Here is a 57671-nt window from a genome sequence, read left to right on the forward strand (position 1 = left end):
CGTCGCCCCGGAAGCATTAAAAAACCTGTGGGAATCCATCGCCCTCTACTCACCACAAATAGGACGTCGGCCACTAACCGAGGTCGTAGGTACAATATGGGAAAGCGTAAACGGCCCGGCTGCAGTATGTGCCAGGTTTGGGCCGGCAGGGGTGGAAAACTGTCGCCAGTTTCTAAAAATCCTGGCGGATGCTGAGTCCGGTATCCCGGAAGAGACCCTCTCCCGCCTTAACTTATTACTGGAAACCGCCTATGCCCCGCCGGATCCCCTCTCCGTTCGTTCACCGGTACAGATAATGACTGTCCACCGTGCCAAGGGTCTGGAATTTGATGCCGTCTTCCTTCCCTATTTGGACTGGAACCCATTAGGGGGCAGCGGTAAAGACTCGCCGCCTTATCTCCTGGAACGCCTGCCCGGCTCCGCAGGTGAGCACCTTATTGCCCTGAGCCCTGACCGGCGCTTTAAAAAAGAGGATAAGACCTATAACCTCCTGAAAGACATCTGGAAGAGACGCCAACTGGCTGAATCTAAACGCCTCTTCTATGTAGCTGCAACCCGGGCTAAAAAGGAACTTTACCTGAGCGGCCTGGTCACAGAACGAGACGGCGAATCTTCGGCCACGAAAAACTCCTTCTTATCCTACCTCCTGGCACACACTGGGCTGAAAACCAAGGTTGAATCCATATCAGACCCTGTCCTCTCCGCAACAGAGGTGGCAGCCCCGGCTATTGCAATTAAGTCAGAAGTCCCTGCGCCTATTCCTTTTACTCCGGAAAGGCTGCCTTATCAGGTAATTTCCCCTTCCAGTCTCAAGGGAGAAATGCCCCTGCGGGAGAGCGGATTTAATACACATCCGCTACAGATTTCGGACTACCACCTGGCCCGTGGAACGGTAATCCATCGCCTTTTTGAACATCTGGCAACAAAAGGAACCGGGCTACCCTCAGAAAGGGCCGTAGCTGCCGCCATGCTGTCTGAGGGGGTAGATAAACATACGTCTCAGGGATCAGCTAAAGGCATACTGGCCGAGTTTGAGGCCTGCCTGAAGGAAGAATTCTGCGCATACATTCTACGTACCGATCATCCCTTTGCCGCCAGCGAGTGGATGATCGAAGACCAGCCGGCCGTAGATGCGCTGGGGCGTAAGACAGGGACCGTACGAAGCGGCATCATCGATCGTGTAGTCTTCGATGGAGACTACTGGTGGCTCGTTGACTACAAAACCACTCCCTTGCCGTCAAGCTTCGGCCTTGAAGAATTCTTAAAGGAACAGGAGATGCTTTACCATGGACAACTCCTGTCTTACCGGGAGATGCTCGCCCGGCAAAGGCAGATTGACCCGGTAAAGATAAGGCTGATATTGTATTTTACAGCCATACAAAAGTCACATGAGATAAAATAACAAATGACAAGGCCCAAATGACAAATTAAGCCCAAAGTTCAAATATCAAATCTATTCACCAAATTTATACTTTGACATTTGGGCATTTGAAATTTAGTAACAGTTTAGCTGTTTGAAAAAGCATCCTTAAATCCCTCCCGACCTCCCTTTTCCAAAGGGAGGAGAAACACTTCCCCCTTTGAAAAAGGGGGATTTTTGAGGCGCTGTTTTCTGGACGACTAGCTCTTTTCAAATAGCTAACGTGTTACGGATTTTAGCATTTGACATTAAATAATGGTGCACACAAAGACCGATAAAATAACCGATATCTTCGGCCCGGATGGTTTGCTTGCCAAATCTCTGCCTGGGTTTGAGCACCGTGCCGGCCAGGAAAAGATGGCCGGGGCTGTGCTCGACGTCTTTATCCATGAGGGGAGACTCCTGGTGGAGGCCGGAACCGGCATCGGCAAGACCCTGGCCTACCTCATTCCGGCGGCCTTAAGCGGGCGCAAAGTAGTCATCGCCACCGGCACAAAAAATTTACAGGACCAGATATTATCCAAGGAAGTCCCCTTCCTTCAGAAACATCTCTTTCCGGAGCTGGCCGTCGTATGCCTCAAGGGTAAAAAGAACTATCTCTGCCTGCACAAATGGAAACACCTCCAGATGCAAAGCGACATTCCCTTTTCGGAGCAGCTCGACCTCTGGCCGCGATTAAATGCCTGGATAGCAGAGACAAAAACAGGCGACCGGGCTGAACTGCCCTGGCTCCCGGACAAGCATCCTCTATGGAACGACATCAGTTCCTCGGCTGAGCAGTGCCTGGGCTCGGCCTGTCCCGAAGCGGAATCCTGTTATATAAACATCCTGCGCAAAGAGGCGGCCAGGGCAGATATCATTGTGGTCAATCACCACCTGTTTTTTTCCGACATGGTAGTGCGTGACTCCGGTTATGGCGAGGTCATCCCGCGGCATGAGGCGGTCGTCTTTGATGAGGCCCATCATATCGAAGACGTGGCCACCACCTATCTGGGCTACTCCGTGAGCGCCCATCGCCTTTCCGACCTCATACGGGATGCCGAAAAGGAGATAAACACCGGCCTGCTGGCCTCAAAGGCAAAACTGGCCTGTCTCAAAAAGCTCGCTCAACTGCGCGAGCGCGTTGAAACCTTCTTTAATCTATTGCCGATCACCGAGGGAAGGGTCAACATCCGTCGCCCCCTTGACCGGGAACCGGTTCTGGGCACTCTGCAGGAGGCCATAACCCGGCAATTGGCCGAGCAGGGCCGGGCCATGGAAGACCTGTCCGCAAAGAATGAGGGGGTTGCCCCTCTAAGCCGGCGTTTCTTTGATATAGCCCGGGATATGACCGCTATCGCCACCATGGAAGATCCCAATATGATCTACTGGCTGGAAAAGAAAGATCGTTCCGTCGTGCTGGCGGCGTCACCCCTTGACGTTACGTCTGCCTTTCAGGCTAAACTCTATAGCCATCTGCCGGCCTTTGTCTTTACGTCGGCTACACTTACCGTAAAGGGTAATTTTGACTTTTACAAATCGCGCGTGGGGCTCGATGAAGAAACCATAGAGTTTAACATCCCCTCACCTTTTGATTATGCCAGGCAAACCCTTCTTTACGTCCCAAAAGATATTCCAGAACCGCAGTCACCTGTCTTCTGCGCCGCCATCTCACGGGAAATAGAAACCATCCTGGATGCCTCCTCCGGCCGGGCCTTAGTCCTTTTTACCAGCTATCGCAACATGCAGGAAGTTTACCATCTCATTAAAGACAGGCTTCCCTTTCCGCTATTAATGCAGGGGGAAAAACCACGCCCTGTTCTCCTGGAACTATTTCAGAGAGACGTTCATTCCGTGCTCCTGGCCACAAACAGTTTCTGGGAAGGGATAGACGTCCCCGGAGAATCCTTAAGTTGCGTTATTATAGACAAGCTCCCTTTCGGCGTCCCCTCTGATCCGGTCATGAAGGGGCGAATCGATTGGTTGAAAAGGCAGGGGAAAAATCCCTTTTCAGACTATCAACTGCCCCTCGCCGTTCTCAGTTTAAGACAAGGCATTGGAAGACTGATCCGTTCGAGTAATGACCGCGGGCTTCTGGCCATACTGGACGTGCGCACCCTGAAACGGGGTTATGGCGCCACCTTCCTACAGAGTCTTCCCCAAACCCGTCTCACCCATAACTTAGAAGAGATCAGGCGCTTTTTTCTATCCGCACCTTCCCCATGAGATAAGGCCTTAAAACCGGCGGGATAACCACGCTGCCATCCGCCTGCTGGTAGTTTTCTAAGATAGCTACTACGGTGCGGCCGATAGCCACGCCTGATCCATTCAGGGTATGCACCAGCTCCGTCTTTGTCTTGCCCGACCGCCGGAAACGAATGTTGGCGCGGCGGGCCTGAAAGTCTTCAAAGTTGCTGCACGAAGATATTTCCCGGAAGGTCCCCTGACCGGGCAGCCAGACCTCAATATCATACGTCTTAGCTGCGGAAAAACCGAGATCGCCGGTACAAAGCTCTACCACTTGATAAGGGAGCCCCAACTGCTGTAAGACTTCTTCCGCATCCAGGAGCAGGTTTTCCAGCTCTAAATATGATGTCTCCGGGGTGGTAAACTTAACCAGTTCAACCTTGTTAAACTGGTGCTGACGGATAAGGCCGCGTGTATCTTTACCGTAAGAACCCGCCTCGGCCCGGAAACAGGCAGAATAGGCCACGTACCGCTTGGGTAACTCCTTCTCCTCCAGTACTTCGTCCCGGTGGATATTGGTAACCGGCACTTCCGCCGTAGGGATGAGATAATAATCCCGGTCTTCCAGCTTGAAGAGGTCTTCCTTAAATTTGGGCAACTGGCCGGTAGCCGTCATGGACGTATCGTTCACAATAAAAGGCGGCCAGACCTCTGTGTAGTGATGCCGGCTGGTATGAAGATCAAGCATGAAGTTGATCAGGGCCCGCTCCAACTGGGCCCCAAGACCTTTGTATAGGGTAAACCGGGCCCCGGAAATCTTGGCCCCTCGTTCAAAATCAAGGATGCCTAACTCCTCGCCTATGTCCCAGTGCGATCTTGGTTCAAAATCGAACTGCCTGATATCACCCCAACGTTTGGCAACCGGATTATCACTGCTGTCCTTTCCGATAGGCACTCCCTGATGAGGGATGTTCGGAACAGACAATATAATCGCGGAAAGGGCCTTTTCTTTTTCTTCAAGAACTGTCTCCATCTCTTTAATCCTGTCGTTAACGACCCGCATCTCCTCCATAAGGTGTTCCGCTTTTTGCCCTTCTTTCTTAAGACGCCCCACCTCTTTGGAAACGAAATTGCGCCGGTTGCGCAGGTCCTCCACATCCTGGATGATCTTGCGCCGGTCACCATCCACGGTTATAAATTCATCCAAAGAAAGGTCAGAGCCTCTTTGCAGGAGCTTCTCCTTAACCAGATCAATATTATTGCGTACAAACTTTAAGTCCAGCATACCATGCATCCTTCCTGTATTGGAAAATACAACTGCCCACCAGAGAGGTAACAAAACCCTGCCGGGATGTCAAAATATTTTTACTGGAGTTTTCCGACTTTTTAGGGAACACCTATGTTTCTGAGCGAAACTTGCTGGAGCAGCGGGGTACCCATCGAGGGCGAGCAGGAAGGGGAAAGCCAGCCCTTTAGTGGCTGGAAGGGGCAACCATTCCCCAACTGCGAGCCCCGAAAGGGTCGCTGCGCAAGCCGTGAAGCGAAGAGACTAGGAAGTTCCCTAAAAAATGCAAAATTATCAATAAGGTCCTATTATGGGAATCCTTCTTTAAAAAGTCGGAAAACTCCAGATTTTTCTTCTTTACATCCAAGTATCTGACATTGTAAAGACTGTATCAATTTAGAGGGCCTCAAGAAATGGATACACAGGTTATTCCCCTTGCCTCATATATCGATCACACGCTGCTTAAACCAACCGCCACCCGGGCAGAGATAACCCGGCTCTGTGAAGAGGCCGTAGAATGCCGGTTTGCCTCGGTCTGTATCCCGCCCTGCTATGTATCCCTGGCCGCAGACATACTGAATGGCACGTCCGTTGCCACAGGCACGATCGTTGGCTTTCCTCTTGGCTATAACACAACCGCCATCAAGGTAAAAGAGGCGGAAACGGCCCGGAAAGACGGCGCAAAGGAGATTGATATGGTCATAAATCGCGGCTGGATAAAGGATGGCCTCTATCCGTTGATGGTGCAGGAAGTCCGGGAAGTAACGCAGGGCGCGCCTGATATGATCGTTAAGGTCATCATGGAATTATGCGATTTGACCGGATCAGAAAAAAGAGAAGCCGCCGCCGCCCTGCTGGAAACCGGCGCCCACTTCCTTAAGACCTCCACTGGACTGGGCAAGGCCGGAGCGACCCTTGAGGATGTGCGTTTATTGGCAGAGATTAGCCGCGGCCGCATGAAAATCAAGGCAGCGGGAGGTATTCGCCACGCCTCTGAAGCCCTGGCCTTCATAAAGGCCGGGGCTTCTCGTATCGGCACAAGTGCGGGTGTACAAATTATGCGGGAGCATTTATCCAGCCACTAAGACACCAAGACACCAAAAAATTAGGAAATTATTTAAAACATAAGTGCAGACCTTTGTGTCTTTGTGGCTATCTTTTCGGTAATATACGCACTTCTACCTTACCCTTTAGAAGTTTCTGGAACTTTTGGGCGTCACTCTCCGTGCCGACAATAGATCCATAGTGCATGGGAATAGCTACGGCAGGCTTGATAGCCAGGGCCGCCTCTGCCGCCTCTTCGGCAGTCATGACATAGGTGCCGGAAACCGGCAGAAGGGCGATATCAGCCTTTATGGTCTTCATATCCGGGGTAAAATCCGTATCGCCCGCGTGGTAAATACGAACACCCTCCACAGTGACAATAAATCCCAGGCCGCCCGCCGCCTTGGGATGGAATTTCTTATTCAAGTTGTAAGCGCTAACCACCTCCACCTGGAGACCGTCTGCTGTAATTTTGTCACCTGGGTTTACCACATTGATATTGCCCTTTAATTTGGCCGCCGAGGTCTTATCGGTGATAATAACCGTCCCTGCCTTTTGAATCCTGGCCACATCTTCCGGCGAACAATGGTCAAAATGCTCATGGGAAATAAATATGATGTCCGCAGGCCTGCTATTTGCCGGCAACTGAAAAGGATCAAAATAAATCGCCTTGCCGCCGCTAACGAGTAAAAAGGCGGCGTGCCCCAGCCAAATCAAATTTTTTAAAACTTCTGCCACCATTTGTGTCAACCTCCCATGAAATTTCCCCGGGATCAAAAAGATACTATAATCCTAAAGATATCATCCTCGTAATGTCAAGGGGAAAGGATGAAAATACCTATCCGGGACAGGCGGAGCGCCTCCGGAAAATTCATGTTTTTGTCATTTTCACCGATAAGAATATTGAAGGCTTGTTCATACTACACAAAACTGTCCGGGTGAAACCAAGACCATGTCTAACCTCTTCCCGAACCTCAGTCGAAAGATATCCGGTCTCAGAGAAATGATACACCGGCGCCGGGCCTTACGATACCAGTTGAAAGAATTAAAACGTATCCGGGAAAGGTTGATGTACAAACGAAAGGCCATCACCAGCCTTTAGCTTTAAGCATTCTCTTACGTTTGAGTCGTTCGAACGTTTCGAACATCGAACGTTCTGACGTCTTCTAACTTCCGTATTCTGTCTCCTGACTACTGATTTTACACCCCGCCTCTTTGTCTGGCCAAAAAACCACTCAAGATAAAAAGAAAGCTCTTATCCAACAGTTCTTCCTGATAAGCGCCAATAACTTCAGGCAAGAGTTTAAGGTCAACAACGGCCGCACCTTTGACAGTAATGGGAGCTTCTATAGACATGCGCGGGAGGCACAGCACAGGAAACATATCAATATCCTTCCGGAACTCCTTCTGTATAAGCTCCTGAAATAAATGTACCTTGTGCCAGATTTCCTCAATTAAAACATCGGCCTCTTTACCGTCTATTTGCAAACGCTTACCATTACTATACAGCCGTCCTGAGATACCACGGGTATAAATCAGGATACATCCCTGCGGCGTTAAGACCAGATGATCGATATCTAAATCCTTAAAAACTAAATTATGGAAGGCGAAACATTTCGGCGGAAGATTAGCCAGGGCCGCTGCTACCTCGGCCCTGGCCTTTTCATCTGCGGGAATCGGTCTAAACCATACAGACTGGACATGCGCCCATCTCCTGAGGATCAGGCTAACCAGTAAAAAGAAGGTGGTAATACTCCCTATGATTATACCCATTGCCGGGCGGACAAACAGTCCCAACCCAAAGAGAGACAATAATTCCCTTACGGCGAACAAAACCACGATCGCAAAAAAAATTATCCATAGCCCCCCAAGATGAGGATGGTAACTGGAAACCCTGTCCTTCATATAAGGAGATAACACACCCTTCTAGAAGAATAACCAACCAGCGGGAAAAAAGAATTGCAGGCCACGGCCTACCGTAGGCAGGACACGGGAGTAAAAAAGGGAATTCGTAGATTCACATCCGCCAGAGGCGGACATCTTCGACCGTAGGAGAAAGAGTTTGTTACAACACAACTTCATAGTCTTGCTTTATGCCTTTAAGGAATTTTTCGTAAAGAATGTCCTCTTTCATTAAGAAAAACCACTTGACCTTGAGTATGGTTTCCAGTCTCTCATGCCCTATAAAATACCTGGAAAAGGTCTCCCCTAACTTCGTGAGACTATCCAGGGTCTTTTGGGTATCAATATTGATACAACTGATACCGGAAGCGACCTGCTGATACTCACTGAACCTTTCATCCAATATACGTTTAAACTCCCTTTCGCAAGTTACAGGCCCCGACTTACCATAGGCAGGTCTTGCCTTGCCTGGTTCGGACATTATTTTTTTTACATACAAATCACGGAGCTTAGTCGCTGCTTCTCCATTAAAAGTCCACCTGAGACACAGGTAATCAATAAATACCGATAAAACTAAAAATTCGCAAAAATGTTTATCCGATAATTCTGCTTCGGGAATCGCCGCTGCAAGCTCCTCATACATTTTAGCAAATTGACCGCGCTCCAACGCCTTCTTAGTAAATAACTTTATAAATTCCTCAGGGGTTATTTTTTCCCTACGCACCGGCAAGGCATCCTCCCCTAGGTGAATCAGTCATCAGACGAAACCATAGAGTTTGAAACTAAACTTGAGCAATTCGTAAAAAAGCCTTTTCACCGCTGAGCACGCAGAGTCCGCAGAGAAAAACTTTAAACTGTTTAATATGTTATCTCGGCGTTCTCGGCGACCTCTGCGGTAATTTTGACTTTTTATAAGACCATCAAACTTAAGTCTCTTATTAGGGTTATATTAGATTGAATGATGCTGGTCAAGATATTTTTGGATTCCCACTCGCCTTCCGATAAGAAATTAAAGTGCACTCACAGGAGAATAACAGCCACCATGTTCGATATGGCCAAAGTCTTAAAATCCATAGACCAGCTTCCGCCCCTTCCTGAGGTCAGCCGAAAGATTCTCCAATTGGTCAATGACCCGGATTCCTCAGCCTCTGATATCGTAACAGTAGTCCGTCACGACCAGTCCATAACCGCCAATGTCCTCAGGCTTTGCAACTCGGCTTATTTTGGGTTCAAACGCAGCATTGACTCATTAGTCGAAGCTATTGTCCTCATAGGACAAAACCAACTCGCAGAATTAGTTATGATCAGTAGTTGCATCCACCTTTTCCGTAACGAACATAAAGGATACAACATGAAAAAAGGCGAACTGTGGCGACATGCTATCGCCTGCGCCCTTCTATCACAAATCATTCTCAAAAAAATGGGGTCTTCTCCTGACCACGGCCTTTACACCGCTGCCCTTCTCCATGATATAGGCAAAGTGATCCTGGACAACCATATGAAAGATAATTATCAACAGGTAATCGGCCGGATTCAAGAGGCCAATGTGCCGTTTCACATTGCAGAGCAGGAAATATTAGGGATAGATCATGCCGAACTAGGCGCACAGATTATGGAAACCTGGAATCTACCTGATAACATAGTGAGAGGAATTCGTATGCATCACCGGCCTGAAGGCAGGTTCGGGTCTAAGGATTTCGGCGCTATCATACACCTGTGCGACCTGCTCAGCCTGCATAACGGCATAGGCAGAGACTTCCATGAAACAGATGCGGTTACCCTGAAAACCTTCCTGGAAATGGCGCAACTCTCAGAAAAATTTATGGACTCCTGCGCCCAGGAATTAGGGGAAGAGATGGAAAAAACGGCGGCGGTTATCGGTCTTGTCTAATGCCCAAATGGGGCTTTCAGTTTTGAGCTTTGACATTTGACATTCATTTGAACTTCACCAACCAGAATCTTCGGGTTATGGGATCGAGATTTTCTGCGAGCTTACGTAGCAGTGCTTGCCCGAACCTTAAGTCTTGTTCCTGGTAAAAGGGTATCCCTCTGCATATTGTTCCATATGCGAATGTTGGCCGGGGTAACGTTATATTTCTGGGCGATATTCCACAGGGTATCCCCTCTGCGCACTCTATGGTATCTTGCCTTTGGCTTACCGGCATAAATCTTCTTACCCTTGCCGGACCGGGCCGCCAGGATCTTCTTTGAAGTTTTAGGTTTTATTATATCGCGCCCCGGCGCATCTGCGACCCGATCTTGTTTATATTCCGAGGCGTCAACAAGAAGTGTACGGCCGGCCCTAAGTTTTGCATCTTCTGCCAGGTCATTTTGACCACAAAGAGCCTTTACGCTTACACCAAACCGCCTGGCAACACTGTAAAGGGTGTCTCCTTTCGCTACGGTGTAAGTATGCTCTTTCTGCCCGGTTGATTTCTCACCCTCGTGTATATCAAAAGAGGCAACTTTGACCTTGGGTTGCTGTTTCTGGGGAGCAAGTGCATATTCCCTGACCTGATAAGGGATTCGCAGCACCTTGCCTTTTTTTATAGAACGTTTCCCTTTTATCTTTATTTTATTCGCACTGGCCAGAGTTTTTTTCGAAGTGCCAAACTGTTGAGCTATCCTGGCCAAGGTATCTCCCTTTTTAACTACGTACCGGTGATAACAGGTCTTAACAATCGTCTTAACCCGGTCAAAATTATCCTCGAAGAATTGCGCGGCGCTTTTTGGGATATTGAGCAAATAGGACTCACCAGGCGGGGTACAGTCGCGTCTGAGCGCAGGATTGAATTCCTTAAGAATATGATAATCCACTCCACTGGCCAGGGCTGCGGCCCTTAAATCCGTTTGAGGTGGGACAGTCACCTTCGCACAGGGAACAGGCTGCTGGTATTCCACATCCGTAAATCCATACTTCTCCGGGTTCCTGGCTATAATAGTCGCGGCTATCATCTGGGGGACATAATCCCTGGTTTCCCTTGCGAACAGGTCGTAATCGCACATTTCCCAAAAGTCAGTAGTCTCATAGGTGCTGATCCCCCGACGAACCTTGTTCTCGCCTGCATTATATCCCGCCGCAGCCAGGTACCAGCAGCCAAATTCCTGATAAAGATCCCTAAGATAATTTGCCGCGGCCCTGGTTGCCTTCTCAGGATCACGTCGCTCGTCCAGCCAGGAGTTGACCTCAAGACCATAACGCCGGGCTGTCCCCTCTATGAATTGCCAGGGACCACAGGCCTGTGCAGGTGAATAAGCGCTTACATTGAAACCGCTCTCAATCATGGCCAGATATACTAAATCTTCCGGCAGCCCATTTTCGCGTAGTATTTCGCGCATGCGTGGCACATAGCGTGTGGAACGCGCCAGCCAATTGCGAAACACCCTTCTTTTTTCAGTTTGAAAATAATTAAGGAAGTATTCTACCCGGCCATTAATTGTGATAGGAATGTCAATTGAAACTTCGTTAGAAAGATATCCGGGAAACCCGCCTTTGCTACAATTCCCTTCTGCTTCGGCAGAAGAACCCGCGGGTAATGGAGAAAGGTTAGCCGCTATTATTTCTTCTGCTTCTGCGATACTTAAAGAACATAACGTCATCCATATAAAAAACAGTATTACCCATTGGCCTGTTCGCTCCATGAACTTCCCCTTTTATGATAAGCGTCATCAGTCAATAGTCATTTGTCACCAGTAAAAGATACCAAAGAGACTTTGCGAAACTCAAGAGAACTGCCGACTAATGACTAATGCCCATTGACCAATGACATTATAGCATCTTCTACAATAAAAGGATTTTTACTGTCAACCAATTTTATCGGCGATTTTCCTGAACTTCTTAAATGCGAAATATATTAACCCGCCCAGTACCGGCAAAAAAATGATGATCAAAAGCCAGATCATCTTTTTTTGCGGGTCATCGAAAGGTCTATGAACAACATCCCTGATCGCCAGGAAGGTAGGCACCATCGGTAATAATAAGATAAAAAGAACGATAATGACGCGCATAATGGCTATCTTAGATTAATTTGGACGCAGATTTTCGCCGCTATCCGCAGAAATTTTTGATTTAATATCCTGGTAACCTGTGTTCATCTGCGTCCAAAATAGAAATTCCTGTGTCTTCCTTCGGGAAGATAGCAGTCTGAGCGACTTTAGTAAACAAAAAATCCATAGCTGATCGCTGACTGCTGAAAGCTGAGAGCTAATTTAGTGCTTGACTCATGTAAAAAGGTGATGATAAATTACCGAACAGGTCTAACAGGGAAAGTAATGAAGATACCACCAAGAGGTCTATTTAACTATGGGGCGCCCGGCCTCCTTACTCTCTGAGGAAGGAGGCTTTTTTTTGAATACGGACTGATGAAAGAAAAACCATTTACGATAAAACATATCCTGGACATCGCCGGCTTAAGCCCGGACCAGATCACCTATATTCTGGACACCGCAGAATCTTTTAAGGAAATCTCTACTCGCTCTATCAAAAAGGTGCCCACCTTACGCGGCAAGACAGTAATTAACCTCTTCTTTGAACCCAGTACCCGCACCCGGGCCTCTTTTGAAATAGCTGCAAAAAGACTAAGCGCCGATACCCTGAGCATTTCCGCCTCAACCAGCAGCGTGGTAAAGGGGGAGACCTTAATCGACACTGCCCGGAACTTAGAGGCTATGCAACCCGATGTAATCGTCTTGCGCCACTCATTATCAGGCGCTCCCCACCTTCTAAGCAGACATGTTCGGGCCTCGGTCATCAACGCCGGCGATGGCGCGCATGAGCACCCCACTCAGGCCCTTCTGGATTTACTCACGGTACGCGAAAAAAAGGGGGGAATTAACGGCCTTAAACTGGCCATAATCGGGGACATTGCACACAGCCGGGTAGCGCATTCCAATATCCTCGGCTTTACAAAAATGGGAGCAAATGTTGTAGTGAGCGGCCCGGCAACTATGATACCGCCTTATATAGAAAAACTGGGAGCCAAAGTTACTCTGAGTATAAAAAAAGCCTTGCAGGGTGCGGACGTGATCATGGTCTTACGCATTCAACTGGAACGGCAGAACAAGCTCAACTTCCCTTCCATCCGTGAATATGCCACCTATTTCGGGCTTAATACGAAACATCTGGCCTCAGCCGCACCGGATGTTATAGTTATGCATCCCGGCCCCATTAATCGCGGTGTAGAAATAAGCCCAGAACTAGCTGACGGCCCTTATTCTGTAATTCTTGATCAGGTGACAAATGGTGTAGCCGTACGCATGGCCCTCCTTTATCTTCTCCTGGGGAGCGAAACACGCATGTCGCATGGCGACACAAAGAAAGATGAAAATAATCCCCCCTCACCCCCCTTTAGTAAAGGGGGGGATACGTTAAACCCCCCTTTTGGGAAAGACGGGGTCCCATCAATTCCCCCTTTTCCGCACTCAGGCGGATTCGCCGGGGCGAAGGAAAAGGGGATCCCCTACATTCCCCCTTTGGAAAAGGGGGATACAGGGGGATTTTCAGGTGAGAGTCAATGAATCTATATCTGAAAGGTGCAAGGATAGTCGATCCCTCTGATCTGACAGGTCGTGCCATAGGCAGATTCACCGGGGCGAACGAGACGCCTGTCTTAATTAAAACGAAAGTACTCTATGATATATACATCCGTAACGGCAAAATAGCTTTCATAACACCACAGGGCAAAGAACCCATACCGGCTGCCGCCAGGGTAATCGACCTTGCCGGGAAAATCGTCACCCCCGGCCTCATAGATATGCACACCCACCTGCGCGAACCGGGTGAGGAATATAAAGAAACCATAGCCACGGGATGTCTGGCCGCGGTCTCCGGCGGGTTCACGGCCATAGCCTGTATGCCCAATACCAAACCGGTCAATGACAATAAATCCGTAACCGAATATATCCTGCAAAAGGCGCAGGAGGCCGGGCTGGCCACCGTCTATCCCATCGGGGCTATCAGCAAAGGGCTTCAGGGAGAAACCCTGGCCGAATTCGGTGATATGAAAACCGCCGGGATAACGGCAGTTACAGATGATGGCCGGCCCGTCATGAATGGCGAACTCATGCGCCGGGCCCTGGAATATGCCCGAAACTTCGACTTACCGGTGATCTCACACTGCGAAGACCTGACGCTTTGTTCAGGCGGGGTAATGAATGAGGGGGCTGTATCCACACAGCTTGGATTACCCGGCATCCCGGCCGTGGCTGAAGAAGTCATGATCTTCCGGGAAATCAGGTTGGCCGCTCTTACCGGTGGCTCAGTCCACATCGCCCATGTAAGCGCCAGGGGCTCGGTCGATTTGATAAGACAGGCCAAGGCCTCCGGGGTCAACGTCACCGCGGAAACCGCCCCGCATTATTTCTCTTTGACCGAGGAGGCCGTAGCAGGCTACGACACCAACGCCAAGATGAACCCTCCCCTCAGAACGAAAGAGGACGCAGCCGCCGTTATCGAGGGTCTCAAAGATGGGACCATAGACGCCATTGCCTCTGACCACGCCCCGCACAGCACGCTGGAAAAAGATGTGGAATTTAATATGGCGGCCAACGGCATCGTAGGTCTAGAAACCATTCTCCCGTTGACCCTGAAACTCGTCCATGCCGGTCATCTTTCCCTTCCCGAGGCTGTCGCCAAGCTCTCCACCAATCCGGCCCGTATTCTGCGAATTGAGGTTCCTTCCATCAAGATCGGCCAAAGGGCCGACCTCACCGTCATTGATCCTGACCGCAAATTTATCGTCGATGTCCAAAAATTCCAGTCCATCAGCAAAAACTCACCCTTCCATGGCTGGGAATTAAAGGGCACGGCCGTAATGACGATAATAAATGGTAGGATCGTCTTTGATGATCTCGATTAAAATTCCTTTCACCGCAGAGACACAGAGAAAGATAGGCTTAAAAGATAAAAATTAAAGTATCAGTTTAGCCGTTTGAAAGAGTATTTTAAAATCCCTCCCAACCTCCCTTTTCCAAAGGGAGGAGAAACACTTCCCCCTTTTCCGCACTCGGGCGGATTCGCCGGGGCGAAGAAAAAGGGGGATTAAGGGGGATTTTTGAGGTGCCGTTTTCTGGACAACTAGCTCTTTTCAAACACCTAAAGTGTTACAAATTAAAAATGTTTTCTTTGCGCCCTCTGTGCCTCTGTGGTGAAAATATCTTTTTATGAGACCCTGCGCCCGGATATTGGTAGTCGATGATGAACTGAGCATGCGTGAGTTCTTCAAGCTCATGCTGGATAGCGAAGGCTATCAGGCCGAGTGTGTCCCAAATGGCCGGGAGGCCGTCTCTCTCGCCCAGAAAAGCTTTTACGATCTGGTTATCACCGACATCCGCATGCCGGGCATGGATGGGATTGAGGTCCTGAAAAGGGTCAAAGAAATAAGCCCGGAGACGATAGTGATTATGATCTCCGCTTATGCCACCACGGAAACAGCCGTTACGGCTATGAAGCAGGGGGCTTATGACTACATCCCCAAGCCGTTTAACGTTGAGGAAATAAAGTTAATCATCCAAAAGGCCCTGGAAAAAAGGCAGCTTCGACAAGAAAATGACCGCCTCAAGGAGGAATTAAGAAAACATCACCGCTACGAGAAGCTGGTAGGCAGCTCTCCGGCCATGCTGAAGGTATATGAGATGATCAGAAAGGTCGCCCGGACCCGGAGTAATGTCCTGATTTATGGAGAGAGTGGAACCGGCAAGGAGTTAGTAGCCCGGGCTATTCACGCTGAAAGCCCGCGTAATAAAGAGAATTTTGTGGCCATTAATTGCGGCGGCATACCGGAGACTCTCATCGAAAGCGAGCTTTTTGGGCATAAAAAAGGGGCCTTTACCGGGGCTATAAGCGATCAAAAAGGGCTTTTTGCCGAAGCCGACGGCGGGACGATATTCTTGGACGAGATAGCCGAACTCTCTCCGGCCCTCCAGGTAAAACTCCTTCGCGTACTCCAGGAAAGGGTATTCAGGCCGGTGGGAGGGACGGAAGATATTGCGGTCGATATCCGCATAATATCGGCCACGAACAAGGACCTGGAACAGGAAGTTGCGGCGGGAAATTTCCGCGAAGACCTCTTTTACCGGCTTAATGTCATCCAGATAAGGGTCCCGCCCCTCCGGGAAAGGAAAGAAGATATACCACTTTTGCTTCAGCACTTCCTCAAAAAATATGCAAATGAAACACTCATATCTCAAAGAGACACGAAGAATAATGAACAAAATCCCCCCTCACCCCCCTTTACTAAAGGGGGGGATCTGTTAAGTTCCCCTTTGGGGAAAAACGGGGTCCCATCAATTCCCCCTTTGGAAAAGGGGGATACAGGGGGATTTTCAGATAAGACGCGGAAGCAGGTGGATAAAATATCGCCCGCAGCCTTAAAAATACTGATGCAATATGACTTTCCGGGAAATGTACGTGAACTCGAAAACATTATCGAAAGAAGCGTGGCTCTCGCCTCCTCCAGCGCTATTCAGGCGGAAGACCTATCGTTTATAAATATAAACAACGGCAAAGGAGCGAAGATCGGCACACCGCCTGTGACCATCCCGTCAGATGGCTTCGACCTCGAGAAATACATAGCCAGGACAGAAAGAGATATCCTCCTTAAGGCCCTTGAGATCAGCCGGGGCGCCAAGCAGAAGGCCGCCGGCCTCCTGGGCATCAGCTTCCGCTCCTTCCGGCATCGCCTGAGCAAATACGGCCTGTGATAGCCATCAGTTTTCAGCCTTCAGCTCTCAGCCCTTTTCCCTCATCCCTCGTCACTGTTCTTTGCCAACATTTGTCAAGCTATTGACAAAATTTGTCACTTTCAGCTAATCCTCGCAATCCTTAGTACGCTATCCGGGACAATAATCCACAATATATTGTGCCATTAATTTATTAAGGTCTATATCTTGGCCATAGCCAAGATTGGCATTACTATTGCTACTATAAAAAGCAAAAAAATTTAAAGAAATCATATAAAGACCGATAAGGAACAATATAATCCGCTGATAGCTGAGCGCTGACCGCTGAAAGCCAAGAATTAATTCTAAACAACGAAGGGGAGGTGAATGAAAAGTAGGGTTTTACCGCTCGCAGATACGCCGAAGGCGTGAAAGATCGCTGAGAACGCTGAGATAATATATTATTAAATAGGTTGCAGTTTTTCTCTGCGGACTCTGCGTGCTCAGCGGTGAAAAGAATCTTTTACGAAATCATCAAATCCAAGTTAAGCAAGAACAAGGAGGCAAAAAATGTTAGCAAAGATGAGAATGAAGAGAAATCAAAAAGGTTTTACGCTTATCGAACTCATGATCGTCGTGGCCATCATCGGCATCCTGGCGGCGATCGCGATACCGCAGTTTAACGAGTATAGAAAAAGAGGCTATGTCGCGACGTTAAATAGTGATGCAAAGAATGCCTTTACCGCTTCCGCGGCAATGATTGCCGATGACCCTAATTTAGCGGCTATGACCGTTGCAGGTCTGCAAGCTGCAGGCTATACCCCATCTGCCGGCGTTACCCCCACTGTTGCCTTCACTACTGTTGATAATTACACCATAACGGTGACCGGGACTGCAGGGTGGGGTCTTACTACTAACACGGCTACAATTACCCAGGATGGCGTATTAACGCCAGCAGCGCCTTAGGCGCGAAGATTGGGGACGTTCTTGAAAACTTTCACTTAAGGCAAGAGGCGTCATTGAAAAAAGCCACGTAGGGTGGGCTTTGCCCACCAAAACTGGAAAGGGCTGTCTTACCGGGCAGCCCTTTTTGTCATTTTAGCGCCTTGAAATAGTCCGTCCCCCCCCTTGCGCCCCATCCTGCATTTTTAATAGACATCTTCTTAAACAAAGTGTACATTACAAACGTACATTTTTGACGAATATAAGGAGCTCCATATGAAGATCAATGCAAAGGAGGCCAGAAACAAATTAAGTTCACTTCTAAACCAAATAGAGGAAGGAAAGGAAGTAATCATCTTACGCCGCGGCAAGGAAGTAGCCCGGCTTGTTCCACCTAAGGGTGAGGTCAAGGTTTTACCCAAATTAAAGGATTTTCGCTCTTCTATTCGACTTAGCGGCAAGCCATTAAGTACAGTGGTAATCCGTAAAAGGAGAGAGGAGCGCTATTAATGTTTTATATAGACACGAGCGTGTTAGTGGCGTATTATTGTCCGGAGCCTTTAAGCGAAAAGGCGGAAGAGTTTCTAATCGCTCACCCTCAGCCGGCTATCAGTTTCCTCACGGAAGTAGAACTTTTCTCGGCCATATCCAGAAAGGTTCGCGAAGGAGGCCTGCATCGAACCGACGCCGGCCGGATTACTGCAAAATTTCTAGCTCACCTGGATGGGATTTTTTACACCAGACTTTACGTTGAGCCCCTTCACTACCGATTGGCCAGAGACTGGATGGGCCAATTTAATACTTCGCTGCGTACTCTTGATGCCCTTCATCTGGCGGTTGCCTCTTCCGAGGGGCTGACCATGGTTACTGCTGACGAAGGACTGGCAAAAGCAGCTAGGGCATTGGCCGTCGATGCCCTCCTGCTTTCATGACCTATGACCTTGGGGATGTTGTTGAAAACTATCACTTAAGCCAATAAGCGTCATTGAACAAGGGCTGTCTTAACGGGCAGCCATGTAGGGTGGGCTTTGCCCACCAAAACTGGAAAGGGCTGTCTTAACGGGCAGCCCTTTTTATTTAGGCAATTCTGGTTTGCTCTGGTATGTTCTCAATTAGCTTACGGCTAGAAGCACGTTAGCCGATAAGACTAATCAAATCCTATGAACCATTATCTCGAACTAATCTTTGCCTTGTCTGCCGGTCTTTGCATCGGTAGTTTTCTGAACGTCCTCATCTACCGCCTGCCGTTGGGTAGGTCAATTGTAAGACCCGGCTCTGCTTGTCCAAAATGTGGCGACCCTCTCCGGTGGTATGACAATATCCCCGTGTTAAGCTACCTCTTACTATGCGGGAAATGCCGCTATTGCCGGTCGCACATCTCTCTCCGCTATCCGCTTGTAGAACTTGTAACCGGATTGCTCTCCCTGGCCATTTTCTTTCGATATGGCGTATCCTGGGCCTGCCTATTCTATTTCATCTTTATCTCCGCCCTCATCGCCATCATCTTCATCGATTTCGACCACCAGATCATTCCCGATGTTATTACTTACCCCGGCATCGTAGCCGGCTTTATCTCTTCCCTCATTCTGCCGAATATTACTTATAGGGATTCACTCATCGGCATAGTTCTGGGAGGTGGCATTCTTTACCTGATTGCCCTTGGCTATCTCATGCTGGCCAAAAGAGAAGGCATGGGCGGCGGGGATATCAAGCTTCTGGCCATGATCGGCGCCTTTCTGGGGTGGCAGGCCCTGCCGTTCACCATCCTGGTAAGCGCGCTCCTCGGCTCAGTGGTAGGTATTATAGCCATGCTCAAAACAGGTAAGGACGCCAAGATGGCCATCCCGTTCGGACCTTTTCTATCCATTGGAGCCATACTTTATCTCTTCTGGGGAAAAGCGGTAACCCAATGGTATCTGGGCCTCCTCTGTTAGCCACGAATTGACACCGATGAACTCGAATAAGATTCTATACAAAGATTTATCATACAAAATTGTTGGCTTAGCAATGGAAGTACACCGTAAACTTTGTTATGGGTTTTTGGAAAAGGTTTATGAGAATGCCACGGTGGTTTTGTTTTTGTGCAGCTTCGTGTTCATTCGTGGCTAAGTAATTACGGCAAAAGATGAAAAAATACGGCCTAAGTATCCGCACCAAAATCGCCCTTACCTTTGTGTTTCTCTTGCTGACCGGGATGTTCCTGGTGGCCGTTGTTTCCGTAAAGATGGCCGAACGGAGCATCGCCCGGCAAAAGATAGACAGCGCAGCCATTCTGGTCCAGAACCTTGCCAACGTAATCAACCAGCTATCGAGAGATTCAGACATAAGGGAAAACGGACCGGGTGATGTTCAATCCCTGCTCAGTTCTTATCTCAGCCCGTCCAGTTTTGACTACATAGCCCTGGTAAGAAGCGACGGGGTAATCGTCGCAGAAGCGGCATTTGAAGCCATAAAATTGGCCCCTCTATCCGCCGAGGCAAGACTTCAGGCCCCGGCTGAGAGGCCGGTTTGTAACCTCACAGGGGCAGACAATTTCTCCTTTTTCAGGAGAGACCTGCGCCTGGCTGCCGTGTTCCCCATCTTCAAAGACGGCCGCCGTTGGGGTATTATATATGCCAAAAGTCTACTCGGTGACCTGCGTCAGGAGATGGCGCAGCTCTACAAGTTGACCTTCTTTTACATTGTTCTTGATGCTGTGCTTATTTTCCTTTTCGGCTATCTTCTTATCTCCAGAGATGTCGTCCGGCCTATTAGACGCCTAACCTCACTTGTGGATACCATAGGCAGTGGAGACCCCGGCCCCTTTATACATTCTGAACAACAAAATGAGATCGGAAAACTTTACCACGCCTTTGCCCGTATGGATAAACGTCTAGGTGAACAAAAAAAAGAGATAAAGGAATACATTGCCTCCCTGGAAAATGCCAATCGTGAGCTTAATAAGGTACAGGAAGAGGTAATCCGTTCTGAAAAACTGGCCTCGGTAGGCCGGTTAGCCGCCGGAGTGGCCCATGAAATCGGTAATCCATTGGCCGCCATCATAGGTTACGTCGAACTTCTGTTACAACGTGCAGTCAGCGAGGAAGAAGAACGGGATTTTCTAGGTCGTATCGCCTCGGAATTGCAGCGCATAAATGGTATCATACGCGACCTGCTCGATTTCTCCCGTCCCTCCCCCCAAAAGATCGAAAGGGTGTCTATTAACGAAGTTATCGAAGGCAGTCTTTCCCTCCTTTCACATCAGAAAACCATGCGTTATATCGGTATCCAGGCTGACCTACAGCCAGACCTGCCGTTCGCCCGGGCTAACGCCCAGCAGTTAAAACAGGTCGTTATCAATATCCTGGCCAACGCCGCCGCCGCCATGCCTATCGGTGGAGACCTGCGCATCAAATCAGGGCTAAAGGAAATACTTAAAAATGACGAAAAGAAAAATAATCCCCCCACACCCCCCTTTAGTAAAGGGGGGCAGGGGGGATTATTAGATGAATATATAGTTATCGATGTGGAAGACAGCGGGACCGGGATTAAACCGGAAGACCTCCCAAGGGTCTTTGATCCCTTCTTCACCACAAAACCACAGGGAGAAGGCACGGGTCTGGGTCTGGCGATCTCTTTGCGTATCATGGAATCGTTTGGCGGGAAGATAACCGTAGAAAGCGCCATAGGCAAGGGCACGAAATTCAGCCTTATTTTAAAAGTATGGAATGGATAACCTACTTAGCCACAAAGTCACCAAGACACGAAGGCTGAATATGAATTTGTTGCTGAAAAGGGTGTCGGTATTAAGAAAATTAGGATATTGGCGTCTTTGTGTCTTAGTGGCTGTGTTGAAGGGTTTAATTAATGTCTAAAAATCGTATTCTGGTCATAGATGATGAAGAGAATATGCGGCACGTGTTGACGGCCATCCTTAAAAAAGAAGGCTATGCGGTGGATACGTGTCCGGACGCGGTTTCCGGCCTTAAGAAACTGGAAGAACAGTGCTATGACCAGGTCTTATGTGATATCTGCATGTCAGGCATGGACGGCCTATCCTTTTTAAAGGAAGTCGTAGCCCGAAATTTTGACACTACAGTTATAGTCATGTCGGCTTACGGGAGTGTAGATACGGCTATTGAAGCCATTAAAATCGGGGCTTATGACTATATAGACAAGCCCTTCAAACCCAATGAAATCATCCTGACCCTGAAAAAGGCGGAGGAGCGTGCCCGACTCAGGCGGGAAAATACCCGTCTTAAGGAAGAAGTAGAGAAAAGTTATTCTTTCAGTAACATCGTAGCCAAGTCTGCGGCTATGCTTCAGATATTTGATATGGTCAAAAAGATTGCCGATTACAAGACAACCGTCCTCATACTCGGTGAAAGCGGCACTGGAAAAGAGTTAATTGCCAAGGCCATACACTATAACAGTGTGCGGCGTGGAAAACCGCTTGTTACCATAAACTGTGGCGGCATACCGGAAACGCTCCTGGAAAGCGAGCTATTTGGGCATGTAAAAGGCGCTTTTACGGATGCTTACCGGGCCAAAAAAGGCCTGTTTGAAGAAGCCCATGGCGGAACGCTTTTCCTGGACGAGGTGGGCGAGCTGCCCATGTCCCTCCAGGTCAAGCTGCTCCGTGCCCTGCAAGAGGAAGAAATACGCCCTCTCGGCGACACACAGGCCACAAAGGTCGATGTCCGGATTATTGCCGCCACCGCCAGGGATCTGGCCAGGGAGGTAGAAAAAAATACCTTCCGGGATGACCTTTTCTATCGTCTTAACGTCCTTTCCATCCACGTGCCGCCGCTACGGGAAAGGCGGGAAGATATTCCCTTGCTGGTGGATCATTTTATCCAGAAGTATAATAGACGCTTGGGCACCAATGTCGACGGAATTTCCCCGGAAGCCATGCATCGCCTCATGGAATACGAATGGCGGGGCAATGTGCGGGAATTGGAAAATGTCGTGGAGCGGGCCATGGTGCTCACAGAGAGCAAAATAATCGGGTTGGAATACTTCCCGTCCTCTATACAAAAAGGCCATGATACCTTTCCCGACGAAATCCTGGAAGGCGCAACATCCATCAAAAAGGCCACCAAGTCCGTGGAGCGGGCATTGATCAAGCGCGCCCTGGAACAAACGAAAGGAAACCGCACTCAGGCCGCCCAGATCCTGGAGGTAAGCCTACCGGCCCTGCTTTATAAAATGAAAGAATATAAGATTGCTGCTGCTTAATGTCCTCATCTGCGCCAATTTTTTTTAATATACGTAAATCTTTTTAAGGTTATGTCCCGTCCGCATCTTCCACATTATCTGCTGTTTTTTCAACAATTTCTTTAAGTTATACCATGCCGCGCCGATAAGAAATAATAGGCACGCTTCTTGCCAACAGGTATATTCAGGAGGATTAAAGTGCCCAAGAGGAAGCACAGAATGAACCTGGCAGGGAATCACCGTGGTTTTACCCTGACGGAATTGATGATAGTGGTGGCTTTGATGGCCATCCTGGCAGCCATAGCCGTCCCCAGCATTATTGCACAGATGCCGAAATATCGGTTGAACGGAGCGGCCAGACAGGTTTTGGGAGATTTGGTAGCCGCAAGGATGCAGGCTGTCAGTCAAAATAATGAACTCAAGGTATTCTTTTTAGACAACCATAGCTACATGATATTGGACGATGATGATAACGATGGCACGGCTGATACCGGTGAGGCGACACAGACAAAAGACATTCAGACAGATTATTACGATGTCACCTTTAACTCAAACAATGACCCAATATTCCAACCGAACGGCACGGCCAGCAACCTAGCTACTATAACTCTGAGCAATACCAGCGGGTCGCATAGTATTACCATTAGCAGCGCCGGCCGGGTGAGGATAAATTGAGGAAAGAATATGGATATTTCTATGGTATGCAACTTACAGAATAAAAAAGGTTTTACATTGATCGAGGTCCTCATTGCCATGCTGGTACTGGCCATAGGATTGTTGGGCTTAGCAACTTTGGCCCCAACAGTGATGAACGGTAATGCCTTCAGTAACGAAATGACCACGGCCACGACCCTGGCCCAGGAAAAACTGGAAGATATTCAAGGGCAGGGTTATGCCAGTGTATCTTCAACCAATGAAAACTACGGCAGTATCACTGGTTACAGTGCTTACAAAAGAGTTGCAAGCGTAGCTACGGCCTCCCCGGCTACCGGCATGAAAACAGTGACCGTTACGGTTTCCTGGGACGCAGATGCCCATTCGGTCGCTCTGAAAACTATCCTGGCAGAATAAGAGGCCCTGATGATGTTCGATATAAATCAAAAAGATCAGAAGAGAGTACCCGGTTTCTCGCTCATCGAATTATTGATCGCCATAGCCATAAGTGGAATCGTCCTGAGTGCCGTATCCAGTCTATTTATCATGCAAAATAAGTCCTACAGCGTCCAGGAACAGGTTGCTGAAATGCAGCAAAACGCACGGGCGGCTATGGACATAATGACCCGTGAGATAAGAACGGCAGGATGTGATCCAAGTGGTTCGGCAAATGCGAGCATTGTTACGGCTACATCCGGCTCTATTAACTTTACCCAAGATCTCGATGGAGATGGAAATACAACCGGTACAGACGAAAATATCACCTACTCACTTTATACTTCCAGCGGTATACAAAAAATCGGACGTGATACCGGCGGCGGCAATCAACCCGTTGCGGAGAATATCCAAGCGCTTACCTTTGCCTATTATGATAGCGCCGGCAATACTACTGCCGTACTGGCCGATATTCGCCAGATAGAGCTCACTATAACTGCCAGGACTGCCAATCCAGACCCTGATTATACTACCAATGGCGGGTACAGGACCTGTACTTTGACTTCTCTGATAACTCCAAGAAACCTGTCCTATTGATGAGGAAAGAATGGAGCCACAAAGTCACCAAGACACAAAGGGGAATATAAATTAGACTGCAAAATTTACGGGTTAGCGGAATTATTTTATAAAATCTTCGTGCCTTGGTGTCTTAGTGGCTGAATAGCTTTTGATAAGGAGGTAAGAAATATGACTCCAGAACGAAAAATCAAGATAATAAAAAATGAAACGGGTATTGCCCTTATCACAGCGCTTCTTTTTTTGATGGTTCTTACTATCTTGGGAACCACCGCTATCGTGATAAGCAGCACGGATATCAAGATCGGCGGCAATTATAAGTTAAGTAAACAGGCGCTTTATGATGCCGAGGGTGGCATCCAATATGCGATCAAGAACATCGAAAATGGCTTGGCCGCAGAGACACTTTCTCTTACCGGAAGCTCAGTAGCCGTGAATTATACGGCGCCGTCCGGCTTCTCTTTTGATCCGATCACCACCCTTACGCGAGTAGGAACTAATAATAACTATAGCTTCCGGGCTACCGGTCACTCTGCAAATAGCACTAAGGCTACTATTGAAGTGGTCATAAAACAGGAGCCGGTCTTTAATTATGGTGTTTTTGGGGACGACTTGGTCGATCTGAAGGCCTCCGGCTGCGTTTATAGTTATAACTCAAATACAATTACAAACCCACAGCCATCTGACTCCACCGGTGAGGGGGATGTCGGTTCTAATGTCGCAGTCAATACATACATGAGTACTTACGTTGATGGTGATGTGGCACTGGGGGATGATGGATTTGGCACCGAAGGGGTTTATATTCCGAATGGCGTTCCCATAATCACCGGCACTGCCGGCGTGGATGTTGATCGGGTGGACCCGGATCCGTTAGGTGCTGTCGGTGGTGACTTGGCATCAACATTTTCAACCGTCGGCAGCGGCAGCAATGATAATGCCTGGGGTGGAATAACCGGTAATACCATCTATCTGAACACCGGCGACACTATGACATTGCATGGAAAGGCAGGGGGCGCAGACTACTACGTAACTGATATCACCCTTAACAACGGAGCAACGCTGAACATCGATGCGACAGCCGGACCGGTCAATATTTATCTAGCCGGAGGAGTAGATGCCAAAAACGGATCGGCTATCAATATCACCGGAGTACCACCTGACTTCACTATTTACTCCAATTCGACGGATAGTATTGTATTTAGGCATGGAGGTACCTTTAAAGGCACAGTTTATGCGCCATATGCCTCCGTCGAGATGAAAAACAGTTCGGATGTATACGGCCTTATCTGGGCCAATACTTCAGACATAAAAAACTCAGGGGAATTCTACTTTGACACAGCATTAAAAGATAAATACCTTTCCGATAATGTCTCCATATTATCCTGGAAAGAGGTTAGGTGAAAAACCTTTCCGGCGAGGGGATAAAAATGCAAATAGCTATGATACGAAAACCTCACACAGTAAAGCTAATCGGAGCCTTTTGTAGAGATGAAAGAGGAATCGTACTAATTACAGCGCTCCTTTTTTTGATGGTTCTTACTATCCTGGGAACCACCGCTATCGTGATAAGTAGCACGGATATCAAGATCGGCGGAAATTATAAGTTAAGTAAACAGGCGTTTTATGATGCCGAGGCCGGCATTCAATACGCAATCAAGAACATCGAAAACGGCCTCGCCGCAGAAACTCTTTCTCTTACCGGAAGTTCGGTAGCCGTGAGCTATACGGCGCCATCCGGCTTCTCGTTCGATCCGATCACCACCCTCACACAGGTGGGGACCACCAGCAACTACAGCTTTCGGGCTACGGGCCACGCCGCAAATAATACGAGCAGCACCATCGAAGTCGTTGTAGAGCGTGAGACTTTACTCGACTATGGCATATTCGGAGATGACGAAATAGATATGAAAAACTCCGGAGCTGCTTACAGCTACGACTCCCGTGTGACCCCGAATCCGACGCCAGCCGACTCTACCGGTGAAGCGGACATCGGTTCCAACAAACTGGTCACGGGCCATAATGGCACGATTATTGACGGTGATGTGGCGCTTGGAGACGACGGACTGGGCACCGAAGGGATTTATACGCCGATGGGTAGTCCCGGTCCTACCGTCACCGGCGTGGAAGGAGTAGATGTGGACCGGGTCGATCCTGACCCGCTCGGGGCGATAGGCGGCGATCTTGCCGCTACATTTACGGCCGTCAGCAGCGGCAGCAATGATAATGTCTGGGGTGGAATCACCGGCAATACCATCAATCTGGGTAACGGCGATACTATGACATTGTATGGGAAATCAGGGGGCGCAGACTACTACGTAACTGATATCAACCTTAACAATGGAGCAACACTGAACATCGATGCGACAGCCGGAGCGGTCAATATCTATTTAACCGGGGGCCTGGATGCCAAAAATGGATCGGCTGTCAATATCACCGGAGTGCCGCCGGACTTCACCATCTACTCCAATTCAACAGACAAGATAGACTTTAAACACGGCAGTGCTTTCAAGGGCACAGTCTATGCCCCTTATGCCGATATCGACATGAAAAACAGTTCGGAGGTATATGGCATACTCTGGGGTAAAACCGTGGACATAAAAAATTCAGGCCAGTTTTACTTTGATACGGCACTGAAAGATAAGTTCGCCTCCGATGACATCTCCATAGTCTCGTGGAGAGAAGTTCGGGAATAAAAACCTGGAAGCCCTGCCAAGTACTTGGCAGGGCTTTTTTCTCCTCCGGCGAATATACGACATCAATTTTCTTCTCCTTGCCAATTGACTTAATTCCTAGTATCATTCCAGACCATGTTCCGGGAAAAAATCCTTACTATTCTCTGGCCTGTAATCTTTCTTGCGTTTTGCCTACCATTGACTGTGTATGCCGCGGGAGACTCTCCCTTTAAAGAAGGAGATGTCTTAGCCTTAACGCAATGTATTGAAATCGCCTTTAAAAACCAGCCCACTCTAAAAGCGGCGCGTAGTTCGGTTGAGGCCGGCCAGGCCCGGGTAACTCAATCCAAGGCCGATTATTTGCCGCAGATAAGCTTGAACTCCGCCTATGACCGTGTACATACGGAATTTTCCGGTCGCTTTATGTCGGCAGGCGGAACTACCAGTAATTATTCGTCGGGAGTTAACCTTACGCAACTATTTTATGATTTTGGCCGAACGGGTGGAAAGATAGAGGCCAGCCGTCAAAATCTCACTATGAGCGAATATGAGGCGCTGGATGTTATACAAGCGGTCATTCTTAACGTTGAACAGGCCTACTATAACCTGCTTAAGTCACGAAAGTTGCTGTCCGTAGCCGAAGAAACAATACGCCAGCGGGAAGAACATCTCAAACAGGCCCAGGCCTTCTACCGGGTAGGCACCAGGGCAAAAATCGATGTCACGAAGGCCGAGGTTGACCTGGCCAATAGCCATCTGGATAAAATCAAGGCTGAAAACGCCCTTAAGGTCGCCAAGGCCTCTCTGAATAATGCTATGGGGATCAGAACTTCTGTAGATTACACAGTGGAAGATAACCTGCAATTTGTCCCTTTCCATGAAGAGCTTGCCGCCGTCACCGGGGAGGCCCTTAAAAGCCGCCCGGATACCCTGGCCCTGGATGCTCAATATAATTCCCAGAAGGCAACCTTAGAATCTGCCTTGGGAGAATATTATCCGAGCCTTAGCGGTAACGCCGCTTACAACCTCGAAGGAGATGAATACCCTAAGGACAAAAACTGGAATCTGGGGGCTACTATAACCTTTCCTATTTTTTCCGGTTTTGCTACAAAAGGCAAGGTAGCCGAAGCGCGTGCCCAACTCCAAAAGATACAGGCAGAAAAAGAAGTCCTTGAACAAAATGTATGCCTGGAAGTTGAACAGGCCTTTTGGGCCACAAAAGAGGCTGAAGAATTAATACAGACTACGGAGAACAATGTGATTCAGGCCCGGGAAAATCTGGATCTGGCTGAAGGCCGCTATAAAGCAGGGCTTGGATCAGCCATTGAGTTTATGGACGCCCAGATACTATATACAAAAGCAAATGTCGATCATATCCAGGCGCTTTATGACCACAAGGTATCCGTGGCAACGCTCTTAAAGGCGGTGGGGAGATTGACTTTTAGCGGTCAGTTCGCCACAATACCGGCGAATCTTCGACAGCCAGCGATCAGCGTTCAGCCACTTAAGACCACGAATTAAAAAACCGGCAGACGATGGCCGGACGCTTAACTTTTTGAAAGTGGAAAAGTTATGAAACAGACATGCCGCATAGCGACACAAAGGACAACGGGAATAATCCCCCCGTACCCCCCTTTATTAAAGGGGGGATATGTTAAGTTCCCCTTTGGAAAAAGATGGCGGCTTATCAATTCCCCCTTTGGAAAAGGGGGACACAGGGGGATTTTCAGATGAAAAAAAAGCGATTTTATATAGCCCTGCTAATCCTCCTTATAGCCATCGGGGGCATTTTTTATGCCTTGAAGGGCGAAAAAGATAAGGTTGAATACAAGACAGTAAAAGTAAAACGGGGGACTATCGCCTCCACCGTCCTGGCCAGCGGAACAGTGAATCCGGTTGTTCTGGTGTCGGTTGGAAGCCAGGTCTCCGGCACTATCGAAAAAATCTACGTTGACTTCAACTCTCGAGTAGAAAAAGGCCAGATTATTGCCCAGATCGATCCCGCCGTTTTTCAAGCCGAGGTGGAGAAGGCCCGGGCAAACCATAAGAGCGCCCTCGCCAATCTGGAGCAGAAACAGGCACAGGTTACCGATGCCAAGAGAACATTCGAGCGTTATCGCGAATTAATAAAAAATGACCTGATTGCCCAGAGCGATGTGGACACGGCTGAAACCACTTACCAATCAGCCGCGGCCTCCTTTCACGCCGCTGAAGCTGCCGTTTCGCAGGCCAGGGCCGCCCTTAACCTGGCGGAATCAAATTTGCGGTACACGACGATACGCTCACCCGTAAACGGCATCGTGGTGTCTCGAAATGTGGATGCGGGACAAACGGTCGCTGCCAGTTTTCAAGCGCCGGTACTCTTTACCATTGCTAAGGATTTGACCAAGATGCAGGTGGATACAAGCGTCGATGAAGCCGATATCGGCGTCACGAAGCCTGGGCAAAGAGCGGCGTTCACCGTTGACGCTTATCCGGGCGAGACCTTCGCGGGAAAGGTGCTACAGGTACGCAATGCGGCTCAAGTGGTGCAGAACGTAGTGACCTATGATGTCATAGTCAGCGTGGACAACCCTTCTCTTAAGCTGAGACCGGGAATGACCGCCAATGTTTCCATCCTGATTGACGAGCGATCAAACGTCATCAAAATCCCCACTGCGGCGCTGCGGTTCACGCCGGCAGAAGGAGAACGCAAGAAAAGCGTGCAGGAAACTCCCAAAGGCCCTCTCGTATGGAAGGTACATCCTGATAACCGTCTTGAGCCCGTAGCCGTCAAACTTGGGATCGCAAACAGTCAACACGCAGAACTCCTCAAGGGCAACATTGCGGAAGGAGACCTCCTGGCAACAGAAACGCTTTCTACGGGAAAAAAGTCTGAAGCGAACAAGTCTCCGCAGTTCAGGCCCTTCTAAGAAGACGTATGACGGCGCTGATCGATACCCGAAACCTGACCAAGATATATCGCTTAGGCGATATAGCCGTTAAGGCGTTGGACAATGTCAGCCTTTCCATCGACGCTGCAGAGTTCACGGCCATCATGGGGCACTCTGGATCCGGTAAATCAACCTTCATGAATATCCTAGGGTGCCTGGATCGGCCCACAAGCGGTCAATACCTGCTGGAAGGGGAAGACGTCAGCAACCTTTCCACGAAACAGCTGGCTACCATTCGCAATCGCCGGATAGGTTTTGTCTTCCAGGGGTTTAACCTTCTGCGTCGCACCTCTGCACTGGAAAACGTAGAACTCCCTCTTATCTACAGCAACATTCCGGCAAAGGAACGCCGCATGAAATCTCTTGAGGCCCTGGAAATCGTAGGTCTTTCCGGGCACGAACACCACCATTCCAACCAGTTGTCCGGCGGCCAGCAGCAGCGGGTAGCAATCGCCCGGGCCCTCGTCAATAACCCTTCCATTATCATGGCCGATGAGCCTACGGGAAATCTTGATACCCGGACCAGTGTTGAAATAATGGGGGTCTTCCGGCAGCTGAACAGTGAACAGGGGATCACAGTTATTATAGTAACTCATGAACCGGACATCGCTGCCTTTACGCGGAGGCATATAGTATTCAGAGATGGACGGATTATAGAAGACAGACCAAATGAACCCAGAATAGGGAGTTAACTCGTAACCCAAAATATGTTTATCTCAACCAGTCTGAGAATTGCCTTGAATGCCCTCAAGGCCAACAAAATGCGGTCGCTGCTCACCATGCTTGGCATCATCATCGGCGTGGCCGCAGTCGTGGTAATGGTGGCCATCGGTTCCGGCGCCAGCGCCAAAATTACTGCTCAGATTGAAAGCGTAGGGTCTAATTTGCTCATCGTCATTCCGGGGACTACAACGGCCGGCGGCGTGCGTATGGGGGCCGGCACGGTTTCCACCTTGACCCTGGCCGACTCAGAGGCAATCGTCCATAACTGTCCGAGCGTAGCCCGGGTAGCGCCTGTTTGGGGTGGAGTAGCCCAGACCGTTTACGGCAACCAGAACTGGAGTACAGGAGTCACCGGGACGACACTTTCAATGTTCGCAATCAGGGATTGGACGTTGACAGCAGGCCGCTTTTTTACGGAGCAAGAGACAAAAGCAGCGGCAAAGGTGGCTCTTCTTGGACAGACCGTGGTGAACAATCTTTTCGGTGGCGCCGATCCCATAGGCGAGATAGTACGGATCAAAAAGATGCCGATGCAGGTCATTGGGGTCCTCGCAGTCAAGGGGCAGTCCCCTCGCGGCGATGACCAGGACGATGCTATCTATGTTCCCATCACCACCGCGCAGAAAAGACTGTTCGGGACTCATATCCCGGGCACAGTCCGCGTCATAATGGTCCAGGCTAAGGATATGAACGTGATGGCCAAAACCGAAAAAGAAATCACGGACCTGCTGGACCAACGACACCGGATCGTAAAGGACGCGGACCGGGATTTCACGGTGCGCAATCTCTCTGAAATCCTGGCCGCAGCCCAGGCCGCATACAAAACTATGTCGCTCCTTTTGGGGTCTATCGCCCTGGTTTCGCTCGTAGTCGGTGGTATCGGTATCATGAATATCATGCTGGTGTCAGTGACTGAACGCACCAGGGAAATCGGTATTCGTATGGCGGTGGGGGCACAGGAAAGCGATATCCTGACCCAGTTCTTGATTGAATCCCTGGTTCTGAGTCTTCTCGGGGGGTTAATCGGTGTCATCCTCGGATTGACCGGAGCTGAGATCATGGCTGCCATGTCGGACTGGCCGGTGCTCATTTCATGGCAGGCTTTGCTCCTGGCTTTCGCGTTTTCTGCGATGGTCGGGATCTTTTTTGGGTTCTATCCGGCCCGCAAAGCCGCCCACCTCAACCCGATCGATGCCTTGCGGTATGAATGATATAGCCATCAGCGGTCAGCTTTCAGCTATCAGCCGTCAGGATACCGAATCCAGGGATCAGGGGAAAGATCTCGGGTTGTGCGTTACAAGGTGGGAGGTTTTTAACCCATAACATGGGACCCGCAATTGGAAAGCTCGTGGCTGAGCGCTGATTGCTGAAAGCTGAGAGCTATTTTTTAAACTTCACCTTAAGATAGTGTGCCGAACACGAAATACACGGGTCATAGGCCCGGACCAGCATCTCCAACCCCAATTCTATCTCTTTCTCCGGCTTACCCAGCAATGAAGGTAAAAGGGCCTGCAGGTCGTGATAGATGTTATTGTGATTCTGGTTGGTTGGGATGATCAGATTGGCCCCGATACATGTCCCGGCGTCATCGTATTGGTAATCATGGAAGAGTATCCCGCGTGGGACTTCCACGGCAGACACCCCGCGGCCGGCGCACACCTTGATAGGTGGAATATCCTCCAGCGCCAGACCCCGGCCGAGGACTCTATCTATAATGTTTATGGAATCCTCTACAGAATGTACACACTCCACGATCTGGGCCACGTTATTCATGAAGCTGTTATAACAAACCGGCTTAAGTTTAAAGAGCCCGGCCACGGCCCTGGCTTCCGGGGTAAGCCTGTCGGAGTTCAGATTGAACCGGGCCAAGGCCCCCACCATGTAAGAATCGCGGTTATGTTTTGTATATTTGGCCGTGGAGTGCGGAACGCAAAACTCGTTAGTTACCTCTTTATACTGGCCCGGCGCCCATGTCCCCCCATCGCTTGAACCTACCTGGCCATGGTACATGGCATATTCCTGGTCTGACTTGAGGGCGATAAACTCTGTTTCCCGGCTAAATGCCGGAAAGCGTTCCGCCAATAAACAGACTAACCGGGCCACTTCTTTCAGATCAGAAAGCGCCTCTGTAAGCCCCTGACGCAGTTTCTTTAACTCATCCACCTTTGGATACTTAACAAATCCACCCGGAACCAGTCGTTGCGGATGCGTGGTGCGTCCGCAAATCGTGTCGCTGAATACGTTGGACAGCCGGTGGATACGAATAACGGTCTTCAACTCAGCCGGATGCGATCCGGCCAGGGGTACAACGCTACCCACCCCCATAAGGTCCGGCAAAACAAGATAGCCCACATGGAGAATATGGCTCTGCAGGTTTTCCGCATGGAGGGCCAGTTTGCGAAGGAGCATTGTCTGCTCCGAGACCTCAATACCCAAGGCCGCTTCCGTGGCCTGGAGCGAGGCCAAGGTATGCCCGATGGAACATATTCCGCAGATGCGGCAGGTAATGTGGTGCATCTCATACCATTTCCGGCCTCTGACCATGGCCTCGAAAAACCGGGGGGCCTCCACTACCTCCCAGCGGCAATCCTCGATCTTGCCGTTGGAGACATTGACTACTATATTGCCATGCCCTTCCACCCGCGTTAAATGATCCACCCGGATATGAAGTTCCCGTTTAGCAGACTTGCTCATCTGGCCTCCTCCCGATACCCATCGTAAAGCCTTATTTGCCCGAGTGCTTCACCGGCGGAGATGCCAAAACGCCCCAACAGCGCGCGGGCGGCATCCATATTCGGGTCATCTACCAGGCCGCGGCAACCCGAGCAATAGGCCCCCTCGGTAATACAACAGGCCCCGCAGCCGGCCCTGGTCACCGGCCCCATACAAAACTGGCCCTTGAGAAGCACACAGACATTTCCCGCCTTCTTACAATCCACACACATCGGATAATTGGGGATAAAAGGCTTCTTGCCCTGCAACAGGGCCTTGAGTACCTGGACAAACTCCTCACGGTTTATCGGGCAACCGTGGACATTGGCATCTACCGAAACTACTGCTGAAACCGGCCGGGCCGCATAAGTATTATACCAATGGGCCTTATCGCCATAGACATAGCGCCGCACGAATTTTTCATCTTGAAAATTCTTCATGCAATTAATCCCGCCGATAGTAGCACAAGCCCCTATGGCCACCAGTATTCCGGCCTTTCCCCGGATGGCTTTTATCCGTTCTTCGTCACTCTTTCGGGTGATAGAACCTTCTACCAGGGCAATGTCATAATGGTCGCTCTGCTCCTTCATGGCCTCACGCCAGGTGACTATCTCCACCTGTCCCAGGACATCCAGCACAGCCTCTTCCAGGTTGACGATCTGCAACTGATCGCCCTCGCAGCCGGCAAAATCAAAGATGGCCACCCTTGGCTTGCTCATGACAAGGCCTCCTCCAGATTCTTTATCGCCGCAAAATTAAACACCGGCCCCTCCTGACAGACATAAACCGGACCCATCTGACAGTGGCCGCACTTGCCTAACCCACATTTCATCTTCCTCTCAAGGGAAACGATGATATGATCATCGGCCAGGCCCTTGGCCCTGGCCGCGGCTATGGCAAAACGATACATCACCGGCGGCCCGACCATAATGGCATACGTCTTTTTAGGATCAATGGTAAATTTCGGGAAAAGGGTGGTAATGACCCCCACATTGCCCTTCCAGGAGGCATCGCCTACATCCACGGTCTCCAGGTATTCAAGGTCCGGACGCCTTGCCAGGGAAGCAATCTCTGCCTTGAAAAGACGGTCGGCCGGTGTTCGCGCCCCGAAGAGTATAATTATTCTGCCGTAATCCCTTCGCCTTTCCAGGGCATAGTTGATAAAAGACCGCAAAGGCACGATTCCCAGCCCCCCGGCCACAAACAGAAGGTCTTTACCTTTGAGATCCTCAAACGGGAAGTGCGTACCATAAGGGCCGCGTATGCCGATAACATCTCCCGCTTTCAGGTTATGCAAGGCGTTGGTAACATTGCCGGCCCGGCGCACACATATCTCAAAATCTGTTTTTTTGTTGGGCGCCGAAGAGACCGAAATAGGACATTCACCCACACCAAATACAGAAACCTCGACAAACTGTCCCGGCTTATGCCCCAGAGGCTTTCCATCATTAGGACGAACCATAAACAGCTTTTCCATAGCCGTCTGCTCTTCGATCTTCATAATAGTGGCGAGACCGGGCAGGTAGGGAGATGGTGAGCCCATGATTAGATACCCTCCTTCAAACGATTAAAGACCGTTACGGGATCGGCTATATCAGACGGGCACTGTGCGGAACAACGTCCACACCCCACGCAGGCAATATCGCCAAAACGCCTGTATATGAACTGCCCCTTACGATAAAAACGGTGGCGGTAGCGGTCAGCCCGATGGCCGCGAAAATTACCGCCGCCCGCTACCCGGGCAAAGTCGCTCAAAAGACACCCATCCCAGGTACGATAGCGGCTGCCTTTTTTAAGGTCTATGGAGACATCGTCCCGGACATCAAAACAGTAGCAGGTTGGACATACTAAGTTACAGGTCCCGCAACTAAAACAAAGATGGGACTTTTCCTCCCAGATAACGTGTTCCTCATTGCCATCTAAAAGGGATGGGAGTTCAAGATAAGAAAAACTCAACCGGTTGGCATCACAGCGTTTTCTCGCCTCCGCCCGTACCTTGTCCCTTTCTTTCACCTCAGCCGGCGCAGCTTCCCTGGTGCGGGGGGCCGTCTTGAGAAGCGAAGCCCCTTTCTTGCTGCCCACATCCACTACATAACACTGCCCGATATCCGTCAACATCAAATCGAAACCACCCGCCACAGTGTCAGCCCCCATGCTGCTCCAGAAGGCCCTGGGCGCTACCTTGACCGGATCGATGCCGATAATCGTAGTCCGCTTACGACGTTCAAGGTAGTGGTTATCCTGAGGAATAGCGGAAAACACCTTATCCATCTGGTTTATGGCTATAATGTCATACGGGTGTACGCCAAAAATAATCAACTCTTCTTTCGGTGCATCCGCCTTGATTGATCCCGGCGACAGGTTAAAGGTCAAAAGCTGCTCATAGGCCGGTAAGAGGTATTTCTTGGGAGGGATAAGCGTAACATCAAAAGAAAGGGTCATCTCCCCCGGTGAATTAATCGGAGCATAAGTGTAAAAGCCGCTATCCCCGGGTATGGAAGAAACTGCCGACTGGTCCTTTACGCCGACCACGGTATTCTTCTGGCGCAAAAGCTCCGCCACAAACAAATGCAGTCCTTCTTTCTCAATAATTGCCAGGCTCATATCGCCACCTATTAGACCTTTCCCCTGCTATAAGATCCTGAACTCTAATATGGAAACACTGCTCTTATATATGCAACCAGCTTGTCTGTGTCAAGAATTCTTGAATTAATTCCAGATGTTGTTCACCTTTTCTCAAACCCTGTCCCTGTCTCCAGGATAACCTTATCTTCCCCGCCCGACTCTTTTAAAAAGACGTTTACCCGCTCGGAACAGGCGGTATTGATTTTTTTGCCCACATATTGAGGCTCGATGGGTAACTCCCGATGGCCGCGATCCACAAGTACCGCCAATTCCACTCCCTTGGGACGCCCAAAATCCATAAGGGCATCCAGCGCCGCCCTAACCGTGCGCCCGGTAAAAAGAACATCATCCACTAAGATAATCTTCTGATCCTCGACAGGGAAACCTATCTCTGTTTTATGAACTAATGGCTGGCGACCAATCATGCTCCAGTCATCACGATAAAGGGTTATGTCCAGTATGCCCATAGGCACATCCGCCTGTTCCGTATGCATAATTTTTCCCTTCAGACGCTGGGCCAGAAAAACACCACCGGTTCGAATGCCTACGAGGGCCAGCCCCTCTACCCCCTTGTTCCTCTCCAGGATCTGGTGAGCCATTCTGGCCAAAACACGGTTAATCTCTTCCTCATCCATCAATGTTATTTCTTTGGACATTATCCACATAACCTCGTTTATTTATAAGCATTCAGCTATCAGCACTCAGCTTTCAGCTAATTACTGATGGCTGATAGCTGAATGCTTAGTTTATTTTTTCTTTAGACCAAGTTTGGCATACAGGCGGTCAAAATCGACATATTCCTTAATAAGATGGACGCCTCTTTCCACCTTTTCCGTCTCACGCAGCCTTATACGAAAAGAGAGCTTCTCCATACTCTTGGCAATAGTATAGGTGTCGCCGGACAGGACAACGATGGGAATTCCCTTTTCCTCAGCCCGCCCGATAATTATGTCATTAGGATATAAGTTGCCGGTCAACAAAATACATCTGGCCCCGCCTTCTATGGAAGCCAGTTGAATATCCGACCGATCCCCTCCCACAATGACCCCCACATTCTTAGACTTTCTGAAATATTCCAAAAACATGTTAACCTGCATGCCTCCGATCAGAAACTGTTCTACCAGATTATCCAGGCGATGATGACAGCAGATGACTTTCCCGCCAAGCTGCTCCGCTATATATTCCACCTTGACCGAGGCCATCAGAGGATCATAAGGCACTACCCCCAGGACACTTATCCCTTTTTTCTCCAGATAAGGTACTATTAATTCCTGTACATCGCTCATATATTCAGACGTTATATTATTCAAAATGACACCGGCGAGGTGTTCCTTGAAATTATCCTGGGCATCCAGTATGCTGTCGACATAGAAATCCCCCCGATACCGGTCGATGAGGACAATTTTCGCCTCAAGCCTCCTTACTAATTTAGTTGCCGGTATGCCCATGTAACTACCGGTATGAAAGCTGCCCGAGCCGCCCACTATCATAACCTCCTTGTTTATGGCCAGGGACTTAAAGGCCTTGACGATCTTGCGATCCAGGCCTTTCATATCCTCACGCAGGGCGTCTATCAAGACATCCTGAGTGATGACCACCGGACAGACGAGCTCCAGGGGATCGGAAAGTTTTAAAAAACGATATATAAACCACGCATCTTTGTCCGTGAGGATGTTTTCAACCTCTGCCGGCAGTATCCCCACAGGCTTCTGGTAGCCGACACTAAAACCGTCCTTCTGCAATTGGGCGCCAATACCCATGGTAACCATACTCTTGCCGGAATAACCGGCCGTAGAACTTACATATAATGTAACCATACTTAGGCCCCCCTTATGGTAAACCTGGCATCAACCGCTATAACCCCTTCGCCCCTGGATTTGGCCAGCAGGGGATTTACGTCGGCTTCCACAATTTCCGGAAAATCCTGGGCCAGTTGAGACATTATAAGCAGGGCTTCCTCAACGGCCTCAATATCTGCAGATTGTTCTCCCCGCACCCCGCGTAAAAGGGGAAAAGACCTTATCTCCCTCACCATCTCATGGGCATCTTCCCTGGCTAAAGGCGCCACACGGAAAGACACATCCTTAAGTACTTCTACATAAACACCACCTAAGCCGAACATAATCAACGTCCCGAACTGCGGATCCTTACTCAGACCCAGGATGACCTCTCTACCCCCTATAATCATCTCCTGTACCATCACCCCGAGGATAGGGGCCTGAGGAGCCCTGGCCCGTGCCCGTGAGGTAATCTCAAAAAACGCCCTCTCTACCTCTTTTGCCGTATTAATGCCAAGAATAACGCCGCCTATGTCACTCTTGTGAATAATCTGGTGTGCGGCAATCTTCATAACTACGGGATACCCGATACTATCGGCAGCAGCCACCGCCTCCCTTGAGGTACGGGCCAGGATATTGGCCGGAACCTTAAAACCATAGGCCTGAAGAACTTCCCGCGCCTCAGCTTCTATAAGTTGATTACGGTTTTCATCGCGCACCCGGTCAAATATCTGCCATACCTTGTCCCGATCCGCCCGGTAACAAAGATGCGTGCGTGGGGGCTCATCCACCCATAAACGCTGGCGGTACATACTATCCATAGCGGCTATGGCATCTTCAGGATAATTATAATGCGGGATGCCCTCCCGTAATAATATTTTTATCCCTTCTTCTACACGTTTCTTCCCCAGAAAGGAAGCAAAGACCGGTTTCGGCGATTGTTTCGCAAGTCCGGCAACAGCCTTGGCCGTCTCAGCCACATCAACCATAGCCGTGGGTGTCAGCAAGATCAGGATGGCGTGCACCTGATCGTCTGCCTGTATGATGGCCAGGGTATCACGGTAACGCTCCGCTCCCGCATCGCCGATAATATCCACCGGGTTATAAAAGGAGGCGATAGGCGGCAGTATTTTTCGGAGCTTATCTATGGTCTCCTTGTTTAAGGAGGCCAGTATGAGATTGGAACGGTCACAGGCATCCGCGGCTATTATACCCGGCCCGCCGGAGTTGGTGATAATGGCTATATTGGGGCCTTTAGGCAAAGGCTGGTAGGCAAAGGCCATGGCATAATTGAAAAGATCGTTGATGGAATGGGCGCGAATGACGCCGCTCTGGCGAAAGGCGGCCTGAAACGCCGCATCCGAGCCGGCCAGCGCGCCGGTATGCGAGGACGCTGCCTTGGCGCCGGAGGCCGTGGTGCCTGATTTGATGAGAATAACCGGCTTCCTTTTGGAGATCGCCCTGGCCACGTCCATAAAGGCCAGGCCGTCAGTTATGCCCTCCAGATACCCCAGGACAACCTTGGTCTCCGGGTCTTCCGACAGGGCCATCAGCATCTCGATCTCGGAGATATCCGTCTTATTTCCCAGGCTGACGAACTTGGAAAAGCCGATGTCTTCGGCCAGAGACCAGTCCAGGATAGCCACACACAAGGCCCCGGATTGGGAAAAAAAGCCGATGTTGCCTTTAAGCGGCATGCCTGCCGCAAAAGAGGCGTTAACCCCGGAGGCTGTATCGATCAGGCCGACACAATTGGGGCCGACCATACGTATGCCGTATCTATTGATGGCATCCTTTAATTCGCGCTCCAGCCGGGCCCCTTCCGGCCCGACCTCCTTGAATCCCGCCGTTATAACCACTATCGAGTCGATTTTTTGGGCCGCGCATTCCTCGACTATCTGAATTACATGCGGCGCAGGCACGCAAATTACGGCCAGGTCAACCGGGCCGGGTACGGAGGCCAAGTTCGGGTAGGCTTTAGTGCCCAGTATCTCCGTGGCAGCGGGATTAACGGGATAAATCTGCCCCTGATACCCATAGCTCATCATGTTTTTTAAGACGTCATACCCGACCTTGCCCGGCTGACGTGAAGCGCCGACTACAGCTACGGAACGGGGGCTGAAAAAGTGTTCTAACATAACGTCCTGCTCAGTTGATTTCTAATTCCAAAATTGAAGCTCCCCGCAGCTTGCTGCGGGGAATCTCCGTATCCAAGGTAAAATGCATCGTATTCGCTCGCTAACCCCGTTGCAAGCAGCGGGGAATGCGCTCGCTATGCATGTCAAAGTTCAAATCAAAACCAAAGGACTAAATATCAAAATTGGGCTTTCAGCTTTGAGCCTTAACCTTTGCAGCTTATGTTCAGGACTCTATTATGGTTCTCACAAGCATGTCAAGAATTTTAAAGAAGGGATCAGATCAGAGTTCTAATGATTGTGAAACAAGTTAAAAAGGCTAGAGCAGGCGCCAGAATCCAGCTTAAAGCTATCTTTTTTAGTAGATTAACACTTACAGTGCCGGTTCCTTTTAGCATCCCGATGCCGGTAATTCCACCAATAATGCAATAGGTTGTTGAAATCGGCATGCCCAGGGAAGTAAAAAGAAAAACGCAACACCCGGCGCCAAACTGCGCGGCAAATCCTGAATAAGGGTCTAGTGCCGTTATCCCACTTCCGATAGTCTCTATTATCCGGTTGCTTAAAAGTACGGCGCCAAGGAACACTAAAAAAGCGCCTCCTAAAAATGCCCATGTCTCATCGATCAAACCGGTATGAATGATCGGTCCCAGGATGGTAGCAAGTTCATTAGCTCCGGTAGTGTAGGCTATGATAATCCCGCTTGCGAGCAAGAGCACCCTGATAATCCTTTCAATTTGCAGGAAGGGTAGTTTGGAGAGGGTCTTTTCCATTGCCCGGTATATTATCAATGACGCAAAAAAGGCCGCCAGGGGAGATATGGCCCACGAAAGAAGAATCTCAAAAAGTGATCCGTAGTTCACGTCTGCCCCCAGGGCGGTTCCAGAGCCGGTTAAGCTTCCGATTATTACCTGATGGGTGGAAACCGGCAGCCTCTTCCAGTTGGAAATAATGATCAAAATGGCGGATACAAGCAAAGATATCCCCAAAATACGCAAATCCATTTCTACGATATCTTTCCCAACAGTCTTCATCACCTTTCGGCCTTGCAACAGTATTCCAACCAGAACGAATACCCCGAACAGGATTACAGCCCTTCTAAAGGATATTATCCTGCATCCTATACATATTCCCAGGGCATTGGAGGTGTCGTTGGAACCGACACTAAGAGCTATGAGAAGGCTGGCTATAAGCGGAATCGGTTGCATTCAATAGGTGAGATCATCGTAGGCTTATATTTATTATCTGCAGATAATCGCTGGCGTCTTCGATTAAATCGCTTGTACTGGTAAGGTCATGTATAAAATCAGAGAGTGCTTTGCCCTCCCAGAAGTTTTTAATCTCTTTTGTCCGGAGCCTTTTGAGCAGGTCAAATTCTATCTCATCAACCTTCTTTTCATAAATTCTAATAGCCAGGCTTTTTTCCCTCAAGTCAGCACGTCCGGATAATGTCTCAATGGCCGCTAAAAGCATCTCGCACATCTTCGCACTGATGTCCGCAATTCTGGCACAGTCATCCTTTGTTTCTTCATCTAACTCTAAATCCGTGTATTCAATAGCCGCATCTTTCGTTACGTCCAAGGCATTATCTACTATCTCCACGAATCTGCATATATTAGGCCGTAGAAACGGTAAAAAGGCCCCTTCATAGATATTTGAAAATATCTCCCTCCGGACTATATCTCCCTCTCTTTCCAAATCGGAGACACTCGATATTAACTCCTTATCCCGGTTCTCTATCGCGGTCTTAAGGGTCGTACAGGCTGAACAAAGAAACCCCATGTGTTTCTTCATCTTATCTACGACTTCCAGTTCCTTCTTGCCGCCCAGAAACAGTTCTTTAAGCACTATGCCCCTCTATTGCTTTCTCTATCAGCGAACCAGCCATGACATCAAATAAAGATACAACCCCGCGGACTTTGCCTTCTTCACACACAATGACCCTGGCAATATTGAACTTTTCCATCAAGGCCATGACATGTTCGATGGGCATGTCTTTGGTAACACATACCAATGGCTTGGAAGTAATTTCTCCGACCTTTATTTTCCTTGGGTTAAGATTCTTATTTATGATCTTAAACACAATATCTCTTACCGTAATTAATCCATAAACATCCTGCTCATCCTTGGGATTTACCAGTAAAGACCGGATCCTTTTATCAACCATCTTTTCTATGGCATCGTACACCGTGGACTCGGGTTCTATGTACTCTATCTTTTTGTTCATTACCTCTTCTACCTTCATACGCTTTCCTCCAGTCTAACTGTACACATCCGGTATGCCCACTCCCTATGGGTCTTAACACATATTTCTAAACTATTTTATCCTTAGAAGCCATCTTTTTTATTATCTACTATGTCGCCTGCCGTTTTGAGTGCCTGAGAAGGGCGAAGCCTTTGGATGTTAACCTCAAGCACTCTTTTATCTGCCGTTTTTGCACTGTGTTAGGCGACGTGTTTCTTCAGTTCGATTGAGAGAGGTGTTTGCTCTTTCAGCGTACTGACTTTCAATATGGAAAATCCAATGACATTCCCTTCATTATCTACTTTTTCCATCACTGCGTCATTTTCTGTTTCTTTGAAATAGCCCGTCTTTCGTTCAAAGAGAACTTCAAGATAATCCCCTTCTTTGTCATACCAAACTTTTATTGCTTCTCCCATAACACATCTCCTTTTTTGATAGTGTCCGTAAAATACGCCGTCAATATAAAAACATCATCAACTCTTACCTTCACGATAACACACAGATATTTCTCATCAGCAGGAGTCATCAGGTAATGGCGATAAAAGAGTTCCGCTTCTGAATCTGTCTTCGATCTGACAACAATCTCCGGATGTGATAACGTTTCTGCAACCTTGTCAATTTGACCAGCCATTTCCGGATGGTCATTCTCAAAGTGTTCAAGACGCTCATCAGTAAGGCGCACGTTCCTATCATATAAGTCCTTAAACCATCTCATTTTATAATACCACTCTTTTAAATATGTTCTAAAGAAACATGTCGCCTAACGGGCTGGCGGGTTGGCGATATGCCCCGAAGGGGCATTTCAGCGAAGCCGCTAAACCGTGAGATAGGCGATGTCGCGAGCAACACGTACTTCCCTTTTTGAAGCCTGTAACGGTTGATTGGAGCGGCTGAACTGCCACCAACCCGCCAGCCCGATAGGCAAAACCGGCAGGGATTTTCACTAACCCTCCTACTGCCTGATTTTTCGATTATTACTCCCTTCCCTCCCGGGAAGCATCCCGAAGCCGGCCGAGCGATGTCTTGCCTATCGGGATGGCTTTGCGAAACAAACAGGCCACGGTCAAGGAATCCAATATGAAGACTGTTTGTTTGCCGTCAGGCCCTTTGCGCGAACCTGTTGTTATCTGTCCGGCGCGGGCAGTCTTTAAAAACAAAAGTGCCTTTGCAATTCAGGCAGACAAAACATACTTCTCGATACGATCAATTTTCTTAATAATTTCTTCACTGGGTTTACAGGACTGAATATCTTTCTTCAATTCTTCTAATTGATATTCGATGTCCAGTTTAACTTTCTCTTCCATATAGGACTGTTTAAATTCAGGAACAGAAAGCTGTTTTTGAAAGTACTTTTTTGCGGTATTCATTTATTACCTCAATTTTCCGAAGGGTGTAAACGCCAACCCGCTGTTATCTGCCGTTGCGGGCAAGTCCTTTTAAATAGTCGCCGTCCTACTGCTTTGTGGGCGATGACAAAATAACTTATAAATTTTATGTCTCCTTCTAAGTAATGAGGACATTCTCCTTTCTTTATGACTTTCCCTAATTATTCATCTCACCCTCTATATTTCTACGAACATAGAGGTAAGACAATCGGGCCAGTATAAAATTATTTTTTCTTCATTTTTCCGAAGAATTAACCTGATAGGTCCATCTTGGGATATGACAAAGACAATACTATCCGGACACGCACCGGCAAAATTTATTGCTGAATTGTGTTTAGTCCCAAGCTTAGAAACATCGATAGCTTCTCCTCCTGTTTCGAATCCATTTGATCCAAGCCCATCAGGTCCTTTTATAATGCTACCGCCCCACTTTGGAGCGTCAAGTGTAGAACCAAATGATAGGATATCTAAATCTGCGGTTATTATTAGTGCGCCATCAATACATGACGACTGAGCTAAAAAGTCTAGTCTTTCAGCAAATATTTTATTTAATCCAGATCTTGCGGCAATATCCCCACTATGTAGGCTTAACACTTTTACTATCAGTTCATTTAATTTGAAGCTTTCTTTTAAAACGTATTTTGATACGATAACATTTTCATATTGTTCAATTTTATTGCTCGGCAATAAGACTATCGTTCCTCCATGACCACGTTTAGCCGCTTGAAATAATAAATAAAGGAGCGCTTCACGATAAAATAGCCAGTATTTATTTTGAAATTTTCTGAATCCCTCGTGGCTTTTAATCGCATCTAAAAGATATGGTACCAAAGCATACCCAATAGGACTTGGTGTTGAACGTTCAAAGCTCCCATTTATGAACCGACCGATTATTGAATCTTCACGAGAAATCAAAAGTGATCCCGGGGAAGTAGCTGTCACTGTTATAACATCTGGACGAAAATAATCAAAATCTGTAAAGGCAAACGAGTTTTCGGTAAATCTGCTACGGTGGGGTCTATAGAACATTACACCCCAGATTTCATATTCAATTCGCGTTTCGTCTTTTGGAGCAACAATTAAAGAAGAATTTACAAGATCAAATGCAGGCGCAATTTTTGCGATAGAGTCCTCTTTAAATGGAAGACTTTCCTCAAATGGCATAATAAGTTGTTTCCGGCCAAAAGATTGTTCTTCCATAATAGAGTTCTTATATAAAAGCGTAATGCTAAAAGTTATTGGCCTATCTTCTTCACGTTTTAAGCTCGCCAAAAAACTTTTCTCTACGATAATGCGTATATCTTGAAGATGAGGAAGTGGTTTTTGCTTTCTACCCCTATGAGGATGAGTCTGATCATCCGACCAAGCGTCGATTATTTTGTGAATTATTGATTCCTCAAACATAACTGATTTAATTTTAATAACTTTTTGAATGATAGCTCTTTTCTTTGTTCTTTCTACATACCTGCAATGAGCGGTTTGGCTCCACGGACATAATCCTATTTAGTGGAGAATATCAACACCTGTTTCGGATATTCTACTTCCGTCCTCGGCCCGCCAAGGCGGGCTGCCTGAATGCCGGAATCTCCCCCCTGACAAATATGTTGCCGATCTCTGTTACGGCCCTCATATTCTCCTATGACCCTGTTATCCCATTACTTGGTACACAGCACTAGCCTTTTCTCTCCGCCCGCTGATATTCTCCATTGCTCACCCCGTCATTTCAGAGCACCTTGCAGTAGTTCCATAACCTTTGAAAAGTAGCTGTTCTTTCGTGTGCCATAATACTACCCGCGCTGTTTTTTGATGAGACCTAAAAGGTCTTCCTTTCGAAGGCCACATTGTTTCAAAATGCCAAGGATTGTTCCTTTGGCAAGTTCATCATGGAGAGGCACAACAGTCTTATAAGCCTCTTTCTGCAGACTTATATGGCTACCCTTCCGGCGCACCACATGAAATCCATACTTTTCAAGAGCACGAACCATTTCCTTGCCAGAAATAATGGGAAGTTTAGGCATTGGCAGCAACCTCGAAAGGATAGAGAACTACTTCACCCGTACTTTCCGGCAGGTCTTCGCTTCCAAAACTCTCAAGATAGAGTTCTACTGCTTCCTTAAGGTTTGACTGGGCCTCCTCAATCGTCTTACCCTGACTTACAACACCCAATTCCACACAATGAGCAACATACCACTTCTCTTCCTTGGTAATTATTGCGGTAAACTTTTTAGACATGGTGCGTCTCCTTTAAAAAGGATTGTTTGGATTTTCTATGTTTGTGTTTTGTTTGTTTTATTTTACCCTCATTTGACCCTCCAGATCTTGGGATTATCCAAGATGTTTCGAATATTCCACTTCTTCCCACCCCGTGCGTGGCACAGCTACAAATGGCTGAAGTGCCGGAATCTCCCCCTGACAAATATGTTGCCGATCTCTGTTACGGCTCTCATATCTTTGCTGTATGCATCGGAATTGTCAAATGTTTTCTATAAGCAGAAATCCGCTGTCTCTTCTTCCTATTACCGGTTTCCTTCCGTGAGGAGGTCGTTTCAGAAATCACTATCTCCGGTAATAGCTCTCCAGCCGCGAAGAATCGCAGCAAGATGCTGCTCCTACGGGCCTGCACGTCGCATGCAGCTAGGTGGAAACGCCCTCAAAATGTAGGAGCACTTTCCAAGCGCAACGGGGCCTTTTCTCATTTTTGGCAGCGAATCCGATGCCAAAATAATATTCTGGATTCGCCGCGCCATTTAACTTTTTCTCACCTCCGCCGATATTTCCCATTGTGGATAATACCAAAGAAGACGTTATTGGTCATCGCCGGCGACTGAAGGAACGCTATCTTAAGAATGGCGTAGCCGGGCTTCAGGTCTATGAGGTGCTGGAACTCCTCCTGACCTATGCCCTTGCCCGCCGCGATGTCAAACCTCTGGCCAAGAAACTGCTAAAAGAATTTAAATCCTTTCGGGGCGTACTCAGCGCCACACCGGAGGAGCTTCAGGCCATCCAAGGGCTCGGTAAACACACCGCCGCACTAATCAAACTGGTCCGGGACTGCTCGGATCTTTACCTAAAAGAAGAAGTCCTGAGGAAGGAGACCATCTCTTCGCCCCGGGCGCTTATCGATTATTGCCGGTCGGCCATGGCCGGTCTCAAAAACGAGTATTTTCGCTGCCTGTTTCTCAACACCAAAAACAAGGTGCTGGCCGATGAAATAATCCAGGAAGGCACCATCAGTCAGGCCGTGGTCTATCCCCGCAAGGTAATAGAAAGGGCCATTTACCATAAGGCCACTGCCTTGATTTTCGTACACAACCACCCCAGCGGTGACGTGAAACCCTCCAGTGAAGACCTGTCCCTGACAGAGACCTTAAAAAAGGCGGCCGCGGCCGTAGGCATTGCCGTCCACGACCACCTAATTGTAGGCGAAGAAGGGTCTTTCAGCTTCCGCGAAGAGGGGTTGCTATAAGATGAGCTTTCAGCTATCAGCAATCCGCTGTCAGCAAAAAGAAAAATCGTAACACTTTAGCTGTTTGAAAAGAGCTAATCGTCCAGAAAACAGCGCCTCAAAAATCCCCCTTAATCCCCCTTTTTCTTCGCCCCGGCGAATCCGCCCGAGTGCGGAAAAGGGGGAAGTGATGGGCCGCCGTTTTTCCCAAAGGAGGTCTTAACGTCTCCCCCCTTTCGGAAAGGGGGGCGAGGGGGGATTTGGTCCTGGGTTTTGCAGCATTTTCAAGATACTAAAGTGATACGAAAAATCTAGTCTCCTATCGAAGGCTGACGGCTGAAAGCTTCTTGCAATAATAAAGGTTCTCATTGACCCCGGAATGGCTATTATGTTAGAGATTCGATAACCCATGCATGAACTATCCATAGCCCAGGGAATTCTTGACATCATCCAGAACGAGGCAGAGAAAAACGCTATTGAACGCGTATCCGTCGTAAGGCTTAAACTGGGCAAGTTGACCGCCGTTGAACCCTCTTCCCTCTCTTTTTGTTTTGAGCTAATAACCAAAGGAACCCTGGCCGAAGGGGCAAGATTAGAAATAGAGACCGTCCCTATCACCGGCCGCTGCGCCCAATGCGGAAAGGAATTTATATTAGAAGACCCTTTCTGTAACTGTCCGGGTTGTCAGGGTCTTAAAATCGACATCCTCACCGGTCGCGAATTTTACATTTGCGAGATTGAAAGCGATGATTAAATTACCGCAGAGTTCGCAGAGGCCGCGGAGGATAAGAAAGAAGGACTCAATAACTGTAAGGTGGGTTTGGTTGTTAATAATTTTCTCTGCGTACTCCGCGTGCTCTGCGGTGAACAATTGTTTATCGCTTATATAACTAACGAAAGGAGGTTAATCTTTGAAAGTATCCGTCGTCCGCAATATCCTGGAGGCTAACGAGGCCATTGCCCAAAAGAATAGAAAATTATTCAAGGAAAAAGGCCTATTCACCATAAATCTCATGAGTTCCCCAGGCGCGGGGAAGACCACCCTTTTGGAAAATACGGTCGAAGCGCTGAAGGACAGATTGCGTATGGCGGTAATAGAAGGGGATATACAATCCTCGGTCGATGCCAGGCGCATAGCCAAAAAAGGGGTTCAGGCCATACAGATTAACACTGATGGAGGTTGCCACCTGGACGCCAACATGATTCAGAATGTCCTCGCCCACCTGGACCTGGATAACCTTGACCTCCTTATCGTAGAAAACGTGGGGAACCTGGTATGCCCGGCGGAGTTTGACATAGGTGAAAACGTGAAGGCCATGATCCTGAGCGTGACCGAGGGCGACGACAAGCCGCTCAAGTATCCGGTCATGTTCCGCGAATCAACGGTCCTTTTAATAAACAAGATCGACCTCCTGCCATACACAAACTGCAAGATAAACAATATAAAGAAGGCCGTCCTTAAACTGAACCCAAAGATAAAGATATTCGAGGTCTCCTGTCGCACCGGGGAGGGCCTGGAAAACTGGTATAAATGGATCAGACAGCAGACAAAGAAAAAGTAACCCGCCGGGTCAAGGCCACCGTCCATGGGATAGTGCAGGGCGTGGGGTTTCGTCCTTTTATTTATCAACTGGCTCACCGGTACAACCTAAAGGGCTATGTAACCAACACCTCCCACGGCGTAGATATTGACGTCGAAGGAGAGTCCCCGTCCATAGACTCTTTTTTAAAGGCCATCCGGTCTGAATCCCCTCCCCTGGCGAATATCACCGCCCTGGAGAAATCCGAACATCCCCGGGCCGGATACAGCGATTTTAGCATCCATAAAAGTCAGGCCTCAGAAGGCCGCTCCACCCTTATCTCCCCGGACATCTGTGTCTGCGATGATTGTCTGGCCGAACTCCTGGATATTAAGAACCGCCGCTATGGCTATCCCTTCATCAACTGCACCAATTGCGGGCCCCGTTATACCATTATCGAAGATATACCTTACGACCGCCCCAAGACCTCTATGAAGTCATTTCCCATGTGCCCGGAATGTGAGGCCGAATACCGCGACCCCCTTAACCGCCGTTTTCATGCCCAGCCCAATGCCTGCTGGACCTGCGGCCCCCGGGTAACTCTTTACGACGCGAATAAAAACCGTGTAGTCTGCAAAGACCCTGTCATTCAAGCGGCCAACCTCCTGCGCCAGGGTAAAATCCTGGCTATAAAAGGCCTGGGGGGATTTCACCTGGTAGTTGACGCCACAATAGACGAAGCCGTGCATACCCTTCGCCAACGCAAGCACCGTGAGGAAAAGCCTCTGGCCCTTATGTCTCCGGATGTTGAAACCATAGAAACCTACGCCCGGGTAAATTCTTACGAATCAAAGGTTCTCGCATCGCCGCAGCGCCCCATTGTCCTTTTAAAAAAAAGGCCGCGCCCTGCCATCTCTGCCGGAGTGGCCCCGCATAATAAATATTTGGGGGTCATGCTCCCCTACACACCCCTGCATTACTTACTGCTGAAACAAGGGTTCACGGCGCTGGTCATGACCAGCGGCAACCTGAGTGAAGAACCCATTGCCATCGGCAACGATGAGGCCTTCCGTCGCCTGGGCCATATTGCAGACTACTTCCTTATGCACGACCGGGATATCTATATGCGCTGCGATGACTCGGTGGTGCGGGTTAATAGAGGAAAGGCCCACCCTGTCCGCCGGGCCCGCGGCTATGTCCCTGTGCCGATAATACTTAAAGAAAATATGTCGTGCCATAGGCAGATTCGCATCCGCCAGAGTGAGGCGGACATCTTCGACCGGGGCGAACCGGAAATCCTGGCCTGCGGGGCCGAATTAAAAAATACTATTTGCCTGACTAAAGGGCAAAACACCTTTCTCAGCCAGCATATCGGTGACCTGGAAAACCTGGAGACACTGGAATCTTTTACCGAGGTCATTGAACATCTCAAGCGCATCCTGGCAATCACCCCCCGGATCACTGCCTATGACCTCCACCCGGAGTATTTAAGCACCAAATACGCCCTGGCCCAAAATGACCTGACCAAATACGGCGTCCAGCATCACCATGCCCATATTGTCAGTTGTATGGCCGAACACGGCTTAAATGAAGAGGTGATCGGTCTGGCTATGGACGGTACCGGCTATGGCACAGACGGCGCTATCTGGGGAGGCGAAATACTGATAGCCCGCCGGGACTCATTCGAGAGGGCCGGGCACCTGGATTACGTCCCCTTACCCGGCGGAGTCGCCGCCATCAAACAACCATGGCGCATGGCGGTAAGTTATCTCTACCAGACCTATGGGGAGGACTTCCTGACCCTGGATATCCCATTTGTGAAAAGTCACGATAAAAAAATCCTGTCCTTTTTAACCGCAGCCATTACGAAAAAGGTCAACACCCCCCTGACTTCAAGTTGTGGCCGTCTCTTTGATGGTGTTGCTGCCCTGTTGGGTCTGCGGTACAAGGTGGCTTATGAGGGACAGGCCGCAATAGAATTGGAAATGTCTATCACAAGTAACAAAAGCGTAATAGCTTATGACTATAATATCCCCCAAAAGGACAATAGATGGGTTGTGAATACCAAACCCATTATTGAGCAGATCGTGACGGACATACAGGCAGGAACAAAAAAAGGACTTATCGCGAATAAATTTCACCACACCCTGGCCCATATATTCACAGACTTATGTTTGAAAGTCAGGGCTGAAGCGGGTATTAACCGTGTGGCCTTAAGCGGCGGTGTTTTCCAAAATATGACTCTCTTGACCGGCTTGACGAAACTCTTACTTAAGAATAAATTTAAAGTTTATAGTCATCGCCTTGTACCGGCAAATGATGGAGGAATATCCCTGGGTCAGGCCGTAGCCGCATACGCTATGGAGAAGAAAAGAAGCGGTGAAACATAACACAAGGAGTATCTCATTATGTGTCTGGCCGTACCTATGCAAGTCCTGGAGCTTAAGGAAAATACAGCCGTGGTGGATATGGGCGGCACGCGCAAGGCAGTACGCCTGGACGTTATTGACAGGACGCCTACGGTAGGCGACTATGTGATTGTACACGCCGGATTCGCCATCCACTGCATTGACGAAGAAGAGGCCAAAATCACCCTGCAATACTTTGAGGAAATATTTGCCGATGAAACATCTCGATGAATACCGCGATCCGCATCTAGCCGGGAAGTTAATAGATAAAATAAAGGCGTTGTCACACCGGCCGGTCAGGCTTATGGAGGTTTGCGGAACCCACACCGTTTCTATATTCAGAAGCGGGATACGAAGCCTGCTGCCGCCCTCTATTACCCTGCTGTCCGGCCCCGGCTGCCCTGTCTGTGTCACGGCCACGGAGGAAATAGACAAGTTTATCAAGCTCGGCCAACAAAAGGATACGATTGTTGCTACCTTTGGCGACCTGGTGCGCGTGCCGGGGTCCTCGTCATCCCTGCAGAAGGAGCGGGCGGATGGGGCAGATATCCGCGTGGTCTATTCCACATTTGACGCCCTGGACATCGCCCGCCGGAATCCATCCCGCACGGTTGTTTTCCTGGCGGTGGGCTTTGAGACCACTGCGCCGACTATTGCCGCGGCAGTAAAAGAGGCCAAAAAAGAAGGAATCAACAACTTTTATATCCTCCCGGCCCATAAGATTATCCCCCCGGCTATGGAGGCCCTCTTGGCCGGCGGAGAGCTGGCCATCGACGGTTTCATCTGCCCGGGTCATGTCTCCGTCATCATTGGCGCGGATGCCTACCGGCCGGTCGCCGATAAATATCACATCCCCTGCGTAGTGGCCGGCTTCGAACCCGTAGATATATTGCAGACCATTTACATGTTATTGTCCCAGATTGAAGAGGGAAAGGCTATAGTGGAGATACAGTACCGGAGGGCGGTCAACTTCACCGGCAATGAGAAGGCGCTGGCCCTGCTCTCGGAGGTCTTTGAGACCTGCGATGCGCCATGGCGCGGGCTTGGCACTATACCTGATAGCGGCTTAAGATTAAGGAATAATTACCGCGCCCTGGATATTGAGACAAGGTTCGATCTAACCGTGCCTAAGGCCCAGGATCATCCCGGTTGCAGTTGTGGGGACATACTGCGGGGCGTCAAAACCCCGCTTGACTGCGTCCTTTACCGGCAGGTCTGTACGCCTTCCAATCCCTATGGCCCCTGTATGGTCTCGACCGAAGGGACATGTGCAGCCTATTACAAATATCATGATTAAATGTTCGGCCGTTGACAACTTCGTAAAAATTCCCTCTCCCTTGATGCGGAATATGAAGCTATCTTTATTAATATCCTTATGTTCTCTGTGTACTCTGTGGTAAAAATCTTTTGGCAATACATTATTAAGCCTATGGAGATCCTATGAAACACGACCGGATACTTCTCGACCACGGAAGCGGAGGCCGGGCCTCGCATGAGTTGATCGCCTCTCTTTTCCTCCCCCAATTTGATAATGAATTCCTCAGAGAAATGAACGATAGCGCGGTTATGACCATCGGAGGGACCAAACTGGCCTTTTCTACCGATTCTTATGTAGTCGATCCCATCTTCTTTCCCGGCGGGGATATAGGCAGTCTGGCCATACATGGCACGGTAAACGACCTGGCCATGCGCGGGGCCCGGCCGCTCTATCTGAGTGTCGGGTTCATCATAGAAGAAGGGTTCTCCATGGCCGACCTTAAAGCCATAGCCGGCAGCATGAAAAATGCAGCGGCTGAGGCCGGGGTAGTCATTGCTACGGGAGACACCAAGGTTGTGCCCAAAGGCGCTACAGACAAGGTCTTCATAAATACCGCCGGCATCGGGATAATTGATCCGGACGTCAACATCTCCGGACAAAACGCCAGGCCCGGAGACAAGATAATCTTGAGCGGCACCATCGCCGACCACGGCATAACCATCCTTACCTGCCGGGAAGGCCTGCAATTCGATGCCCCCTTAAAGAGCGATTCCTCTCCCTTAAATACCCTGGTGGCCGAGATGCTGGCGGCGAGCCGGAAAATCAACGTCCTACGCGACCCCACCCGTGGCGGTCTGGGCACATCCCTCAATGAAATCGCCGGACAATCCCGGGTAGGTATCCGTGTCCACGAAGAGACCATACCCGTTCGTCCCGAGGTACAGGCCGCATGCGAACTCTTAGGAATAGACCCGCTCTATTTAGCCAATGAGGGCAAACTGATAGCCTGCGCAGCGGCCCAGGATGCCGGAAAACTAATTGATATTATGCATAAAAATCCCTATGGCCAAGGTGCCTGCATTATTGGCGAGGTCATATCCGATCATCCGGGTAAGGTATTTATGAAAACCATTATCGGCGGTAACCGAATCGTGGACATGCTTACCGGCGAACCGCTCCCGCGCATCTGCTGACAAGTTAGCAAAAGAAACCACAGAGGACACAGCGCGGCAAAGTCCAGATGACTAAAGTTAGGAGTCATTAGTCAATGGTCATTTGTCATTGGCAAAAGGGGGCTATCTTTCTCCCGAGTTAACCAATGACCAGTGACGTTTTGAGCTTTGGGATTTATCATTGATTCAAGTTTTGAACTTTGAATCTTGAACCTCCTCTGTGCTCTCTGTGGTTTCTTTGTTTTTCATGGCCAAAATACTTGACTTTTGTGTATCGAGTGTTAAATTACCCTGCTAGATTAATATTATTCACTATACAATTATAGACAGGGAGTGGTGGTTATGTTTTTTGGGTACTTGGTGTTGGGGGGAGGGGAAGCTGGATGCCGGGCATCAGAGTTAAAACAGATGAGTCCTTTGAATTTGCCCTAAAGCGTTTTAAAAAGCAATGCGAGAAGGCTGGCATATTATCCGAAATTCGTAAAAGGGAACACTACGAAAAGCCTAGTATTAAACGAAAAAAGAAAATATTGGCCGCGAAAAAAAGGGCGTTAAAGAAGACGCGCAGGTACGTAGAGAGATAATACTCTTTGCTGGAACCATTAAGCCGACAGGAAGTTTGTCTTAAAGCGCGAATATCCGCCCAATCTATTTTATACTTGTAATGCATTAAGAGTTCTCACCCCGCAAATAAAGGGGGTGAGACATATCATAAGTTGACCGACAAAAAGTCATTAACATTATTACAGGCACAACCGAGACCACGAAGATGGCCTGTCAAGGGATTTAACAGGCATTAAAGTCTAAGGGTTTGTTTTGCTGTCTTTCTGTATTATCTTGTTCGCCGTATAAAGTTGGTTTTCTCTCTGATTATTAAAAGGCCTCCTATACCGGCCCATACATAATGAGAAAGTCAACACAAATAAAAGGCGTCTCAAATTTGTTTTTATTCCAGTGTGTTTCCCGCCCACACAAGCCGGGGAAGCATGGGGCATTTTTGATTGTCAACCCTATCTGCTTTTCTGCGTCATCTTGCTTCGATTATTACGCCCGCCGGGTAGCTATTAACTATAGGATGGTTGCTTGATGGCGCTATTACCGGACAGTAAAATCGACGAAATCGGGAATACGGCCAACATAGTTGAAGTCATCAGTAACTATGTATCTCTAAAAAAAGTCGGCCGCAATTATCAGGGACTTTGTCCGTTCCATTCTGAGAAGACCCCCTCTTTCAGCGTAAGCGAAGAAAAACAAATCTTTCATTGTTTCGGCTGCGGCATCGGAGGCAATGTCTTTAGCTTTCTAATGCGATACCACAGCATATCCTTTGTGCAGGCAGTGCGAGACCTGGCCAAACAATATCAAATCCCCCTCCCTGATATCCGGACCTCCCCACATAAACGAAATGAAACAGACAAAACAGAACTAATTTATAACCTAAACGAAAAAGCCGCGGCCTACTATACTTACATTCTCAATAATCACCCGGAGGCCAAACCGGCCACGGCCTATCTGGAAAAGAGGGGGTTCTCCCCTGATCTAACCGCCTTATTCGGCCTTGGCTACGCACTGCCGAACTGGGACGGTCTTTGCCGCCAGTTAACCCGGCATAATCACCCTCTCCCTCTGGCAGAAGAGGCCGGATTGGTTATACAGAAAAAAAACGGGGGATATTATGATCGTTTCCGTAATCGCATAATCTTCCCTATCTTCGATGTCGCAGGAAGAGTTATTGCCTTTGGAGGCCGCGTCCTGGACGATACCCTGCCCAAATATCTCAATTCACCGGAAACACCTGTCTATCATAAAGGAAATTCCCTCTACGGCCTTTATCTGGCCAGGAATGAATTCAGACATAAAGGCCGTGGATTCATCGTGGAGGGCTATTTTGACTTTTTATCTCTCTACGCCTATGGCATAAAAAATGTCGTGGCTACGCTGGGAACAGCCCTGACCCCAACTCATATCCGGATCTTAAAAGGCTATGCCGAAGAGTTCATAATCCTCTTTGACTCTGATCAGGCCGGCGTCAATGCCGCCCTGCGGAGCATCCCTCTCTTCCTAAAAGAAGGGGCCTCCGCTAAGGTCTTGATATTGCCCAGCGGTCATGACCCGGACACCTTTATTCGCGCCCATGGTGTTGAACAACTTGAACATCTGGCGGATAAAGCCATCCCCTTGACTAAATTTTTGTTGGACAAACTTACTCAAAAATGGGGACAGTCTCTGGAGGGCAAGGCACAAATTCTCCGGGAGATAAGACCGGCTATCCAGGACATAACCGACCCCATCAAACGATCCCTCTACATAGCCGAGATAGCCGATAGCCTGAAAATAACCGAAGGGCTTATTGAAAAAGCGCTGCGCTGGAATGCGGATATGGAAACTCAACAGGCGCTCATAAATATAAAGCCGGTGACCGGAAATGCTGATTTATACCTGGAGAAAACGATTATAGAAATCCTGCTGTCTTATCCGCAATATCTACCAATTTTTTTAAAAGAAAGGAGGGGGGAAGATCTCTTTAAAGATGAAGGGCTTAAGTACATCTTTACTCACCTGAAAAGTATATTTGAAGAAGACGATGCGGTCGATGCCAGACAATTGCTGGCGAGGGTTAAAGATCCTGCTATGGAAAGCAAGATCACAGCCATTATGCTCGATGCCCCAACATACACCGGAACCGAGGTGGAATCAGTCGTACAGGATCTTCTAACTAAGGTCCACGGGCGGGAACTGCAGCGTCAGACAAAAATGCTACTTGGACAAATCAAAGATGCAGAAAGAAAAAAACAATATGGTATCGCCAACAATGCGGCCAAGGAACTCATGGAAGAGCATAAAAAGCTTTTGGTCCGGCATAAGGGATGATTAATCAAGTAGTTAAGGAGAAAAACCATATGGGCAAAGAGGTAGAGATGGAAGACCTGCGAGAGTTGCTTTCTATAAACGAAGAGGGACGTTACTGCTATAGCGAAAAACTACCGGAAGGCGTCATAGGTTCAGGGCAATTAGAAGACACTGTTATCCCCTTTGAGGAGATAGAGATCGGTGTCGTGGAAAATGCCAAGGCGGGCGTAGATGCTAAAAAGACGTTTGTATCCGACCAGGAGTCAGACCGTGATGACGTAACCGTCGATTCAGAAATCATTACCGAGATATCAGACCCGGTCAAGATATACCTGCGAGAAATGGGTCTGGTCTCATTACTAAGTCGCGATGGGGAAGTGGAACTGGCCAAAAAGATCGAACAGGGTGAGCGGGAAATCATGGCCGCCATCCTGGAAACACCGTTTGGACTGCAAGAAATTCTTAGCCTGGGAGAAAAACTAAAAAAGGGACGGGTTAAACTCCGGGATATAGTAAAGGATCTGGATGAAGAAAACTCAGATGAAATGGAAAATATCCAGCGCGAACAAAAAGTGATCAGTCTGATCGAGACTGTTGGACGAATTAATAAAGAAAATAAAAAAATAAAAGATGAGTTGCTGGTTACTACCGAGGGTTCTGATTATAAAAAACGCCTCAAAAGAAAACTTATAAAGAATAAACTCGATATCATAAGGCTCCTTAAGGAAATCAAATTAGAACAAAATCAGCTCGACAGAATCATTGGCAAGCTCTCCGGCATGGCTAATCAACTGGCCAAAACAGAAGAAACGGTCAAGAAATGTAGAAAAATTCTAAGTATTCCCATTAGCGATATAAAAAGACTATTAGGAAAGCCCTTAACCCCTGAGAAAAACAGTAATCTAGCCAAGGCCCTCAAAATAAAACCCTCCAATCTTCGAGAAACGATTGTCACCCTCGCCATCTCCCTGAAGAAAATTCGGTACATCGAATCCGAGGCTAAGATAAGTTCAACCACTCTGAAAAGACTAGTCTTCCAAATAGAAAAAGGGGGCCAAAAAACTCAATATGCCAAGAATGAATTGATAAGGGCCAACCTGAGACTGGTAGTAAGCATAGCTAAAAAGTACACTAACCGCGGTCTGCAATTTCTCGACTTGATTCAAGAAGGTAATATTGGCCTGATGAAGGCTGTAGAAAAGTTTGAATATCAGCGGGGCTATAAATTCAGCACATACGCCACATGGTGGATACGGCAGGCCATCAACCGGGCTATTGCTGACCAGGCGCGGACCATACGCATCCCGGTGCATATGATAGAAACTATTAACAAGCTGATTCGCACTTCCCGATATCTCGTGCAAGAGCTGGGCCGCGAACCAACTCCAGAGGAGATTGCGGAAAGGATGGACTTCCCCGTGGATAAGGTGCGTAAGATACTAAAAATCGCCAAGGAGCCCATATCGCTGGAAACTCCCATCGGGGATGAAGAAGACAGTCATCTCGGGGACTTCATAGAGGACAAGAAAACA

Annotated in this window: 53 protein-coding genes and 2 pseudogenes (2 of these 55 cut by a window edge); 33 read left to right on the forward strand and 22 right to left on the reverse strand. The window is 48.7% G+C overall.

Going from position 1 to position 57671, the window contains the following annotated elements; all coding sequences use genetic code 11:
- Positions 1-1402, forward strand: the final stretch of a protein-coding gene (locus PHT49_07015) for a UvrD-helicase domain-containing protein (GenBank protein ID MDD5451629.1). Its footprint begins 1994 nt before the window's first position; only the last 1402 of its 3396 coding nucleotides appear in the window; its start codon lies off the left edge, out of view; it ends in the stop codon at positions 1400-1402.
- Positions 1403-1675: 273 nt separating this feature from the next.
- Positions 1676-3625, forward strand: a complete 1950-nt coding sequence (locus PHT49_07020) for an ATP-dependent DNA helicase (protein MDD5451630.1) — start codon at positions 1676-1678, stop codon at positions 3623-3625.
- Here the strand turns inward: PHT49_07020 and serS are convergent.
- On the reverse strand, positions 3591-4871 hold the full coding sequence (serS, locus tag PHT49_07025) for a serine--tRNA ligase (GenBank protein MDD5451631.1): 1281 nt from the start codon (positions 4869-4871) through the stop codon (positions 3591-3593). The genes PHT49_07020 and serS overlap by 35 nt on opposite strands.
- A gap of 413 nt (positions 4872-5284) precedes the next feature.
- On the opposite strand from serS, the gene deoC reads away from it, so the two are divergent.
- Positions 5285-5956: a deoxyribose-phosphate aldolase gene (deoC, locus tag PHT49_07030; protein ID MDD5451632.1), complete on the forward strand. Its 672-nt coding sequence runs from the start codon at positions 5285-5287 to the stop codon at positions 5954-5956.
- A 67-nt stretch (positions 5957-6023) separates the two neighbouring features.
- On the opposite strand, the gene PHT49_07035 is transcribed toward deoC, so the two are convergent.
- Entirely contained in the window at positions 6024-6656 is a 633-nt protein-coding gene (locus tag PHT49_07035; GenBank protein ID MDD5451633.1) for an MBL fold metallo-hydrolase, read from the reverse strand.
- 211 nt (positions 6657-6867) lie between these two features.
- Between PHT49_07035 and PHT49_07040 the strand changes: the two genes are divergently transcribed.
- Positions 6868-7017 (forward strand): hypothetical protein, encoded by a 150-nt coding sequence (locus tag PHT49_07040; protein MDD5451634.1) that lies wholly within the window; start codon positions 6868-6870, stop codon positions 7015-7017.
- Positions 7018-7115: 98 nt separating this feature from the next.
- On the opposite strand, the gene PHT49_07045 is transcribed toward PHT49_07040, so the two are convergent.
- Positions 7116-7820 (reverse strand): nuclease-related domain-containing protein, encoded by a 705-nt coding sequence (locus PHT49_07045; GenBank protein ID MDD5451635.1) that lies wholly within the window; start codon positions 7818-7820, stop codon positions 7116-7118.
- A gap of 160 nt (positions 7821-7980) precedes the next feature.
- Positions 7981-8547, reverse strand: coding sequence for a hypothetical protein (locus PHT49_07050; GenBank protein ID MDD5451636.1), 567 nt, complete (start codon positions 8545-8547; stop codon positions 7981-7983).
- Between the two features lie 321 nt (positions 8548-8868).
- Between PHT49_07050 and PHT49_07055 the strand changes: the two genes are divergently transcribed.
- Positions 8869-9708 carry an HDOD domain-containing protein gene (locus tag PHT49_07055; protein ID MDD5451637.1) on the forward strand — a complete coding sequence of 280 codons (840 nt, stop codon included), beginning with the start codon at positions 8869-8871 and terminating at the stop codon, positions 9706-9708.
- 101 nt (positions 9709-9809) lie between these two features.
- On the opposite strand, the gene PHT49_07060 is transcribed toward PHT49_07055, so the two are convergent.
- Together PHT49_07060 and PHT49_07065 are read right to left on the reverse strand one after the other, a co-directional pair.
- Positions 9810-11459 carry a LysM peptidoglycan-binding domain-containing protein gene (locus PHT49_07060; GenBank protein MDD5451638.1) on the reverse strand — a complete coding sequence of 550 codons (1650 nt, stop codon included), beginning with the start codon at positions 11457-11459 and terminating at the stop codon, positions 9810-9812.
- Between the two features lie 162 nt (positions 11460-11621).
- On the reverse strand, positions 11622-11825 hold the full coding sequence (locus tag PHT49_07065) for a PLD nuclease N-terminal domain-containing protein (protein MDD5451639.1): 204 nt from the start codon (positions 11823-11825) through the stop codon (positions 11622-11624).
- A gap of 354 nt (positions 11826-12179) precedes the next feature.
- On the opposite strand from PHT49_07065, the pseudogene PHT49_07070 reads away from it, so the two are divergent.
- The 18 genes and pseudogenes from PHT49_07070 to PHT49_07155 all read left to right on the forward strand — a co-directional run bounded on the left by PHT49_07070 (position 12180) and on the right by PHT49_07155 (position 31817).
- Positions 12180-13121: pseudogene (locus tag PHT49_07070) on the forward strand (aspartate carbamoyltransferase catalytic subunit).
- A gap of 209 nt (positions 13122-13330) precedes the next feature.
- Complete coding sequence (locus PHT49_07075; GenBank protein MDD5451640.1) at positions 13331-14674, forward strand: dihydroorotase; 1344 nt, start codon at positions 13331-13333, stop codon at positions 14672-14674.
- A 304-nt stretch (positions 14675-14978) separates the two neighbouring features.
- On the forward strand, positions 14979-16517 hold the full coding sequence (locus PHT49_07080; protein MDD5451641.1) for a sigma-54 dependent transcriptional regulator: 1539 nt from the start codon (positions 14979-14981) through the stop codon (positions 16515-16517).
- A 546-nt stretch (positions 16518-17063) separates the two neighbouring features.
- Positions 17064-17156, forward strand: a pseudogene (locus PHT49_07085) (prepilin-type N-terminal cleavage/methylation domain-containing protein).
- 537 nt (positions 17157-17693) lie between these two features.
- Positions 17694-17927: a type II toxin-antitoxin system prevent-host-death family antitoxin gene (locus PHT49_07090; GenBank protein MDD5451642.1), complete on the forward strand. Its 234-nt coding sequence runs from the start codon at positions 17694-17696 to the stop codon at positions 17925-17927.
- Positions 17927-18349 (forward strand): type II toxin-antitoxin system VapC family toxin, encoded by a 423-nt coding sequence (locus PHT49_07095; GenBank protein ID MDD5451643.1) that lies wholly within the window; start codon positions 17927-17929, stop codon positions 18347-18349. Before PHT49_07090 ends, PHT49_07095 begins: the two co-directional genes overlap by 1 nt.
- A 228-nt stretch (positions 18350-18577) precedes the next feature.
- The gene (locus PHT49_07100) at positions 18578-19351 is read left to right on the forward strand and encodes a prepilin peptidase (protein MDD5451644.1); all 774 of its coding nucleotides are present in this window, start codon (positions 18578-18580) and stop codon (positions 19349-19351) included.
- 191 nt (positions 19352-19542) lie between these two features.
- Positions 19543-21132, forward strand: coding sequence for an ATP-binding protein (locus PHT49_07105; GenBank protein ID MDD5451645.1), 1590 nt, complete (start codon positions 19543-19545; stop codon positions 21130-21132).
- A gap of 131 nt (positions 21133-21263) precedes the next feature.
- Entirely contained in the window at positions 21264-22634 is a 1371-nt protein-coding gene (locus tag PHT49_07110; protein MDD5451646.1) for a sigma-54 dependent transcriptional regulator, read from the forward strand.
- Positions 22635-22811: 177 nt separating this feature from the next.
- On the forward strand, positions 22812-23288 hold the full coding sequence (locus tag PHT49_07115; GenBank protein ID MDD5451647.1) for a GspH/FimT family pseudopilin: 477 nt from the start codon (positions 22812-22814) through the stop codon (positions 23286-23288).
- Positions 23289-23297: 9 nt separating this feature from the next.
- The gene (pilV, locus tag PHT49_07120) at positions 23298-23684 is read left to right on the forward strand and encodes a type IV pilus modification protein PilV (protein ID MDD5451648.1); all 387 of its coding nucleotides are present in this window, start codon (positions 23298-23300) and stop codon (positions 23682-23684) included.
- A gap of 12 nt (positions 23685-23696) precedes the next feature.
- On the forward strand, positions 23697-24299 hold the full coding sequence (locus PHT49_07125) for a prepilin-type N-terminal cleavage/methylation domain-containing protein (protein MDD5451649.1): 603 nt from the start codon (positions 23697-23699) through the stop codon (positions 24297-24299).
- Between the two features lie 150 nt (positions 24300-24449).
- Positions 24450-25679: a pilus assembly PilX N-terminal domain-containing protein gene (locus PHT49_07130; GenBank protein ID MDD5451650.1), complete on the forward strand. Its 1230-nt coding sequence runs from the start codon at positions 24450-24452 to the stop codon at positions 25677-25679.
- A 26-nt stretch (positions 25680-25705) separates the two neighbouring features.
- Positions 25706-26971: a pilus assembly PilX N-terminal domain-containing protein gene (locus PHT49_07135; protein ID MDD5451651.1), complete on the forward strand. Its 1266-nt coding sequence runs from the start codon at positions 25706-25708 to the stop codon at positions 26969-26971.
- Positions 26972-27085: 114 nt separating this feature from the next.
- Positions 27086-28471, forward strand: a complete 1386-nt coding sequence (locus PHT49_07140; GenBank protein MDD5451652.1) for a TolC family protein — start codon at positions 27086-27088, stop codon at positions 28469-28471.
- 209 nt (positions 28472-28680) lie between these two features.
- Positions 28681-29862: an efflux RND transporter periplasmic adaptor subunit gene (locus tag PHT49_07145; GenBank protein MDD5451653.1), complete on the forward strand. Its 1182-nt coding sequence runs from the start codon at positions 28681-28683 to the stop codon at positions 29860-29862.
- Between the two features lie 8 nt (positions 29863-29870).
- A complete protein-coding gene (locus tag PHT49_07150; GenBank protein MDD5451654.1) occupies positions 29871-30575 on the forward strand; it encodes an ABC transporter ATP-binding protein in 705 nt (234 codons plus the stop codon).
- Between the two features lie 15 nt (positions 30576-30590).
- On the forward strand, positions 30591-31817 hold the full coding sequence (locus tag PHT49_07155) for an ABC transporter permease (GenBank protein ID MDD5451655.1): 1227 nt from the start codon (positions 30591-30593) through the stop codon (positions 31815-31817).
- 169 nt (positions 31818-31986) lie between these two features.
- Here the strand turns inward: PHT49_07155 and PHT49_07160 are convergent, their stop codons facing one another.
- The 16 genes from PHT49_07160 to PHT49_07235 form a co-directional block, all read right to left on the reverse strand.
- Positions 31987-33300, reverse strand: a complete 1314-nt coding sequence (locus PHT49_07160) for a Ni/Fe hydrogenase subunit alpha (protein ID MDD5451656.1) — start codon at positions 33298-33300, stop codon at positions 31987-31989.
- Positions 33297-34037: a hypothetical protein gene (locus PHT49_07165; protein MDD5451657.1), complete on the reverse strand. Its 741-nt coding sequence runs from the start codon at positions 34035-34037 to the stop codon at positions 33297-33299. The genes PHT49_07160 and PHT49_07165 overlap by 4 nt, the downstream gene beginning before the upstream one ends.
- Positions 34034-34861 (reverse strand): FAD/NAD(P)-binding protein, encoded by an 828-nt coding sequence (locus PHT49_07170; GenBank protein ID MDD5451658.1) that lies wholly within the window; start codon positions 34859-34861, stop codon positions 34034-34036. The genes PHT49_07165 and PHT49_07170 overlap by 4 nt, the downstream gene beginning before the upstream one ends.
- A 2-nt stretch (positions 34862-34863) precedes the next feature.
- A complete protein-coding gene (locus tag PHT49_07175) occupies positions 34864-35922 on the reverse strand; it encodes a 4Fe-4S dicluster domain-containing protein (GenBank protein MDD5451659.1) in 1059 nt (352 codons plus the stop codon).
- Between the two features lie 122 nt (positions 35923-36044).
- Positions 36045-36599: a bifunctional pyr operon transcriptional regulator/uracil phosphoribosyltransferase PyrR gene (pyrR, locus tag PHT49_07180; GenBank protein MDD5451660.1), complete on the reverse strand. Its 555-nt coding sequence runs from the start codon at positions 36597-36599 to the stop codon at positions 36045-36047.
- A 90-nt stretch (positions 36600-36689) separates the two neighbouring features.
- Positions 36690-37760, reverse strand: a complete 1071-nt coding sequence (locus PHT49_07185) for a phosphotransacetylase family protein (GenBank protein MDD5451661.1) — start codon at positions 37758-37760, stop codon at positions 36690-36692.
- A gap of 2 nt (positions 37761-37762) precedes the next feature.
- Complete coding sequence (locus PHT49_07190) at positions 37763-39859, reverse strand: acetate--CoA ligase (GenBank protein MDD5451662.1); 2097 nt, start codon at positions 39857-39859, stop codon at positions 37763-37765.
- Positions 39860-40134: 275 nt separating this feature from the next.
- Positions 40135-41064 carry an inorganic phosphate transporter gene (locus PHT49_07195; protein ID MDD5451663.1) on the reverse strand — a complete coding sequence of 310 codons (930 nt, stop codon included), beginning with the start codon at positions 41062-41064 and terminating at the stop codon, positions 40135-40137.
- 13 nt (positions 41065-41077) lie between these two features.
- Complete coding sequence (locus PHT49_07200; protein ID MDD5451664.1) at positions 41078-41704, reverse strand: TIGR00153 family protein; 627 nt, start codon at positions 41702-41704, stop codon at positions 41078-41080.
- Positions 41697-42101, reverse strand: a complete 405-nt coding sequence (locus tag PHT49_07205; GenBank protein MDD5451665.1) for a CBS domain-containing protein — start codon at positions 42099-42101, stop codon at positions 41697-41699. Before PHT49_07205 ends, PHT49_07200 begins: the two co-directional genes overlap by 8 nt.
- A 200-nt stretch (positions 42102-42301) precedes the next feature.
- Positions 42302-42517, reverse strand: a complete 216-nt coding sequence (locus tag PHT49_07210; protein MDD5451666.1) for a DUF2283 domain-containing protein — start codon at positions 42515-42517, stop codon at positions 42302-42304.
- Positions 42502-42816 (reverse strand): hypothetical protein, encoded by a 315-nt coding sequence (locus tag PHT49_07215; GenBank protein MDD5451667.1) that lies wholly within the window; start codon positions 42814-42816, stop codon positions 42502-42504. The genes PHT49_07210 and PHT49_07215 overlap by 16 nt, the downstream gene beginning before the upstream one ends.
- A 457-nt stretch (positions 42817-43273) precedes the next feature.
- Positions 43274-43468: a hypothetical protein gene (locus PHT49_07220; protein MDD5451668.1), complete on the reverse strand. Its 195-nt coding sequence runs from the start codon at positions 43466-43468 to the stop codon at positions 43274-43276.
- 195 nt (positions 43469-43663) lie between these two features.
- On the reverse strand, positions 43664-44890 hold the full coding sequence (locus PHT49_07225; protein MDD5451669.1) for a hypothetical protein: 1227 nt from the start codon (positions 44888-44890) through the stop codon (positions 43664-43666).
- 383 nt (positions 44891-45273) lie between these two features.
- Positions 45274-45504: a type II toxin-antitoxin system HicA family toxin gene (locus PHT49_07230; GenBank protein ID MDD5451670.1), complete on the reverse strand. Its 231-nt coding sequence runs from the start codon at positions 45502-45504 to the stop codon at positions 45274-45276.
- Positions 45497-45718 carry a type II toxin-antitoxin system HicB family antitoxin gene (locus PHT49_07235; protein MDD5451671.1) on the reverse strand — a complete coding sequence of 74 codons (222 nt, stop codon included), beginning with the start codon at positions 45716-45718 and terminating at the stop codon, positions 45497-45499. Before PHT49_07235 ends, PHT49_07230 begins: the two co-directional genes overlap by 8 nt.
- Before the next feature lie 550 nt (positions 45719-46268).
- Here PHT49_07235 and radC point away from each other — a divergent pair.
- The 10 genes from radC to rpoD all read left to right on the forward strand — a co-directional run.
- Positions 46269-46952: a DNA repair protein RadC gene (gene radC / locus PHT49_07240; GenBank protein ID MDD5451672.1), complete on the forward strand. Its 684-nt coding sequence runs from the start codon at positions 46269-46271 to the stop codon at positions 46950-46952.
- Positions 46953-47340: 388 nt separating this feature from the next.
- Positions 47341-47685 carry a hydrogenase maturation nickel metallochaperone HypA gene (gene hypA, locus PHT49_07245; GenBank protein MDD5451673.1) on the forward strand — a complete coding sequence of 115 codons (345 nt, stop codon included), beginning with the start codon at positions 47341-47343 and terminating at the stop codon, positions 47683-47685.
- A gap of 157 nt (positions 47686-47842) precedes the next feature.
- A complete protein-coding gene (hypB, locus tag PHT49_07250; protein ID MDD5451674.1) occupies positions 47843-48493 on the forward strand; it encodes a hydrogenase nickel incorporation protein HypB in 651 nt (216 codons plus the stop codon).
- Positions 48463-50841 (forward strand): carbamoyltransferase HypF, encoded by a 2379-nt coding sequence (gene hypF / locus PHT49_07255; protein ID MDD5451675.1) that lies wholly within the window; start codon positions 48463-48465, stop codon positions 50839-50841. The genes hypB and hypF overlap by 31 nt, the downstream gene beginning before the upstream one ends.
- 18 nt (positions 50842-50859) lie before the next feature.
- Entirely contained in the window at positions 50860-51090 is a 231-nt protein-coding gene (locus tag PHT49_07260) for a HypC/HybG/HupF family hydrogenase formation chaperone (GenBank protein MDD5451676.1), read from the forward strand.
- A complete protein-coding gene (hypD, locus tag PHT49_07265) occupies positions 51074-52156 on the forward strand; it encodes a hydrogenase formation protein HypD (GenBank protein MDD5451677.1) in 1083 nt (360 codons plus the stop codon). Before PHT49_07260 ends, hypD begins: the two co-directional genes overlap by 17 nt.
- Before the next feature lie 143 nt (positions 52157-52299).
- On the forward strand, positions 52300-53310 hold the full coding sequence (hypE, locus tag PHT49_07270) for a hydrogenase expression/formation protein HypE (GenBank protein MDD5451678.1): 1011 nt from the start codon (positions 52300-52302) through the stop codon (positions 53308-53310).
- Between the two features lie 362 nt (positions 53311-53672).
- Positions 53673-53873, forward strand: a complete 201-nt coding sequence (gene rpsU / locus PHT49_07275) for a 30S ribosomal protein S21 (protein ID MDD5451679.1) — start codon at positions 53673-53675, stop codon at positions 53871-53873.
- 502 nt (positions 53874-54375) lie between these two features.
- Positions 54376-56160, forward strand: coding sequence for a DNA primase (gene dnaG, locus PHT49_07280; GenBank protein ID MDD5451680.1), 1785 nt, complete (start codon positions 54376-54378; stop codon positions 56158-56160).
- A gap of 29 nt (positions 56161-56189) precedes the next feature.
- Positions 56190-57671: the 5' portion of an RNA polymerase sigma factor RpoD gene (gene rpoD, locus PHT49_07285; GenBank protein ID MDD5451681.1), read on the forward strand. The gene runs 258 nt beyond the window's last position; only the first 1482 of its 1740 coding nucleotides appear in the window; it begins with the start codon at positions 56190-56192; the stop codon falls past the right edge of the window.

The organism is Desulfovibrionales bacterium (assembly GCA_028715605.1).
Lineage (GTDB): Bacteria > Desulfobacterota > QYQD01 > QYQD01 > QYQD01 > QYQD01.

Excerpts from the sequence above, each read along its gene's own strand:
- PHT49_07190 (MDD5451662.1), bottom strand. The coding sequence starts at position 39,859 with ATGTTAGAACACTTTTTCAGCCCCCGTTCCGTAGCTGTAGTCGGCGCT.
- pilV (MDD5451648.1), top strand. The coding sequence starts at position 23,298 with ATGGATATTTCTATGGTATGCAACTTACAGAATAAAAAAGGTTTTACA.
- hypA (MDD5451673.1), top strand. The coding sequence starts at position 47,341 with ATGCATGAACTATCCATAGCCCAGGGAATTCTTGACATCATCCAGAAC.
- PHT49_07140 (MDD5451652.1), top strand. The coding sequence starts at position 27,086 with ATGTTCCGGGAAAAAATCCTTACTATTCTCTGGCCTGTAATCTTTCTT.
- PHT49_07040 (MDD5451634.1), top strand. The coding sequence starts at position 6,868 with ATGTCTAACCTCTTCCCGAACCTCAGTCGAAAGATATCCGGTCTCAGA.
- PHT49_07065 (MDD5451639.1), bottom strand. The coding sequence starts at position 11,825 with ATGCGCGTCATTATCGTTCTTTTTATCTTATTATTACCGATGGTGCCT.
- PHT49_07165 (MDD5451657.1), bottom strand. The coding sequence starts at position 34,037 with ATGAGCAAGCCAAGGGTGGCCATCTTTGATTTTGCCGGCTGCGAGGGC.
- PHT49_07055 (MDD5451637.1), top strand. The coding sequence starts at position 8,869 with ATGGCCAAAGTCTTAAAATCCATAGACCAGCTTCCGCCCCTTCCTGAG.
- PHT49_07045 (MDD5451635.1), bottom strand. The coding sequence starts at position 7,820 with ATGAAGGACAGGGTTTCCAGTTACCATCCTCATCTTGGGGGGCTATGG.
- PHT49_07080 (MDD5451641.1), top strand. The coding sequence starts at position 14,979 with ATGAGACCCTGCGCCCGGATATTGGTAGTCGATGATGAACTGAGCATG.
- serS (MDD5451631.1), bottom strand. The coding sequence starts at position 4,871 with ATGCTGGACTTAAAGTTTGTACGCAATAATATTGATCTGGTTAAGGAG.
- PHT49_07185 (MDD5451661.1), bottom strand. The coding sequence starts at position 37,760 with ATGGTTACATTATATGTAAGTTCTACGGCCGGTTATTCCGGCAAGAGT.
- deoC (MDD5451632.1), top strand. The coding sequence starts at position 5,285 with ATGGATACACAGGTTATTCCCCTTGCCTCATATATCGATCACACGCTG.
- PHT49_07195 (MDD5451663.1), bottom strand. The coding sequence starts at position 41,064 with ATGCAACCGATTCCGCTTATAGCCAGCCTTCTCATAGCTCTTAGTGTC.
- PHT49_07155 (MDD5451655.1), top strand. The coding sequence starts at position 30,591 with ATGTTTATCTCAACCAGTCTGAGAATTGCCTTGAATGCCCTCAAGGCC.
- PHT49_07135 (MDD5451651.1), top strand. The coding sequence starts at position 25,706 with ATGCAAATAGCTATGATACGAAAACCTCACACAGTAAAGCTAATCGGA.
- PHT49_07175 (MDD5451659.1), bottom strand. The coding sequence starts at position 35,922 with ATGAGCCTGGCAATTATTGAGAAAGAAGGACTGCATTTGTTTGTGGCG.
- PHT49_07125 (MDD5451649.1), top strand. The coding sequence starts at position 23,697 with ATGTTCGATATAAATCAAAAAGATCAGAAGAGAGTACCCGGTTTCTCG.
- PHT49_07215 (MDD5451667.1), bottom strand. The coding sequence starts at position 42,816 with ATGAGATGGTTTAAGGACTTATATGATAGGAACGTGCGCCTTACTGAT.
- PHT49_07210 (MDD5451666.1), bottom strand. The coding sequence starts at position 42,517 with ATGGGAGAAGCAATAAAAGTTTGGTATGACAAAGAAGGGGATTATCTT.
- PHT49_07225 (MDD5451669.1), bottom strand. The coding sequence starts at position 44,890 with ATGTTTGAGGAATCAATAATTCACAAAATAATCGACGCTTGGTCGGAT.
- PHT49_07260 (MDD5451676.1), top strand. The coding sequence starts at position 50,860 with ATGTGTCTGGCCGTACCTATGCAAGTCCTGGAGCTTAAGGAAAATACA.
- rpsU (MDD5451679.1), top strand. The coding sequence starts at position 53,673 with ATGCCGGGCATCAGAGTTAAAACAGATGAGTCCTTTGAATTTGCCCTA.
- PHT49_07130 (MDD5451650.1), top strand. The coding sequence starts at position 24,450 with ATGACTCCAGAACGAAAAATCAAGATAATAAAAAATGAAACGGGTATT.
- hypF (MDD5451675.1), top strand. The coding sequence starts at position 48,463 with ATGGATCAGACAGCAGACAAAGAAAAAGTAACCCGCCGGGTCAAGGCC.
- PHT49_07095 (MDD5451643.1), top strand. The coding sequence starts at position 17,927 with ATGTTTTATATAGACACGAGCGTGTTAGTGGCGTATTATTGTCCGGAG.
- PHT49_07075 (MDD5451640.1), top strand. The coding sequence starts at position 13,331 with ATGAATCTATATCTGAAAGGTGCAAGGATAGTCGATCCCTCTGATCTG.
- PHT49_07100 (MDD5451644.1), top strand. The coding sequence starts at position 18,578 with ATGAACCATTATCTCGAACTAATCTTTGCCTTGTCTGCCGGTCTTTGC.
- PHT49_07170 (MDD5451658.1), bottom strand. The coding sequence starts at position 34,861 with ATGGGCTCACCATCTCCCTACCTGCCCGGTCTCGCCACTATTATGAAG.
- PHT49_07035 (MDD5451633.1), bottom strand. The coding sequence starts at position 6,656 with ATGGTGGCAGAAGTTTTAAAAAATTTGATTTGGCTGGGGCACGCCGCC.
- PHT49_07060 (MDD5451638.1), bottom strand. The coding sequence starts at position 11,459 with ATGGAGCGAACAGGCCAATGGGTAATACTGTTTTTTATATGGATGACG.
- PHT49_07150 (MDD5451654.1), top strand. The coding sequence starts at position 29,871 with ATGACGGCGCTGATCGATACCCGAAACCTGACCAAGATATATCGCTTA.
- PHT49_07020 (MDD5451630.1), top strand. The coding sequence starts at position 1,676 with ATGGTGCACACAAAGACCGATAAAATAACCGATATCTTCGGCCCGGAT.
- PHT49_07230 (MDD5451670.1), bottom strand. The coding sequence starts at position 45,504 with ATGCCTAAACTTCCCATTATTTCTGGCAAGGAAATGGTTCGTGCTCTT.
- dnaG (MDD5451680.1), top strand. The coding sequence starts at position 54,376 with ATGGCGCTATTACCGGACAGTAAAATCGACGAAATCGGGAATACGGCC.
- pyrR (MDD5451660.1), bottom strand. The coding sequence starts at position 36,599 with ATGTCCAAAGAAATAACATTGATGGATGAGGAAGAGATTAACCGTGTT.
- PHT49_07090 (MDD5451642.1), top strand. The coding sequence starts at position 17,694 with ATGAAGATCAATGCAAAGGAGGCCAGAAACAAATTAAGTTCACTTCTA.
- PHT49_07160 (MDD5451656.1), bottom strand. The coding sequence starts at position 33,300 with ATGAGCAAGTCTGCTAAACGGGAACTTCATATCCGGGTGGATCATTTA.
- hypD (MDD5451677.1), top strand. The coding sequence starts at position 51,074 with ATGAAACATCTCGATGAATACCGCGATCCGCATCTAGCCGGGAAGTTA.
- PHT49_07110 (MDD5451646.1), top strand. The coding sequence starts at position 21,264 with ATGTCTAAAAATCGTATTCTGGTCATAGATGATGAAGAGAATATGCGG.
- hypE (MDD5451678.1), top strand. The coding sequence starts at position 52,300 with ATGAAACACGACCGGATACTTCTCGACCACGGAAGCGGAGGCCGGGCC.
- PHT49_07235 (MDD5451671.1), bottom strand. The coding sequence starts at position 45,718 with ATGTCTAAAAAGTTTACCGCAATAATTACCAAGGAAGAGAAGTGGTAT.
- PHT49_07145 (MDD5451653.1), top strand. The coding sequence starts at position 28,681 with ATGAAAAAAAAGCGATTTTATATAGCCCTGCTAATCCTCCTTATAGCC.
- PHT49_07105 (MDD5451645.1), top strand. The coding sequence starts at position 19,543 with ATGAAAAAATACGGCCTAAGTATCCGCACCAAAATCGCCCTTACCTTT.
- PHT49_07220 (MDD5451668.1), bottom strand. The coding sequence starts at position 43,468 with ATGAATACCGCAAAAAAGTACTTTCAAAAACAGCTTTCTGTTCCTGAA.
- PHT49_07205 (MDD5451665.1), bottom strand. The coding sequence starts at position 42,101 with ATGAAGGTAGAAGAGGTAATGAACAAAAAGATAGAGTACATAGAACCC.